The organism is Paraferrimonas sedimenticola (genome assembly GCF_002282855.1).
GTDB classification, from domain to species: Bacteria; Pseudomonadota; Gammaproteobacteria; order Enterobacterales; family Shewanellaceae; genus Paraferrimonas; species Paraferrimonas sedimenticola.
In genome coordinates, this window is sequence record NZ_NRIR01000007.1 from 57,672 (window position 1) to 115,342 (window position 57,671).

Here is a 57,671-nt window from a genome sequence, read left to right on the forward strand (position 1 = left end):
CGTAAGCTTCCATCGGTGGCTTGGTGTTACCCACTTCAAGAATGTGCTTACGGAATTTCTCGCCGTTTTCACGGGTTAAGCCGCCAGTTTCCTGAACGTAAGCGTAGGCGTCAGCCGCTAGGATTTCACTCCACATGTAGGCGTAGTAGCTAGCCGAGTAGCCGCCTGGGAATACGTGGGCGAAGAAGGTTGACTTGTAGCGAGGTGGAATCGCTGGCAAATCGACACCGTGCTTGCGCAGTGCTGCCGCTTCGAACTCAGCCACGTCGGTTACCATTGGCGTGTCAGCAGTCAGCGAGTGCCATTCCATGTCCAACAGCGCTGCTGACATGTACTCAAGGGTGTCAAAGCCCTGGTTAAAGCTGCGCGACTTAATGATCTTCTCTAACAGCTCAGCCGGAATGTCCGCGCCAGTTTTGTAGTGCTTGGCGTAGTTAGGCAGAACGTCTGGGTGGTGCGCCCAATCTTCCATAAAGGTCGATGGGAACTCGACGAAGTCACGGGATACCGAAGTACCTGCCAGGCTTGGGAAGTTCACGTCAGAGAAGGCACCGTGCAAACCATGGCCCATTTCGTGGAACATGGTGGTTACGTTGTCGTAGCTCACCAAGGTCGGCTCGCCGTTTGGCGCCTTAGGAATGTTCATCACATTGACAATCACAGGCTTGCTGTTTTCAAGCTTAGACTGACCAACAAAGCTGCTCATCCAAGCACCACCGCGCTTGCCATCACGGGCGAAGTAGTCGGCGTAGAAAATTGCCATGCTCTGGCCATCTTTGTCGAAGATCTCGTAAGCTTCAACGTCTTCGTGGTAAACCGGCAGGTCTGGGCGTGGCTTAAACTCGATACCAAACAGCTTGTTCATGGTGAAGAACACGCCATCTTTCAGTACTGAGTTGAATTCGAAGTATTGCTTAACTTCATTTTCATCCAGTGCGAATTCCGCTTGGCGAACTTTCTCAGCGTAGTAAGCCCAATCCCATGGTTGTAGCGGGTGGTCATTGCCTTCGGCTTTGATCATGGCTTCGATCTTGGCCGCTTCTTTCTTGGTGTTCTTAACCACAGACGGCACCATGCTGGCGAACATATCGCGTACCGCTTGTGGCTCTTTGGCCATCGCAGTTTCTAGCTGGTAGTTTGCCCACGACTCGTAGCCAAGCAATTTGGCTTTTTCAGCGCGCAGTTTGCTCAACTTAGACACTAGGGTCTTAGTTTCATTGTCGCCGTCTAGGCCGCGGTAAGCCGAAGCTTCCCAGATGCGCTGACGCAATTCGCGGTCGTTGATGTTAGCCATGATGTCTTGGCGAGTGGTGTTAACCAGGCGAAGCTGGTACTTGCCTTTGTGGCCAGCGGCTTCGGCGCGCTTGGCAGCAGCGTCGATTTGACCCTGGGTCAAGCCGTCAAGCTCTTCAGCAGTGTCGACCACTACCGCGCGCTCTTTGGCCAATTTCAATAGGTTCTGGCCAAAAGCGTTGGTCAGCTTAGCTTCTTCGCCGTTTAGCTCGCGAATTTTCTGCTTTTCTTCGGCGTTCAGCTTGGCGCCCGAGCGCACAAAGCGCTTGTAGTAAACCTCTAGTAGACGCTCGGATTCAGCGTCTAAGTTCAAAGAATCTTTTGATTGATACAGGGAGTTTACTCGGTCAAACAGCTTGGCATTTAAATAGATATCGTCACTGTGTGCCGACATGCGCGGTGCCATTTCGGTTTGTACGGCGCGAATGGTGTCGTTGCTGTTAGAGCTGGTCAGGTTATAGAACACGCGCGATACGCGGTCCAGCAATCCGCCAGCTTTTTCCATGGCCACAATGGTATTGTCAAAAGTGGCCGGCCCGCTGTTGTTCGCAATTTGGTTCACTTCGCGCAAATGAGCGGTCATGCCAGCTTCTAGCGCAGGCTTGAAGTGTTCATCTTTGATGATGCTGAAATCTGGGGCTTGGTATTGCAGCTGACTTGGCGCTGCAAAAGGATTGCTCTGCGCAAGGGCGTTGGCATCAACAATCACTGTGTCTGGGCTTCCAATTGGGTTAACTGCTTCAACGGATGAATGGCTACACGCGGTCAGTGCCAAAGCAACACCGGCTGCAATCGCTGTCTTCAGGTACATACTGGATCCTGTTGTTATCGTTATTTATGTTTGTTATTTCGGCACTGCCTAATGCGGTCAGGCTAATCCCCATAGATACACAAGAGTTCAACTGCCGTGCAACAGCAATCGGGCAGTTTGTGATCTGAGTGTGGCTAACCTTACAAGAATTCAGCTCGAACGCCAACAGAACAGAACTGAACAGCTTCGTTTCAGCCCTGTTTGCGTTCAGCAAACATTCAGCCATCAAGCGCTAGTTTGTCGTCATATTTTTATTACCAAACAGACACTTATGAAGCAATTACTACTAGTAGCAAGCTTGGCCGGAATGACCTCTTTGTCGGCATTAGCTTACGATTGTAACAATTCGTTAGGCGAGACTGTCGCCGGGGGCATCGAAGGTGCCGTGGCCGGTGCTGTGATCGGCGGAATTGTCGACGGTAAAGAAGGTGCTGCGCGCGGTGCGGCCATTGGCGGCGCGGTTGGCGCAGTCGATGGCATGGTAGACGGTGCAGTGATGGACGACCGCTGTCGCGACTACCGCTACATGGAAGACCGTATTGTTGAAGATGCTGTGGTGGATCGCGTCGTTGAAGATGCGGTAGTGGATCGCATCGTCGAAGACGAAATCATCGACCGCGCTATTGAAGACGAGATTGTCGATCGCGCCATCGAAGAAGAAATCATTGCTGACGCGATTGAAGACGAATACTGGGATTAAACTCCCTGATTCGAAAGGCGCCTAAGGGCGCCTTTTTTGTGCCCGAACGCCCAACAAGGTTTTGGAACTGTGGTTTTAATGGAACTATGGTTCAAATCTGGTTCAGGCAGGTTGCGCTATTCTAACTGCACATTTTTTAATCAGGTTGCAGGTGCAGAATGAAATCTAAAGGTATTGCGCTGGCGCTAGCCGGCATGATGAGCTTCTCAAGCTACGCGTACGAATGTAATGACCAACTTGGCCGCCTGATTGACGGCGGATTGGACGGTGCGATCAGTGGTGCTGTGATTGGAGGCGTAGTCGATGGCAAGCAAGGCGCGGCCAAAGGCGCTATGGCAGGAGCGGCTATTGGTGCTATCGACGGGCTGATTACCGGTGGCATTATCGAAGAGCACTGTCGCGATATGGCCTATCTCTATTATGAGCAAGGCTACCTAGATGACTACTTGGCCGAAGAGATCATCGAAGAGGAAATAATCGAAGAGTACGCCATGGAAGAAATGATCGAAGAGGAGCTACTTGAAGAAGCGATTATCGAAGAAGAGATCATGGAAGAAGCCCTCTACGAAGAAGCTTTGGCCGATGAGTGGTACTAATTGACGCTCCACTCCTCAATAGCCAAGCACAATGCTTGGCTTTTTTACCTTTGGCGCTGATTAATTTAACAAGCAATTAAACACACCTATGCCCCTTCTAGCGTATAACTGATATCCTTAGTTTTAGCTAAACCATTCATTTAAGGGGAAGTCTATGGCAATTGATAGTTTTGCCATCCGTGCCTTTCTAACAATTGCTGAGACCGGCTCGTTGTCAAAAGCCGCAGTCAAACTCGGTAGCTCGCACCCGACGTTAAGTCGCACCGTCGCAGCTATGGAGGACGAACTGGGCTACCACTTGTTCATGCGCGAGGGTGCCGGTAAGAGTCTGGTGTTATCCGAGCGAGGGCAAAAGCTGCTGACTCGCGCTCAGCTCACTGTGGATACCATTGATCAATTCAATGTGATTGCCAGTCAGCTGTTCGACGCCTCCATTCCCGAGGTGCTGAAGCTCGGCGTGCCAGATCTGATCAGCGAAGACCAAACCGCTGCCCTGATCAGTCGCACTTTTGAGCAATGGCCCAGCATTCGCATCGAGCTGTCCCAACCATCGATTTTCGAAGGGTACGGCTTGCTGCTTAACAAGAAGATCGACGGTTTGCTGGTGCTGCGCGAAGACGCCATGCTGCGCGGGATCAATATTAACAACGTGGGCAAAATCAATTTGAGCATGTACGCTCACCCTGAGCATCCGGTGGCCAATGCCGAGGGCTCGGTGACCTATGATTTTGCGCCCTACCACATGTTCTGGCCAAAAACCGGCGCATCGGACGCCAGTCGTTTGCAGTGGGAAACCTGGTCTTTGTCTACCAGTTACACCCAAAACTTCAAACAAGCAGCGGCCCTGGCGGCAAAAGGCCTAGGTGCTGCACCACTGCCAGCCTACATTGCCGAACCCTACATAAAACAGGGTTCGCTCAAGTTGATCCCCTACTCCACCGCCAACCAAGAAGTCCCTCAGTTTATCGAGTGGCTGACGCTGGAAACCTACCCTCACCAGTCCTTAATGGATTTTATCGTGATTGAATTACAGAAGATTCTGGAACAAGAAGAGTAATCTAGTCCGATACCCATAAAAAAAGCCGGCTCTTTCAAGCCGGCTTTCTTATGCGGCGCTTCGACACGGGAGGCGAAGCGCGATGCTCGGTTTATGCAGCCGCATTGGCCGTTGCCAGGGCTACCGCTTCCTTAGCATTCTTCGAGAAACGCTCACGAAGACCTTGGAAGAATACAAACGCCGCTGGTACTAGCAAACAACCTACGAAGGTCGCAGCACAAATACCACCAAACGCTGCCCAACCAATGGCTTGCTGTGCGCCTGCACCGGCAGAAGCTGCAATCATCAGCGGAATCTGACCAATAGCGAATGACAATGCGGTCATAAGAATCGCACGCAGACGCAGACGGGTTGCAGTAATGGCCGAATCGACCAGACCCATACCGTCGGTTTCGCGCAGCTGCTTGGCAAATTCCACAATCAGAATCGAGTTACGTGCTGTCATACCAATCAGAAGTACCAATGCAATCTGAGTGTACAAGCTCACCGTGCCGCCGACTGCGAAACAGGCCAACAAAGTACCCAGTGCTGCGGTCGGTACTGGCAGTAGAATCGCCAGTGGAGTTAACCATGACTCGTACTGAGCCACTAGCAGCAGGTATACGATGACCATGGCCGCAGCAAACGCAACCGCTGCAGCGTTACCGGCTTCTTTCTCTTGGCGAGACAAACCAGACCACTCGTAGCTATAACCTTGCGGCAATTCAGCAGCTAGCTCTTCTAGCGCAGCAATCGCATCACCAGACGAGTACCCAGGTGCTGGAATACCGTTGATCAGTGCCGAACTGTTGATGTTGTATCGAACCAAAGTCGCTGGAGTGAATACGATCTCTGTATCGACCAAGTTACCTACACGCAGCATGTCACCCTTGTCGTTGCGAACAAACAAGCGGTCTAATGCGCGTTCGTCGTCGCGCTGCTCTGCCTTCGCTTGAACCATTACACGGAAGTTACGTCCGTCTAAGGTAAAGTCGTTCACATAGCTTCCGCCAAACTGAGCGTTCACCGTGTTAACCAGAGCGTCGATTTCAACGCCCTTCATGGCAGCGCGGTCTTCGTTGATGTCCAGTTTCATGTTTGGCGTAGCAACGCTGAAGGTTGAGAATGCTGCAGCAATTTCAGGACGCTCGTTGGCTTTTGCTAGGAAGTCATTCAGTGTGGCTTCCATTTCTGCAGGAGTACGGCCCATCTCGTCAAGCAACATGAATTCCACACCGTCAACGAAGCCAAGCTCAGGTACTGCAGGCAGACCAAACGCCATACCTAATCCTTCAGGCATCTCGTCGATAGCTTGCTGAATCTTCACGGTGAGCACGTCTTGGTGCAATTCAGGTCCACGCTCAGCCCAGTGCTTAAGCTTGGTAACCATCAAAGTCGAGTTAGACTGAGTCGATTCGTTCAACAGGTTGTAACCAGGAACCGCTACCACACTGGCAACGCCTTCCATCTGCATCACCTTTTCGGTCACAGTCGCAGTCGCCTGACGAGTACGCTCAAGCGAGGCACCTTCTGGCAGGTCGATCATGGTGAACACCACGCCTTGGTCTTCCGACGGGAATAACGCATCCGCCAGGTTGCCTTTAATACCCACGGTGCCCACTAGCAATACCGCTAGTAAACCGAAGGCCAACGCCAAACGCTTGGCAAGGAACGCAACGCCAACGCCAAAGCGTTCGGTGAAGCCTTCAAGCATTTTGTCAAAAGCTTGCAAGAATTTAGGCTTGTCTTCCATCTTCATCAACATAGCAGACAGCGCTGGAGTCAAGGTGACCGCAACCAAGGTAGAAATCAGTACCGCGATTACCAAGGTCTGACCGAATTGACCGTAGATAATACCTACCATACCGGCCATGGTCAGCGTCGGTGCGAATACCGCAACCAATACCGCAGCAGAAGCAATTAGTGGACCCAAGACGGTTTGCATGGCTTTGATGGTGGCCTGTTTTGGACAGGTCTCGCCTTCGTGCATTAAGCGCTCAACCGTCTCAACCACAATAATCGCCGCATCAACCACAATACCAATCGCCAGAATCAAACCGAACAGCGAAATGGTGTTGATGCTCATACCCAAGCCTTGCATGACTGCAAAGGTGGCGACCAAAGACACAGGAATTGCCGAACATACAATCACGGTCGCGCGCCAGGTACCCAAGAACAACCAAGTAATTGCTGTAACAAGAATTACCGCAATAACAAGGGTCTCGTAAGCCGCATCTAGGGTTACGTTGATATTGTCAGTCGCGTCGTATGCCAGCTCGTAGTCCATGCCTTTCGGGAAGTTCTTAGACATTTGCTCTAGCTGGTCACGAATATTGGCAGCAACTTCTACCGCGTTCGCTGATGGGTCTTGGTAAATCGCAAGGGTTACCGCTTGGTGACCGTTTTGGAAGGCATCGTACAAGTACTGGTTAGCACCCAGCTCTACGTCCGCCACGTCTTTAACGCGCACGATAGAGCCATCAGGGTTTGAGCGCAGACGCACTTCGCCAAACTCTTCGGCGTTTTTCAAACGACCACGCACGGTTACCGTGTATTGCCATTGGTTGTCGCCAACCACAGGCTCTGCACCCAGTGTACCGGCACTGCGAGTTTGGTTCTGGTTGTAGATGGCGTTAATTACGTCATCGGCAGTCATGTCCAAGGCCAACAGGCGCTCAGGCTTCAACCAGATACGCATCGAGTATTCTTTCTCGCCCAGAATTTCAATTTTTGAAACCCCTGGAGTACGAGCAATGCTCTCTTTTAGGTACTTAGATGCATAGTTAGAAATGGTGATCGGGTCTTTGCTGTCGTCCGGGGTGTACAAACTCGCCAACATCAACATAGACGGAGATACTTTCTCAACGAAAACACCTTCGCGCTTCACGCCTTCTGGCAGCAACGGCATGGCCGCGTTAACGCGGTTTTGCACCAAAGTCGCGGCGCGGTCAACGTCCATTCCGGTCTTGAAGAAAACGTTTAGCGAGTACTGGCCTGAGTTACCCGAGTTGGAACGCATGTAGATCATGTTCTCTACACCGTTCACCTGCTTCTCAATCACAGAAGCTACAGTATCGTTTACCACCTGGGCGTTAGCACCGCGGAAGTTCGCAAATACGTTTACGGTTGGAGGAGCAACAGCTGGGTAGAGGCCTACTGGCATCTTCACCATGGCAGCCGCACCTACCAAAGTCATCAGAATCGCGAAGACAATGGCAAATTTGGGGCGGTCAATAAAAAATCGAATCATGGATTAGCCCTCGATCGAAACAGGTTCACCAACTGCCAGGCGCGATTGCCCCTGAACAATGACTTGAGTGCCTTCTTTCACGCCGTATACAACGCGGTTTCCGTCTTGAGCATCGCCGGTGGTGATGTCAACACGAACGACCTTGCCGTCTTCAACCGCGTAAACGTAGTTTCCGTCAGGGGCACTGATAACCGCCTGCTGAGGCAGCATCATGGCATCAGCGATTCGAATCACTTGTAGCTGTGCGTACTGGCCCGAGTACAGGGTCCGGTCAGAGTTATCGAACTCAACCTTCATCGCCAGGCTACCAGTGGATGGGTTAATTTTGTTGTCAATAGACGTCACTTCGCCTTCTTGTTGCATTACAGTGCCGTCGATTAGCTGCAGACGAGCGCGGAAGTCCGCAGTGCCTTGGCGCAGATCTTCGATCATCGCTAGTAGCTTCTTCTCATCTAGGTTGAGAACCACTTCAACTTTGGCATCGTTAACAATGTTGTTCAGTACTTGACCTGTGCTGATCAGCGCGCCTTCATCAAAGGTCTTCTCACCGATGACACCAGAGATAGGGGCAACAATTTTGGTACGTTCAATGTCCAGCGCGATGCGGTCAATTTGACGCTCTAGCAGCTGTACCTGGCCTTGAGATAGTTTGAAAGTGGTTTCGACTTCGTCGCGCTCTTGCAGCGACAGGCTTTCTTTCAAGCGAGTAGCACGATCGTATTCGCGCTTGGCCATTTCAAGTTGAGTGTTGGCAATCGCCAGCTGAGAATCGAGCTCGGCTTTGGCCAGCTCGTAATCTACCGCGTCCAGTTCGTACAGCAACTGGCCTTTTTCCACTTGCTCACCGGCTTTTACGTGGGTTTTTAGCAAGTAACCTTGGGTACGGCTGCTCACTTCTACCATGTCTTTTGGTTGAACCAGTGCAGAGTGGGTTTCTACGAATTCGTTTTGGCTGGTTTGGCTGACAACCACTGGCACGCTTTGTGGCGCTAGCTCTTGATTAGCTGCCTGGTTGACTTCGCTACCACAGCCAACAAGGGTCGCTGCAACGACCATGGCTAATAGTGCTTTCTTCATTGTGTACTCCCGTGTTTTCCACTATCGCCACCTACTACCCGCATGATTCAGAAGCGATATTTTTGTGTGCCGTAAACCCAAACAAGACAGGGGTTTATTGACACTACCAAGTTAGCGCTAGTTTGCTGTGATGGATGTGTCATAGGCGTTCACCTTAGTGTGAAGCTCAGCCTATGCAGTTTTCGCGTCGAATTTCCGGGACTTAACCAACACAAAAAGCCCGCTGTTGTTGCAGCCGGCATCAAATTTGGTTTACGAGCGGAATTTCGCGTCCATCGAGACAAAACGCTACTTGTGCAGTTAAAAGATTGGGGAAAACTACCTAATTTAGGGGATGCTGAATAGTCGGGATTAGTTCATATCTGAACAGGTTGTATTTTTCCTAATGAAATCAGGCACAAAAAAAAGGGCCGCTCGGCCCTTTTGTTTTAAATATTGCGAACTACTTCACAACTCGCAAGTGACTGCGGTCTTTGTTCTTAGGTTTTGGTGATGATTCCGAAGCATTGGAATCGCTCACTAACTCAGGCGCTTGTTCTACTTCGTCTAACTCCTGCTCTAGAGGCATTTCAGACTCAAGATCGTAAGCGTCTTCCGCGTCAAACACAGTACCAGCACCGTTTTCACGAGCGTAGATAGCAATGATCGAAGCCATAGGTAACACGACTTGGTGAGGTTTTCCGCCGAAGCGCGCGTTAAAGCGCACTTCGTCATTGCCCATTTGTAAGCCGACCACGGCCGAGCTCAAAATGTTCAACACAATCTGTCCATCCTTGACGTATTGTTGCGGTACCTGAGTGCCGGCTACGGTTGCGTCCACCACAATGTGCGGTGTCAGTTCGTTATCGCTAAGCCACTCGTAGTAGGCTCGCAATAAATAAGGACGATTGGGAGACAAAGCCATGATTAGATGCTCATTCTCATTTCGCGCTCAACTTCGGTCAGCGACGCTTTGAAGCTCTCGCGCTCAAATACGCGTTTCATGTAGGCCTTGATGTCTTTACCAGCAGCAGTCTCAATTGAGATGCCCAGGACTGGCAAACGCCACAGCAGCGGAGCCACGTAGCAGTCCATCAAACCGAACTCTTCGCTCATGAAGAAAGTGTACTCGGCAAACAGAGGCGCCAAGCTCAAAATGCTTTCTTGCAACTGACGACGGCTAGCATCGGCGTTAACGCCTTTGGTGATGTTGTCCACCAACTGATACCAGTCGTTTTCGATGCGGTACATCATCAGACGGCTTGAACCGCGAGATACTGGGTACACAGGCATCAATGGAGGATGCGGGAAACGCTCGTCCAAGTATTCCATGATGATGCGAGACTGGTACAACACCAACTCGCGGTCAACCAAAGTAGGAACTGTATTGTAGGGGTTTAACTCTACCAACTCTTCCGGTAAATGGTTTGGGTCTACCTGAATGACATCAACGCTAACTCCTTTTTCAGCCAACACGATACGAGTCTGGTGGCTATGCAAATCACTGGCGCCGGTATACAGCGTCATTACAGAGCGTTTGTTGGCAGCAACCGCCATAAGTCCCCTCCAAAAATATTATTTCAAACACAGCAACGAGGAGCGAATGCTCCCCGTACACTAAACCGCACATTTTAACCGCAATTAAGGGTTAATGCACATCTTTCCAGTATTCTTTCTTCAGCAGGTAACTGAAGATAAATAGAATCACCAAGAAACCCAGTACCCAAACGCCCATGCGCTCGCGCTCTAGACGCATTGGCTCGGCGCTGTAGACCATGAATCCAGTGATGTCTTTCACCAGTTGGTCGTACTCTTCAGCGTTCATGCTGCCGCCGGTGGCAACAATGCTGCCATCTTCTTGCAGAACTGGAATACCTTGGTAAGCCTCTAACACGTGTGGCATACCCACTAATGGGAATACTGTGTTGTTGGTACCAAATGGGCGAGTCTCATCTTTGTAGAAAGACTTTAAGTAGCTGTATACCCAGTCTTCACCACGAACACGAGCGGCTAGAGTTAGATCCGGTGGCGCGGCACCAAACCACTTGGCCGAATCTTCATCGTCGATGGAGTTTTCCATCAACTCACCGATTTTGGCACCAGTGGTGATCAGCTCGTTGCGCATCACGTCGACAGGAATGTCTAAGTCCTGTGCAACGCGCTCGTAGCGCTGGTAATGGGTTGAGTGACAACCAAAGCAGCTTTCCATGAAGGCCTTGGCACCACGCTGTAGCGATTCGGTATCGTTCAAGTCGATATTCGCCTTAAACGGAACCGGTGCGCCCCCTGCGGCCAGTACCAGACTAGGTAGCAAGGCCACGATAGCAATCAATAGCTTTTTCATTATCCAGTAACCCTCTCTGGTACAGGCTTGCATTTTTCGTTCTTACTGTAGAGCCATAGGAAGGCGAAGAAACCGAAGTACAGCAGGGTGAAGATTTGCGCCAAAATCGTCTTAATGTTGTCTGATGGCAGTGCACCCAAAATACCCAGCACGATGAAGCTAACCACCAATTGAGCAATGTTCAGCTTGTGCAGGTTACTGCGGTAGCGAATCGACTTAACTTTGCAGCGGTCAATCCAAGGCAACAAGAACAGAATAACAATGGCCAAGCCCATTACGATAACACCACCCAGCTTGTCTGGAACCGCACGCAACATGGCGTAGAACGGGGTGAAGTACCATACCGGAGCAATGTGCTCTGGCGTTTTCAGCGGGTTAGCTGGTTCGAAGTTTGGCTTCTCTAGGAAGTAGCCACCGCCTTCTGGCATGAAGAAGATGACGTAGCAGAACAGAATCAGGAAGCCAGCCACACCCACAATGTCTTTCACTGTGTAGTATGGGTGGAACGGAATGCCGTCAACAGGCCAGCCGTTTTCGTCCTTGTTCTTCTTGATTTCGATGCCGTCTGGGTTGTTAGAACCCACTTCGTGCAGTGCGATGATGTGCAAGAACACCAATACAACCAGTACTAGCGGCAGCGCAATCACGTGCAGTGCGAAGAAGCGGTTCAGGGTTGCACCAGACACCACGTAGTCACCACGGATCCACAGAGTCAGGTCGTCACCGATAACCGGAATAGCACCGAACAGAGAAATAATTACCTGCGCACCCCAGTAGGACATTTGTCCCCAAGGCAGCAAGTAACCCATAAAGGCTTCAGCCATTAGAATCAGGAAGATCAACATGCCGAAGATCCACAGCAATTCACGAGGCTTTTGATAAGAGCCGTAAATCACACCGCGGAACATGTGCAGGTAGACCACCACGAAGAAGGCCGAGGCACCGGTAGAGTGCATATAACGCAGCAACCAACCGTACTCGACGTCACGCATGATGTACTCAATCGAGGCAAACGCGCCTTCCGCGGTTGGTACATAGTTCATGGTCAACCAAATACCGGTCAACAGCTGGTTTACCAGTACTAGCATGGCGAGCGAGCCAAAGAAGTACCAGAAGTTAAAGTTTTTTGGCGCCGGGTACTGACCAATGTGCTTGTTGTAGGTAGCAGTCATTGGGATACGGGCGTTAATCCAATCCATTAGTTTGTCCATTACGCGTTACCCTCCTGGTCAACACCAACCACTACGGTCGTGTCGTTTAGGTACTGGTGCGGCGGAACCACTAGGTTTAGCGGTGCAGGTACACCTGCGAATACGCGGCCAGCCATGTCGAATTTGGAACCGTGACACGGACAGAAGAAGCCGGCTTCGACGCCTTCAACTTGCTCGCCGAAAGAATCTGGCAAGTAAGTTGGTGAGCAACCCAAGTGAGTACAAATACCCACGCCGATAAAGAATTCGTCTTTAACAGCGCGCGTTGGGTTTTGCGCATAGCTTGGTTGCTGAGGTTCTTCAGAGTTAGGGTCGCGTAATTGGCCATCAAGGTTTTTCAATTCAGCCAATACTTTTTCGGTACGGCGCACAACCCAAACAGGCTTGCCTCGCCATTCCACCCGGATCAGTTGTCCAGGTTCTACTTTGCTTAGATCAATTTCGACCGGAGCACCGGCAGCTTTCGCTTTAGCGCTGGGATTCCAGGATTTAATAAAAGGTACTGCTACTCCAACAGCACCAACACCACCAATCACTGCGGTGGTTGCGGTCAGGAATCGGCGGCGTCCATTATTGACAGGCGCATTGCTCATCCACTTATCTCCCATGAGGGTGAAGGAATCTTATAGTTTTTTTATTAAGAGAGGTGACTCCCGCTTTTACAGGTTTTGCAAAAGCGCGCTCATTATAACGAAAAATTAGACAAGGATCATAGTGACTTTGGCAACTAATGTTGAGGGTTTGCTGCTTTTTTCTCTAGCTTATTGCGAATAATAGTCATAAACACTGTTTTATTAGCATTATGCAAAGTAAATTCGCCCATTTTGGGGAGCCTCAGCAAATATCAGGCAATAAAAAACCCGACCAGAAGGTCGGGTTTTTTGCAATTTCGATAGCGTAAAAATTAACGCTTCGAGAATTGTGGACGACGACGTGCTTTGCGTAGACCAACTTTCTTACGTTCAACGCGACGAGCGTCACGAGTAACGAAGCCAGCTTTACGCAGAGACGGACGTAGAGATTCATCGTACTGCATCAGAGCGCGAGTAATACCGTGACGGATTGCACCCGCCTGACCAGTAGTACCGCCACCTTTAACAGTAACAGTGATGTCCAGCTTCTCTAGAAGCTCAACCAGCTCAAGCGGTTGACGAACAACCATACGAGCAGTTTCACGACCAAAGTAAACGTCCAAAGAACGGTTGTTTACAGTGATGTTGCCGCTACCAGCTTTTACGAATACGCGAGCGGTAGAGCTTTTGCGACGGCCAGTGCCGTAGTACTGATTTTCAGCCATTTGCCTAATCCCGTTTAGATATCAAGAACTTGAGGTTGCTGTGCAGCGTGCTTGTGCTCAGCGCCAGCGTAAACTTTTAGTTTGCGGAACATTGCGCGGCCCAGAGGACCTTTAGGCAACATACCTTTAACCGCTTTCTCGATGATCATTTCTGGCTTCTTCTCGATCAGCTTCTCGAAGCTGATTTCCTTGATGCCACCTGGGAAGCCAGTGTGCGAGTAGTACATTTTGCCTTTGGCTTTGTTACCAGTAACGGTCACTTTGTCAGCGTTAACAACAACGATGTAGTCACCGGTGTCAACGTGAGGGGTGTATTCTGGCTTGTGCTTACCACGTAGGCGGCGAGCAACTTCAGTAGCCAAACGACCTAGAGTTTTGCCTTCAGCGTCAACAATGTACCAGTCGCGCTTTACGCTTTCTGGCTTAGCAGTAAAAGTTTTCATTTAACTTAAACCCAAATAAGTAGAGTCTGTCACACCGTCAAATCGCAGCTAGTGCTTTGATTCAACGAATCATTTTGCCTCGTTTAAACGCCCCTTCGAGCATTCTTAAAGGCTAAAAACATCCACCTTACGGCGGAGTAACGTGGGCAGGCGGCGAATTATAGACAATAGCGCATTAAAAATCATCAACTTTTTGCCTTAATCCCAACAAGGTGAATTAAGGTACGTGAGGCTGCGCTAAGTACTCGTGTGACTGCATCTCGGTCAAGCGAGACAAACAGCGGCGAAATTCAAATTCCAAGCCTCCGCTGGGGTACAATTCCTCGGCGGCCACTTGTGCCGAAATAATCAGTTTGACGTTGCGATCGTAAAACTCATCCACCAGCGCCAAAAAGCGCCTGGCGATGTCATCGCCGCCATAGGCTGGACCCATTGGAGTGACGTTTGCGAGCAACACAGTGTGGTAGATACGCGCCAGCTCCATGTAGTCGCGTTGGGAGCGGGGGCCATCGCACAGGGCTGTAAAGTCGACCAACAACACGCCGTCCGCCTGGCGTATAGTTTGGATCTCTCTTCCTTCAATGAGGATTGGAGTATTCTCTTTACCTTGTTCTGGTGCCAGTTGACTAAAGTATTGCAGCAATTGCTGCTCGGCTTGTTGGTCTAGCGGCCAATGGTAGATTTCTGCTTGTTCTAGGGTTCGCAAGCGATAATCGATGCCCGAATCCAACTCCATCACTTGGCAATGGCGCTTAATCAGCTCGATGCAAGGCAGAAAGCGCGCTCGTTGTAAGCCGTTGCGATACAAGTCATCTGGAACAATATTCGAGGTCGCCACTAACACCACGCCATTGGCGAACAAGGCTTCAAACAAGGTGGCAAGGATCATGGCATCGGTGATATCCGACACAAAGAACTCGTCAAAACAAATCACTTGGTATTGCTCAGCCAAATCCGCCGCAATCTTTGGCAGTGGGTCGCTCTCGCCCTTGCGTTGATCCAGCTCGTGATGGATGCGGTACATAAAACGATGGAAGTGAGCCCGCAGTTTTCGCTCGGTGGGTAGCGCGTGGTAGAAGGTATCCACCAGATAGGTCTTACCGCGCCCAACACCGCCCCAAAAGTACAAGCCCTTAACGCTTTGCTGCTTTTTGCCAAACCATTTGCGGGCTTTTTGAACAATCCAGTGGTCTGAATTGGCCTTTGTTGTCAGTTCGTCATACAATCCTTGTAACGCCTCAACTGCGCGCTGTTGCGCCGCATCGTAATGAAAATCGGGGCGATTCAGGTCGGCTTGATACTGCTGTAGCGGTGTTAACGCAGACACTGGGGACGTTCTCTTCCTTGGGGCTAACTGGGCGGTCATAGTACCACGCCCCACTCCACCAAGGTATAGTGAGCGAAAGCGCTGAAAAGATTTAAGGAGTCTTTATGGATTGGGCACTGGTTGTTGCCGCTTTTGTCGTCGGTTCTGTGGGTGGCTATGTAGCTCGCTCGCTTCTTAGCAAGTCGAATAATGATTCCACCGGTCAATTGGACCAAGCAAAATTTGCCCTTGAGCAACAAAAACAAGAAGTTTCTGATCACTTTGCTCAGACCCATGAAATCCTTGAACAGATCACTGATCAGGTCAATCGCCTCAATACTTATTGGAACGAGTCTTCCAAGAACATGCTTGGCGAAACCGCTGAAAAACAATTGGTTACATTTACTCCAGCCACGGTTAACGACGGTCAAGACCCAACCGAGTTGCCACCGAAAGATTACGTCCACGGCTCTCAGCAAATCATTGCGCCGCCTAATACTAAGGCCAGCTAAAGCAAATTTGAAAAGTCGCTCAACGCGACTTTTTTTACGTCTTATAATTGATCAAACGTTGAAAAAATCGCGTTTCGTCCATATGCCTTTATGGAACTAAACCAGTGGACATTAGTCACACTGTCACATAACCGTTTTCGAATTGAAGCAGTAATGGAGATGCCACCTTTATGAAGAAACGCCTACTGTTTGCAAGTGCAGCGATTTTATCCGCGTCAGTGAGTCTGACCTCTTTACCCGCAACCGCCGCGTTGCCTGCCACCGTTGATGGTCAGGCTCTGCCGTCACTGGCCCCTATGTTAGAAAGGGTCACCCCAGCGGTAGTTGCTGTCAACGTGTCTGGAACCCAAACTTCTCGTCAAGGCGTACCTGACATGTTCCGCTACTTCTTTGGCCCTAACGCCCCAGAAGAGCAAGTGCGCGAACGTCCGTTTCGCGGCTTGGGGTCTGGCGTGATTATCAACGCCAAAGAAGGTTACATCGTCACTAACCACCACGTGATTGAAGGGGCCGACACCATTAAAATCGGCCTAAACGACGGTCGCGAGTACGAGGCTGAGCTCATAGGCTCGGACGCCGAATCCGATGTGGCCCTGTTAAAAATCGAGGCCAAAAACCTGACCGAGCTGGACGATGCTAATTCTGACCAGTTGCGCGTTGGTGATTTCAGTGTGGCGATTGGTAACCCGTTTGGCCTAGGACAAACCGTTACCAGCGGTATCGTCAGTGCGCTTGGACGCTCAGGTCTAGGCATTGAGAGTCTTGAAAACTTCATTCAAACCGACGCAGCGATTAACTCGGGCAACTCGGGCGGCGCTCTGGTCAACCTGCGCGGCGAGCTTATTGGGATTAACACCGCAATCGTCGCTCCTGGTGGTGGTAACGTAGGTATTGGCTTTGCCATACCAATTAATATGGTTAACAACCTAGTTGACCAAATTCTTGAGTTTGGCGAAGTGCGCCGCGGCGTACTCGGTGTGCTGGGTCGCGAGCTCGATAACGAATTGGCACAGGCCTTCGGTTTGGAAACCAAGCACGGTGCTTTTGTCAGCCAAGTGATGGAAGACAGCGCGGCCGACAAAGCCGGATTGCAAGCCGGTGACATCATTGTCAGCATCAATGGCAACCCGATTAAGTCATTCCAGGCGTTGCGTGCCAAAGTGGGTACCTATGGTGCCGGCGCCAAGGTAACCTTAGTGGTGATTCGCGACGGCAAGAAAAAGAACTTCAAAGTGACGCTAGCGCAAGCGGACATGGAAACCGCCTCAGCCGAATCCCTGCATCCGGCGCTGACCGGTGCCGAGTTGGCTAACCATGACGATGGCGTTCAGATAACCTCTGTGGCCAACAACAGCCCGGCTGCTCGAGCTGGGTTGCAAGAAGGCGATGTGATTGTTGGTGTGAACCGCTCTCGAGTACAAGGCCTGAAGGCGTTGCGAGAGCAACTCGACGATGCCAGTGGCGCAATCGCGCTCAACATCAAGCGTGGTAATTCTAGCTTGTACCTAGTACTGCGCTAATCTGGTTTCGCTCAAAAGAGGCCGGTGTGATACACCGGCCTTTGTTTTTGCCCTGATAAAAGACAATGACTTAGGCTCACTTAGTGCTAAACTGGCGCCTAAGCTTCACAAACCCTATTGCGCAGCTAAAGAATAAAATGAATCTCAAAGGCCTCTTTATTTACCTCGGCAAAGCAGTGCTACTGGGCCTCACCATGGCCGCCGTGGTTCTGTTGTTGCTGCCAATGCTGAATCAATCAAAAATCCCATCACCCTTTAGCTGGGGACAACCTAGCGCCGAGCTCAGTTTTGCCTCGGCAGTGCGCAATGCCGCTCCCGCGGTGGTCAACATCTATAGCCTGCGTCAGACTCGCGCCTTATCTCGTCCCACTCTTCAAGGTTTGGGCTCAGGAGTAATAATGAGTGAACGCGGCTACATACTGACTAACTACCACGTCGTCAGCAAGGCCGACCAAATTCTGGTGGCGCTGCAAGACGGTCGGCAATTCGTGCCCAAAGTGATAGGTACCGACCCTCTGACTGACCTAGCTGTGTTGAGTATCGAAGGCGAGGACTTGCCGGTTGTGCCCTATCGCTTAGACACCAACCCTCAGGTAGGCGATGTGGTTTTGGCAATTGGCAACCCCTATAACCTTGGCCAAACCATTACTCAAGGCATTATCAGCGCCACCGGTCGCGTCGGTATGAGTGTGACTGGACAGCAAGACTTTCTGCAAACCGATGCGGCCATTAATGCCGGTAATTCCGGTGGTGCGCTTATCGATACTCGTGGCTTTTTGGTGGGTATTAACACCGCTGCATTCCAGCTTATGGCTGAAGGTGGTGGCCACGGCATTAACTTTGCAATTCCCCTTAAGCTCGCCCACGAGATTATGGTGAAACTGGTCGAGCACGGACGCGTGATTCGCGGTGAAATCGGTATCCAAGGCATGCCTATCGACCCGCGCTGGCGGCAAATGCTCAACCTACCCAACCTGCAAGGTATTCAAGTTTCCGCAGTGGAGCCCGGTAGCCCTGCCGAAAAGGCCGGTATTCGCCCTGACGACATTATTACGGGCTATGCGGATAAACCGGTAACCAATGCGCCTGCGCTGAAAGATTACATTGCTGAATCGGCGCCAGGCAGCGAGCTTGAGCTCACCATTAACCGCGCCGGCAAGCTCTACACAGTTAACGTCATTATCGCTGAACTCAAGTAATGTCAGTCACTCGTATTCTGCTGAGTTGGAGCTCGGGCAAAGACTCGGCGTACAGCCTGCACAAGCTGGTCCAGGACCCGAAGTTTGACGTGGTGGGCTTGCTCACCAGTTTTGATGAGCGCGCCCAGCAAGTGCCGATTCAAGGTACCCCAATCAGCGCGGTGCGCTTGCAAGCTAAGGCACTTGGGCTTCCATTGGTGGAAGTCCCTATGCCAAAAGATGCCAACAACCAAGAGTACCAAGCCCAATTGCTCAGCGCCTTGAGTCAGAGTTCACTGGAGTTTGACGGCCTGGCCTTTGGCGATTTGTTTCTCGATGGCATTGTTGAGTTTCGTCGTCAGTTGTTTGAGCCCGCCGGATACAGTTGCCACTTTCCTCTGCTAGGCCAAGCCCCCGCAACTCTGGCAAGAGAGATTCAAGCCGCTGGGATTAAAGCCTTTTTGGTCAGCACCCACCACCAGCACCTTTCTAACGACTTTTGCGGACGCGAGTACGACGCGAGTTTACTTAACGACTTGCCCGAAGCAGCCTGCCCTTGTGGCGAGCGCGGAGAATTCCACAGTTTCGTTTATGACAGCCCGCAATTTGCCTTCCCACTTAGAATACGCAAGGGCCAGCAAACCATCCTTAGCTACGCGTATCAAAAGGTGAAAATGCAACTACAGACCTTTGAGGTAGAAGCATAGTTTCTAAAAATCCGACGCAAAAAAACCGGTGACCAAAGGCCAACCGGTTTTTGTTTGCTTACACACTTTTAGCTGATTCGCTCAACCTTGGCGCCTAAGCCTTGGAACTTATCTTCGATGTGCTCGTAACCGCGGTCTAAATGGTAGATGCGATCCACCACTGTATCCCCTTCGGCCATAAGGCCTGCGATAACCAAGCTGGCCGAGGCGCGCAAATCGGTGGCCATCACCTGAGCTGAGCTCAGCCCTTGTTGCCCCTCGATAATGCAGGTCGAACCCTCTAGACTCATGTTGGCACCCATACGCATCAGCTCAGGCACGTGCATGAATCGATTTTCAAAGATGTTTTCGGTAATGGTTGCTGTGCCTTGAGCCAGACAATTTAGCACACAGAATTGCGCCTGCATGTCGGTTGGGAACGCCGGATATGGCGCAGTTTTGATACTCACCGCTTTAGGCTGCTCGCCCTTCATGTCCAGCTTGATCCAATCTTCACCGCACTCAATGTGAGCCCCGGCTTCTTCTAGCTTAGACAGTACCGCTTCTAGCGAGCCCGGATCGGCGTGAGTACAGGTCACACGACCGCGAGTAATCGCACCGGCCACCAAGAAAGTACCGGTTTCAATGCGATCAGGCATCACACGGTAATCCACACCGGACAGACGCTCAACACCGGTGACGCGAATGGTGTCGGTACCGGCACCTTCGATAATGGCACCCATGGCAATCAGGCAGTTAGCCAGATCCACCACCTCGGGTTCGCGGGCAGCGTTTTCAATGACAGTTTCACCGTCGGCCAATACCGCTGCCATTAGCAGGTTCTCGGTACCAGTAACGCTCACCATATCCATAAAGATGTTAGCGCCTTTGAGGCGACCTTCGACACGAGCCTTGATGTAACCGTCTTCCACCTCGATGTCTGCGCCCATGGCTTTTAAGCCCTGAATGTGCAGATTCACCGGACGGGCGCCAATCGCACAACCGCCAGGCAAGGACACGTCAGCCTGGCCATAACGCGCCAGCAGTGGACCAAGAATTAGAATCGATGCGCGCATGGTGCGCACCAAATCATACGGGGCGCAAAACTCGGTGATCCCTTGAGGCTTGATGCTGACCTTGTGACCAGATTGCTCGACCTGAGCGCCTAAGCACTCGAGCAGGCGACAGCTAGTCGCGACGTCGCGCAATTCGGGAACATTGCTCAGAACTACATCGGAATCGGCCAACACCGCGGCCATCAGAATCGGCAGGGCCGCGTTTTTTGCACCAGAAATGCGAACCTCGCCATCGAGCGGGCCGCTGGCGTTAATACGTAACTTGTCCAAGGCGATTATCCGTTAAAAATCTTTTCGCGCTGCCACTGGGCAGAAGTGAAGGCCTTGATGGTGATGGCGTGCAAAGTGCCGTCTTGAATTTTGTCCATCAAAGGGGCGTATACGGTTTGTTGCTGCACAACACGGCTCATGCCGTCAAATTGATCGCCCACAACGATGATTTTGTAGTGTGTGCCGTCTTGGCTCACTATGATGTCTTCCGCCTCAATGGCGTCAGTTAAAATGGCTTTGACCTGTTCGCAATCCATTTAACTTTCCTATTGTTTTAATGACTGGGGGCTACGCCGACTCAGGCGCCGCCTCAAAAAGTGTTAGCTGATAAAGTTGCGCCAATTCGAGCGCCGCCTTGGGCGCGTCCAAAAACTGCAACTGCCGCTGATTTTGCTGGCTAGCCAGTTGACTCCAGCGCAAAAGTAAAGCGACACCGGCGCTATCTATATAGGTCAGCTGACTAAGATCGACACAGTTTACCTCTTTGGCGAGGTGGTAGTCATCCGTTTGCGCGATTTTTGCCACTTGAGGCATATCTAGCCGACCACTCAACGCCAGTCTGTTTGGCTCCTCTTTGAGCAAACTCAGCATCAAGAAGGGTCCTTCTGATCTCTGGGCTGGACTTTTGACTGTCCTTTTTCCGCCAGCGTAATTGTGACTTGGTCAATGCCTTGTTGGCGGATCATGGCAGCGATTTGGGATTGCTTTGAGGCCAGCAGACTCACGCCCTCTGCCACCATATCAAAGGCTTTCCAAGTGTCGTTCTTGAGGCGTCGCGCTTTGAACTGAATCTTAATGTCGGGGCGGCCCGGCTCAATGATGTTAACACCAACACTGACAATCGACTCTCCGCTAAAGTCTTGGGCAGGCTCAAAGGACACGGTTTGATTGGTGTACTCAGTGAATGCTTGCGCATAGGTGGTAACCAAGTAACTGCTAAACGCCTCAACAAAAGCGTCGCGTTGCGCGCGATTGGTCTGCCTTAAGAACTTGCCCAACACTTTGTACGCCGAGTATTGCGAGTCGATGTACGGCATGAGCTCCTCTTCAACGATCACCTTAAGGTGATCGGGATTGGTCTCAATTAACTGTCGATCTCTCTCAAAACGCGCAAAGGTCAGCTCAGAGACTTGCTGAACCAATACGTATGGGTTCTTGTGATTCAACTCGTTGGCAGTCGCTGTGGATAGACTCAATCCAAGCAACGCAGCGGTACAAATGAGAGTTCTAAAAAACGCTGTAACCATAATTAGTTGTCCGATTTTAAGCTATACAGAAATTGGCCTATCAAATCCTCGAGAACAATCGCCGAGCGAGTATCGTGAATTACGCTACCCTCTGCTAATAACTCGGTCTCATCCTCCAAGAAAAACCCTGGGGTGAGGCCTATGTATTGTTCCCCGAGTAACCCCGAAGTTAATATTGAGACCGTTGAATTGTCAGAAAATTCGCGATAACGACCATCCATTAATAAAGTCACTCGAGGTGATAAGAGTTCTGGGTCCAGCTCTATCTTCGCCACTCGCCCAACCACAACGCCACCGACTTTCACCGGTGAGCCGGCCTTCAAGCCGCCAATGTTGTCAAACACAGCGCTGACCTGATAACTGTCGTTAGAAGGGCTTAAATCCACATTGGCCACGCGAACCACCAAGATAGCCAAAGCGGCTAAACCTGCCAGCATGAAAGCGCCAACCATTAATTCCATTTTGCGAGTATTCATGTGTTATTTCCCAAACATAATGGCAGTTAATACGAAATCTAGGGCCAAAACGGCCAATGAAGAATGCACCACGGTGGCCGTGGTTGCTCGGCTGATACCTTCTGGATTAGGGGTAGCATCGTAGCCTTTAAACACTGCAATCCAAGTCACTACAAAGGCGAACACCAAAGACTTAATTATGCAATTGACTATGTCCTGGCGCCACTCGACCGCGGCTTGCAAAATAGACCAGAACGCGCCCGAATCAATTCCCTTCCAGTCAACGCCAACCAAATGACCGCCCCAAACGCCGACGGCGCAGAACATCAGCGCCAACATGGGCATACTGATAACGCCCGCCCAAAAGCGCGGCGCAATCACCTGACGCAAAGGGTCCACCGCCATCATTTCCATACTGGATAGCTGTTCGGTGGCCTTCATCAAACCAATCTCAGCGGTCAGTGCAGAACCGGCACGCCCAGCAAATAACAGGGCCGTCACCACAGGGCCGAGCTCTCTAAGAAGGCTCAATGCCACCATAGGACCCAGCGACTGCTCGGTGCCAAAGTCCACCAGTATGGTGTAGCCCTGCAAAGCGATGACCATGCCGATAAACAGACCGGAAATCACCACAATCGAAACCGATTGCACCCCAACCACATACAGCTGACGCACCAACAAGGGAAAACTCTTGCGCGGCGTCGGCTTGGCGACAATTGCCGAAATCAACATCAGAGCGGCACGGCCTAACGCCTGAGTCCAATCCAAGCCTTGACGCCCTAAACGGGCAATGGCATCCATTACTTTAACTCCTGCTGATAATCTGGTGCAGACATGTGAAACGGCACAGGACCGTCGGCGCGCCCTTGCATGAACTGGGCTAGATGAGGGTCTGGGTTGTCTTTTAACTCTTGCGGCGTGCCTTGAGCTATGATGCGCTGGTCGGCTATCACGTAGGCATAATCGGCGATCGATAGCACTTCTTCAACGTCGTGAGATACCACTACAGAAGTCAGGTGCAAGGCTTGGCTTAGGTCTTTAATGAGCTTAACTAATACCCCCATGGAGATGGGGTCTTGTCCGGCAAAAGGCTCGTCAAACATCACCAGCTCCGGCTCGAGCGCAATGGCGCGAGCCAAAGCGGCACGACGCTGCATTCCACCGGAAAGCTCAGACGGCATAAGCTGCGCGGCGCCGCGCAAGCCTACGGCCTGCAACTTCATCAGCGCCAACTTGCGAATTAGCTCCTCGGGCAGATTGGCGTGCTCGCGCAGTGGAAAAGCCACGTTGTCCAACACCGACATATCGGTAAACAGCGCGCCACTTTGAAACAGCATGCTCATGCGGCGTCTGAGCTTGTAAAGCTCGCGTCGCGACAGCGCATTAATGTCATGCCCGTCAAACAATACTCGACCAGCGTCGGGTTTTAGTTGACCTGCTAGCAGTTTCAGCAAAGTGGTTTTACCAATGCCTGAAGGCCCCATAATGGCAGTGACTTTGCCCGGTTCGATAGTGAGTGAAATGTCGCTGAAAATTGCCCGCTGACCGCGGTGAAAACTGAGGTTATTTACTTCCACCAAAGGCTGTTTTGGGGTCATAATCCCTACCCATTATTGATATTTTCGGTGATGGCATTCCGCGCCAAACACGGTCGTTTAGTTTACGTTTTTGCCATATACGACACAAGTTTGCCATCGGACCACTTCCAATTAGACAGGGAAACGGCGAAAATGCCCGCTGAACTTGTTACAGCCAAGCATCATGTTAATTAATCTTGCATTACTTATTGGTGGCCTGTTAGCACTCATTTGGAGTGCTGACCGCTTTGTATACGGCGCCTCGGCCTTTGCCCGCAACATGGGACTGCCCCCATTGCTAATTGGCCTGACGATTGTCGCTATGGGCTCCAGCGCACCGGAAATGTTTGTCGCTGCGACCGCCGCGTTAGACGGCCGACCAGACACAGCTGTGGGTAACGTATTAGGCTCAAATATCGCCAATATCACCTTGATCCTTGGGGTGACCGCCAGTATCCGTGTGATCGCGGTTGACTCTTCTACCTTGATTCGCGAAATCCCGCTGATGCTAGCAGCGAGTCTGTTAGCGGGCTGGTGCATTTACGACGGCTACCTTGAGTATACCGAAGCGGTCATTTTGTTGGCCGCTTTCTTAGCTGTCATGGGTTACCTGATTTGGCACGCTCTAGATCAACGCGGCAGGCGCCCCGACAAACTGGCGCGCGAGACCGATGACGACATTCCTGCAGATGTGACCACCGGCAGTGCGCTGGGATGGCTGGCGGTCGGTCTAGTCCTACTGCCGCTAAGTTCCGATTGGTTGGTCGAGGGTGCGGTGGGGATTGCCCAGTACTTCGGCATGTCGGATTTAATGATCGGCCTGACCATCATCGCCATTGGCACCAGCTTGCCTGAGTTGGCCGCCAGTATTGCCAGCTTGATGAAAAACGAGCACGACCTCGCGGTGGGTAACGTGGTTGGCTCCAATTTGTTCAATATTCTGGCCGTGTTGGCGATTCCCGGCTTTATTGCCCCAAATGTGTTGGATGCCAACGCCTCGGGACGAGATTTGTATATTATGTTAGCCACCAGCGGCTTGCTGGCGTTGCTATTGGTGCTCGGCGGGAAGCCTCGCCAACTCAAGCGCTGGCACGGGTGGTTATTCTTGGCCATTTTTATCGGTTACCAAGTCACCCTATTCGTCAGCCGCTAAACCATTATTGGAACTTGCAACTTTATGAGCCACACAGCACAACAACTCATTCAATGGGGCCGTGACGTTGTCGATATCGAGAATTCGGCACTAGAACAACTACACAAGCACATAGATTCCAGCGATTTTGTGCAAGCTTGCGAGCTTTGCCTTAAGACCAAAGGCAAGGTCATTGTCATGGGCATGGGAAAATCTGGCCACATAGGCAACAAGATTGCCGCGACCTTGGCCAGCACCGGTACCCCCGCATTTTTTGTCCACCCAGGCGAAGCCGCTCATGGGGATTTGGGCATGCTGTCTGATAAGGATCTGGTGATTGCCATTTCCAATTCTGGCGAAGCCCACGAAATCCAAACCCTGATGCCGGTGATCAAGCGCATGGGCTTGTCATTGATTGCCATTACCGGCCGCCCAGAGTCCAGCTTGGCACAACTAGCCGACGTGCATTTAAGCATCGCGGTTGGCGAAGAAGCCTGCCCATTAGGCTTGGCACCGACCACCAGCACCACTGCGACCTTGGTGTTAGGTGATGCGTTGGCAGTCGCTTTATTGCAAGCTCGCGGCTTTACTGCTGACGATTTTGCCCTGTCACATCCGGGTGGCTCGCTGGGACGTAAACTTTTATTAAAAGTCTCGGACATCATGCACAAGGGTGATGCGCTGCCGACCGTATCGCCACAGCACACCATCGCCGAAGCCCTGTTGGAAATTTCCGCCAAAGGTTTGGGGATGACCGCGGTCGTAGACGACAATCAAGTACTACTAGGCTTGTTCACCGACGGTGATTTGCGTCGAGTCATTGATGCTGGCGTGGATTTGCGTGAAAGCCGCATCGATCAAGTGATGACCGCAAATTGTGTTACCTTAGAACAAGATGTGTTGGCCGCCGAAGCACTAAAAATCATGGAACAACACAACATTAACGGCATCTTACTAGTAGACGCTGAGAAACGCCCTGTGGGTGCACTGAACATGCTCGACTTGGTTCGAGCTGGAGTCCTGTAATGACACAGCAAAGCCTTTACGGCCCAGTTGACGATGCCATATGGCAAGCCGCGAAAAACATCAAACTGCTGATTTGCGATGTGGATGGTGTATTTTCTGACGGCCGCATTTATTTGGGCAATCAGGGCGAAGAGCTAAAAGCCTTTCACACTCGCGATGGCTACGGGGTTAAAGCCCTGCTGTCTGTGGGCATTGAAGTGGCGGTAATTACCGGACGCCAGTCCAACATAGTACAACAGCGCATGCAGCAGCTGGGACTGAGCGAAATTCACCAAGGCGTTGAAGACAAATTATCGGTTTACCAAGCACTGGTATCGCGCATGCACCTGCGTCGCGAAGACGTGGCTTATATTGGCGACGATTTGGTGGATTTAGAAGTCATGGCTGAAGTTGGATTGGCGGTGGCCGTTGCTGATGCACATCCGCTGGTACTTAAGGCGTGTGAGTATCACACTAGCCTGCCTGGCGGTCGTGGTGCGGTGCGCGAGCTGTCGGACTTAATTCTGCAAAGTCAGGGCAAGCTGGCGCAAGCCACAGGGTTGAGTGTATGAGTCGCGCCAATCTAATTGGTTTGATTATGATTGCAGCAGCTGCCGCGCTGTACATTCAGTCCGAGCTGAAAAAAGACTCTGACTTGGCCGGCGCCAACCAAAATGACTACCCGCCAGATTTTATTGCCACCCAGCTGAAATCTCGAGTGTACGATGAAACCGGTAAACTCAACTCCCGCGTTCAAGCTCGTTCGATGGAGCACTATCAGGCGTTGAACCTGACGATATTTGAGCGCCCGACTTACAGTTTGTACCCCAATGAAGGCCAATCTCATTGGCAGTTAGGGGCGAATATCGGCACCCTATACAACGACACTCAGCAAGTCATGCTCGAAGACCAAGTGGTGATTAACGCCATCAGCCCCAACGAGCCGATTAAGTCGATCAATACCAGTTATATCGAGTTGTCGCTGGGGGACATGATCATGACTTCCAATCGTTCGCTAACCATTCAAGGCGATGATTTTGAACTTCAAGGCTTAGGCTTAAAGGCGGATCTCAACGCCAACACAGTCAACCTACTCAGCCAGGTAGAAGGAACCTACTATGTGGAATAAATCCCTAGCGGCGCTGCTATTTAGCGCCCTTGTCAGCACTTCTGCCGCCGCGGTGACCGCTGACTACTTACAGCAAGTGACGATTAACTCGGATACACAAAGTGCCGATATCAACGAAAGCCTGATCATTTTTGATGGCAACGTGGTAGTGCGTCAGGGCAGCATGGAAATCAAAGCCGACCGCCTGACCGCTCAGACCAACGAAGACAAAACCGCCAAAGTCTTGGTCGCCACCGGCCAACCGGCCACCTACGAGCAGGTAATGGAAAACGGCGCGCCGGCCAGCGCCTCTGCCGAAGAGATTCGTTACGACATTGCCACCAGCACTTTGACCATGATTGGCAACGCCTCGCTTGAGCAAACCGGCAACAAGGTCACCGGCCATCAAATTCGCTACAACATGGAAACTCAGCGGATCATCGCCGAGAGCTCGCAAGGCAGTAACGACCGAGTCACCACCATTTTGCAGCCGAGCCAGCTCGAGCAAGAACAACAAAAGCAAGACAAGTCGTCGCAGAACCAAGGATAAGCCAGTACCTATGAAAGTCTCTACCTTGACCGTCAGCAATGTGGCCAAAGCCTACAAGGGCCGCCAAGTGGTTAAAGACGTCAGCTTGCAAGTGAATACCGGACAGGTCATCGGCTTGCTTGGTCCTAACGGCGCTGGCAAAACCACTACCTTTTACATGGTGGTCGGTTTGGTAAAAAGCGATGCGGGCAGCATTCACATCGACGATGAGAATCTCACCCTTGCGCCCATGCACGAACGCTCTCGTCGCGGCATCGGTTACTTGCCGCAAGAAGCCAGCATTTTTCGCAAGCTGTCGGTAGTGGATAACATAATGGCGGTGCTTGAGACCCGCAAAGACTTGTCTAAAGACCAGCGCAACCACGAGCTTGAATACCTACTCGAAGAGTTTCACATCACCCACATTCGCGACAATTTGGGCATGAGTCTGTCCGGTGGTGAGCGTCGTCGTGTTGAAATCGCTCGCGCTCTGGCCGCTAATCCCAAGTTCGTCCTGCTTGATGAGCCCTTTGCCGGAGTTGACCCCATCTCGGTTATCGACATTAAGAAGATCATCGAGCAACTGAAAAACCGCGGTCTAGGGGTGTTGATTACCGACCACAATGTTCGCGAAACCCTAGACGTTTGCGAGCGCGCTTACATCGTTAGCCACGGCGCCTTAATCGCCGAAGGTGCGCCAGCCGAGATTCTCGATAACCAACAGGTACGCGCAGTGTACTTAGGCGAACAGTTCAGGCTATAGTTATTTGGTTTAATAAAATCCTAATTCGCCTTTAGAACAAAGAAAATAACAAGGATTTTCGCAGTAAGATGAAAGCCTCTCTCCAGCTCAAACTGGGGCAACATTTAACGATGACCCCCCAATTGCAACAGGCCATTCGTCTGCTGCAATTGTCTTCATTAGAGCTACGACAAGAAATTCAAGAGGCCCTCGAGGCCAACCCACTGCTGGAACAAACAGAGAACTCTGAAGCCAGCAGCAGTGACAGCGACTCCCTGACGCCCGTCAATACCGCCCAAACCGAAAGTAGCGACAGCAACGATTCTGCCGACAGTGACAATAGCTCGATGGAAGCTGGCGATGCCATCAATCAAGAGTCCGTTAGCGATGAGCTGCCAATGGACACCACTTGGGACGAAATGTACTCCGCCGCCAGCGCGCCGAGTACACCGGCGGTAAGCCGCGACGACGACCGCGTGTTTCAGGGCAGCACCAGCGAGTCCCTGCAAGACCATCTCGAGTGGCAAATGCAGCTGACCCCCTTTAGCGATATGGATCTGGCGATTGCAACAGCGATTGTCGATGCCATTGATGAAAAGGGTTACCTGACCCAATCGGTGGAAGACATAGTCGAAGCGGTTGGCGACGCTGACGTTGAGGTGGAAGAAGTGATGGCTGTGCTCAAGCGAGTACAGCACTTTGATCCTATTGGTGTGGCCGCGCGCTCCTTGCAAGAGTGCTTGCAAATCCAGCTCAATCAGTTCGACAAATCGACACCGTCTTTGGAGGCGGCGTTGGATTTGGTCACTAACCACATGGAATTATTAGCAACCCGCGACTTTCGCCAATTGATGCGTAAGGCTAAACTCAAAGAAGCCGAGCTGAAATTAGCCTTAGATCTGATCAAGACGCTAAACCCTAATCCGGGCTCGCAAATCCAAGTCGAGGAAGAGCAGTACATAGTTCCAGACGTATCCGTCACCAAGAAAAAAGGTCGTTGGGTGGTCGAACTGAATCCAGATAGCATGCCGAAAATCGGCGTCAATCAACAATACGCGGCATTGGCCAGCTCCGCCCGAAGCAAGTCGGACAGCCAATTTATTAAAGGGCATCTGCAAGAAGCCCGTTGGTTCATTAAGAGCCTGGAAAGCCGCAACGACACGCTTTTAAAAGTTTCCAACTGTATTGTGAAATTCCAGCAAGGTTTCTTCGAGTATGGCGAAGAAGCCATGAAACCTATGGTGTTGAACGATATCGCGGAAGCGGTCGATATGCATGAGTCGACCATCTCTCGGGTCACGACCCAAAAATACATGCACACCCCTAGAGGCATCTTTGAGCTTAAGTACTTTTTCTCCAGTCATGTGGGTACCGACGATGGAGGCGAGTGCTCGTCTACCGCGATCCGAGCGTTGATCAAAAAGCTGGTTGCTGCTGAGAATCCCAAAAAACCATTAAGCGACAGCAAGATGGCGCAACTTTTAGCGGAACAGGGAATCAAAGTAGCTAGGCGAACCATCGCCAAGTACCGGGAGGCTATGCTCATACCGCCCTCTAATCAAAGAAAAAGCTTGTAACCAAAGCCATAAGGAGTTGTTTTATGCAAATCAATCTAACTGGCCACCACGTTGAAATCACCGATTCCCTGCGTGATTACGTTGAAACTAAGTTCGCAAAGCTTGAACGACATTTCGATCAGATTAATAATGTCTACGTTGTATTGAACGTCGAAAAGCTGCAGCAAAAAGCCGAGGCCAGTGTGAATCTGCCAGGTGGCGAAGTATTTGCAACTTCAGAGCATACCGACATGTATGCCGCCATAGACTCGCTTATCGACAAGCTGGATCGCCAAGTGATCAAGCATAAAGAGAAGTTAACCAGACACTGAGATGGAAATTAAAACCATATTGGTACCGGGTTGCGCTCAATGCGCAACCCCAGGTAGCAAAAAAAAGGTGCTTCAACTCATTAGCGAGTTGGCCGCCGAACAAGCCCCAGCGCTATCACAAGAAGATGTATTTGAAGCTTTGCTGGCCCGTGAAAAAATGGGCAGCACAGGCATTGGTAACGGCATTGCCATTCCACATGGCAAGCTGGAAAACATCGACAAGCCGATTGCTGTGTTGGTGAAATGCGAAACCCCAATTCCCTTCGACGCCATCGACAACCAACCGGTTGATCTCCTGTTTGCCTTATTTGTTCCAAACGATGACGCCAAATTGCATTTAAAGACATTGTCACAAATGGCCGCTACTCTTGCAGATAAGCGCATTTGTAAACAATTGCGAAGAAGTCATACCGATAAGGAACTGTACGAGGCCGTTTGCGAACAATGAAACTAGTGATCGTCTCGGGCCGCAGCGGCTCAGGCAAATCTCACGCCCTCAAAGTATTAGAAGATTTAGGCTACTACTGCGTAGATAACCTGCCTTTACCTTTGATGCCGGCGCTGTTGACCGAGTTAGAAGGCCGCTGTCAATCAGTGGCGATCAGTATCGACGTTCGCAATATTTCGATTTCGCCCGAGCAGCTTGAGCACCAGCTCACCAATTTGCCCGAGCACATGGACGTCACTCGTTTCTATTTGTACTCCGAAGACGAAGTGCTGCTCAAGCGCTACTCGGAAACCCGCCGCTTGCACCCTCTGAACCAGTACCAGGGTTCGCTACTGCAGGCGATTGCACAAGAGAAGCAATTGTTAGCGCCGCTGGCCAACATTGCCGATCATTACATAGATACCAGCAAGCTCACCATTTACGAATTGGCGGATACCATTCGCGAGAGTTTGTTTGGTGCTGTGCCCAAAGAGCTCAAGCTGACCTTTTTGAGCTTTGGCTTTAAGCACGGCATGCCCCGCGAAGCCGATTATGTGTTTGATGTGCGCTTTTTGCCAAACCCGCATTGGGAGCCTGAGCTTCGCCCCCACACCGGTCTTGAAAAACCGGTAATAGACTACCTAGATAAACAAGAGTCCGTGCAAAAGCTGATGGACCAGGTGGGTGAATTCATCAATACCTGGCTGCCATCCCTTGAGCAAAACAACCGCAGCTATGTCACCTTTGCCTTTGGCTGTACTGGCGGAAAGCACCGCAGCGTGTATCTCGCCGACCAGCTTGCCAAGCGCTTTGCCGAATGCCCGCATAAAGTCGACGTGCGCCATCGGGAGCTTCAATGAGCCGAGTGTCGGCTCAAGTCACTATCTGCAATAAGCTCGGGCTGCACGCTCGAGCGGCTACAAAACTCGCCCAACTCGCTCAGCAGTACGATGCCACAGTCACCCTGCAACAAGGGGAGAAAACCGCCAGTGCGGCCAGCGTATTGGGGCTGCTGATGCTTGAGAGCAGCATGGGCAAACGCATTGAAGTCATCGCCGAGGGTGCCCAAGCGCAAAGCGCCTTAGACGCGGTTTGCCAGCTGATTCAAGCGCGCTTTGACGAGAGCGAGTAAAGCCTCAGTTAGCCACATCAGACCTGATATTTATGTTGAAGTAAGATAGACTTAGCCCATCAAAAACAAGGGTGATAGGCATGGCGCTAGACGTACTTGAACCACAAAGCAGCGACGAACAACTGCACAAGGTCAATCGTGCTTTAAGTAGCGGTATGTTTGTGCACGTGCGTCAGATGCTGCATCAAATGGCCTGCGCCGACGTCGCCCTATTGCTCGAATCCTCTCCTATTCGCACCCGCTTAGTCCTTTGGCAAATGGTCGACCATGACCAGCAAGGTGAGATCCTTGAAGAACTGCCTGAAGATGTAAAAGACGCTCTGATCAGCCAAATGAGCGCCGAGAGTTTGGCGGCCGCCACCGCGGGTATGGACACGGATGACTTGGCCTACATTTTGCGCAGTCTGCCCGACTCTGTGTACCAGCAAGTGCTGGTGTCCATGGACAGTCAGGACCGAGCTCGGGTTGAGCAAGCCTTGTCCTACCCAGATGACACCGCCGGCAGTCTGATGAACACGGATACCGTGACCATTCGCCCGGACGTTTCTGTGGATGTGATTCTGCGTTACTTGCGCTTGCGCGGCGAACTGCCCGAGGCCACCGATACTTTGTACGTGGTCGACAAGCAAGACGTTTTACTTGGCGGTTTGGCAATTACCACCCTGCTCACCTGCGACCCCAATATCACCATTAAGAAGCTGATGAATCGCGAGTTAGAAGCGATTGGGGTAGACATGGAAGACACCAAGGTGTCGCAACTGTTTGAGCGCCACGACTGGATATCGGCGCCGGTGGTGGACGACAAGGGCAAGTTGCTAGGCCGTATTACCATTGATGACGTGGTAGATGTAATTCGTGAGGATGCCGAACACTCCATGTTGAGTATGGCGGGTATGGAAGACGACGTGGACACCTTTGGTCCCGTGTTTAAGTCCACCTTGCGCCGTACCCTTTGGCTTACCGTTAACTTGTTCGCAGCCCTGTTGGCGGCCTCGGTGAGCAACATGTTCGAAGGCACTTTGGAGCAGTTTGCCACCATCGCTATTTTGATGACCATTGTGCCGTCGATGGGCGGTGTGGCCGGTAACCAGACCCTGGCGCTGGTGATTCGCGGTCTGGCACTGGGCCACATCAGCGATTCTAATGCCCGCTGGCTGGTGGGCAAAGAGCTCGCCATCGGCTTTCTAAACGGCCTGATTTGGGCATTGCTCATCTACGCTGTGGTGTGGATATGGAAAGACGACTCAGCATTGGCCTTGCTGATAAGCGGCGCCATGCTGGTCAACCTCACCATCGCAGGCCTGGCCGGCGCCGCTATCCCATTGCTTTTGAAAAAGCTCAACATCGACCCAGCGCTCGCCGGCGGTATGGCACTGACCACTATCACAGACGTAGTGGGCCTTTTCGCCTTCCTCGGCCTAGCCACCCTAGTCCTGCTCTAACCCAGCACTAAACTCAAAAACAATTAGCACCAACCTTGGCTTTTTACCACTAACCACCACTAGCGCAAATAGCCCACAGCTTACTAACAGGGGACAGTCCCCTACCCCAAATTCCGCCGCTTTTATCCACAGCTGCCTAATATTCACAAAAAAAGCGCCAAAATTGGCGCTTAATCTATTCACACACTTACTCACAGGGGACTGTCCCCTAGGGTGGTTTTGCTCTGTTTTATCCACAGAGCTTACTTTTGGGGGAGTTTGCGTGACTAATTTCCGGCGATCTTCATGCTCTCTAGCAAGATGGCGCCGGTACCGATGGACGAGCGGGTTTCGCGCTGGTTATCGATAGCGACTAGGTTGGCGTACATGTCCTTTAAGTTACCGGCGATGGTGAACTCTTCCACTGGGTATTGAATCTGACCGTTTTCAACGTAGAAACCGGCGGCACCGCGTGAGTAGTCACCGTTAACCGTGTTGACCCCTTGGCCCATCACTTCAGTGACAAGAATGCCGCGGTCCATTTGTTTGAGAATACCGTCAAAATCGACACCGGTATCGGCGATGTGCCAGTTGTAGATACCACCGGCGTGACCCGTGGTTTGCATCCCCATTTTTCGTGCTGAATAGCTGGTCAGCAGGTACTGTTGCAACACGCCGTCTTTAACGATATCCGCCGCCTTAGTGGCAACACCTTCGGAATCGTAGGCCGCGCTGCCGAGGCCACCCTTGATCAGTGGGTTTTCATGGGCCTGGAACCAGCTTGGGAACAGCTGCTTACCTACTTTGTCGAGCAAGAAGCTGGACTTGCGGTACAAGGCACCACCGCTAATGCCGTGAATGAAGTGGCCAATCAGACCTGTGGCAATCTCGCGGTCAAACACTACAGGTAAGGTTTGAGTGTCCAGTTTGCGCGCGCCCAAACGCGAGTTCACTTTCTCCGCTGCCTTGCTGCCAACTCGCTCTGGGGTCCAAAGTTCGTCGAAGTTGCGCGCCGAGGTGTAGTCGTAATCGCGCTGCATACGCCCGTCTTGCTCGGCGATGGCCACCATACTCAAGCCGTAGCGACTGGTGAGCTTGCCGTGCAGAAAACCGTGGCTATTGCCATACACCTTAATGCCGGTGTGAGCCGAAGCATTGGCTCCGTCGGACTGGCTAATGCCAGCATCAAAGGCGGCGGTTTCCGCGCGCAACGCCAAAGCTTCTAATTCAGCAGGAGTAAAGTTGCGGGGATGACACAAGTCCAAATCAGGTACGTCGGTGGCCATTAATTCAGCATCGGCCAGGCCATTGGCTTTGTCCGCTTGGGTGTACTTGGCAATGCTAAAGGCCGCCCCTACCGCTTGCTTAATCGCTTCTGGGGATAGGTCGGATGTCGAAGAAGTACCTTTACAACCGTTTAAGTACAAGCTGATACCCAGCGCGCCGTCTTGGTTGAATTCAACGGTTTCCACTTCGCGATTGCGAGTACCAACCGACAAGCCTTGTTGACGAGAAATGGCCACCTCGGCTTGGTCTGCGCCCAGTTTCTTGGCCTGCTCAACCGCATCGGCCACTGCGACTTTTAGTCGCTCCAATTGTTGGGTTAATTCTTGTTGGCTCACCGCCACTCTCCCTTGATTAGCTTGAGGCTAGCATAACAGATGTTACCCACGACTTTTGCAGGCTTTTGCGTAAATTCCGCCAAGAAGCTGTTAATATAGAAGGTTATCAGCTCTAACCAATCGAATTTCCAATCATGAATTCAAAGACCAAAAATCGAGCTCAGTCCCAGAGCTTCGACAATTCACAAGATCAAGACGTGGATTTTGTCAGTAAATCCGAACTTAAGCGGGCATCCGAAGCACTGCAAAAGCTCGGCCTTAAGCTGGTCAACTTACCCGCCGCCAAATTGGCCAAAGTGCCAGTGCCTGATGAACTCATGGACGCCATCGAGCTAGCTCACCGACTTGAAAAAAAACACGAAGCCAAACGCCGTCATATGCAATACATTGGCAAGCTAATGCGCAACATAGACGTTGAGCCAATTGAGCAGGCGATGTTTGAGTTAGAAAACGAGCACAATCTGGCCAATGCCAGGTTCCACGCGCTTGAGCAGCAGCGCGACGCCATCGTCAAAGACGGCAACTCTGCGATCGAAGCCTTGATGGCCGAGCATCCTGATCTCGATCGTCAGCGTTTGCGTAATTGGGCACGTCAGGCGAGCAAAGAAGCCGCCGCCAACAAGCCGCCTAAAGCCAGTCGCGAGATTTTTAAGTACTTGCGCGAGCAACTACTGGATTCGGAATAAGGGATAGGAGCCGCTGCATGCAGCCCATTGAAGCCATTTGGCAAGACATTAAACAAGAAGCCCTGTGCCAAGCACAACGCGAGCCTTTTTTGGCCAGCTACTTTCACTCAAGCATTATCGGTCACAACGACTTAGGCGCGGCGTTGAGCTATCTACTGGCCAACCAGCTAGGCGACGAGACCATGCCGGCAATCAGCCTGCGCGAAGTGATTTTGGGCGCCTACCTCCGCCACCCTCAGCTGGTTGAATACGCCGCTCACGATATTTGTGCGGTCAAAGAGCGCGACCCTGCTATCGAAGACTGCTCCACCGTATTGCTCTACCTTAAAGGCTACAAAGCGTTGCAAGCGCACCGCGTTAGCCATTGTTTGTGGAGCAACAATCGCAAAGCCTTAGCGCTTTACCTACAGAGCCGAGTATCAGCCACTTACGGCGTCGACATTCATCCCGCCGCCCAAATCGGCAAAGGGGTCATGTTTGACCATGCCTCTGGCATTGTCGTCGGCGAGACTTGCGTTATCGAAGACAATGTCTCCATCTTGCAGTCCGTGACCCTCGGGGGAACCGGTAACGAAGTGGGCGACCGCCACCCTAAAATTCGCCAAGGGGTGATGATAGGCGCTGGTGCCAAAGTACTAGGTAATATCGAAGTGGGCGCTGGTGCTAAGATTGGTGCCGGCTCAGTGGTACTGTCGCCAGTGGCCCCACACACCACTGTAGTAGGCATTCCAGCTAAGGTTGTGGGCAGCCCATCAACCGCCATGCCCGCACTGGACATGGACCAAAACGTACTCAAAGACTAATATCCTCGGTCATTAGACCAGTATTTTGCTGCGATTGTCGGCGAAAACTCTATAATGGTGCGAAACTGCGCGTTAGTTCACATGCTAGCGCGCAACTTACTATGGACTAACACAATGCTGCACGTTAGCATCAAGTTAGCCCTAAAGTTTCCGAGGATGGCTTCAAAATGTCGAATAAGCGCCAAGTGTTACTCATAAATGGTCCCAATCTCAACCTGTTAGGTCAGCGCGAGCCGGAGCACTATGGACAACAAACCCTAGCGCAAATCGTCGATGGACTCTCGCAACAAGCACAATCATTGGATCTCGCCCTTGAGCACATCCAATCCAATGCTGAGCACGAGCTGATTGATGCCATTCATCAAAGCCAAGCGGATTTCATTGTGATTAATCCGGCGGCTTTTACCCACACCAGCGTTGCTCTACGCGACGCCCTTAGTGGTGTGAAAATACCTTATATCGAAGTGCACCTATCTAACGTGCACGCCCGCGAGCCTTTCCGCGCTCACTCATACTTTTCCGACAAAGCGGTGGGTGTGATTTGTGGACTGGGTGCGCAGGGTTACCAATTTGCCTTAGAAGCCGCAGCCAATTACCTGCGCGCTTTGAAAAAATAACAAGACTGAGAGAGTTGCTATGGACATTCGTAAAATTAAAAAACTAATTGAATTGGTTCAGGAATCCGGCATTGCCGAGCTAGAGATCACCGAGGGTGAAGAGGCGGTACGCATTTGTCGCCAAGGCCAAGTTGCCGCCGCTCCACAAGTGCTTCAAGCGCCTGTTGCTGCCGCACCTGCTCCAGCTGCTGCCCCTGCTGCTCCGGCCCCTGCCGCTGCAGAAGCCCCAGCCGTTGCTTCTGGTCACACCCTGAAATCACCAATGGTTGGTACTTTCTACACTGCATCTAGCCCAGGCTCCGCACCTTTTGTTGAAGTAGGCCAGCAAGTGAACGTTGGTGACACTCTGTGCATCATCGAAGCGATGAAAATGATGAACCAAATCGAAGCCGACAAGGCCGGTGTGGTTAAAGCCATCCTAGTAGACAACGGTGAGCCAGTTGAGTTTGACGAACCTCTGTTCATCATCGAATAAGAAGGCGTTGAACTATGTTGGATAAAGTAGTCATCGCAAACCGAGGCGAAATCGCGCTTCGTATTTTGCGGGCCTGTAAAGAGTTGGGCATCAAAACCGTTGCTGTACACTCAAAGGCTGATAAAGACCTAAAACACGTATTGCTTGCAGACGAAACCGTGTGTATCGGTAACGCCCCTGCCACAGAGAGCTACCTCAACGTCCCTGCGATTATCGCAGCCGCTGAAGTGACTGATGCAATCGCCATTCACCCTGGCTACGGCTTCTTGGCGGAAAACGCCGACTTTGCCGAGCAGGTAGAGAAATCTGGCTTTATCTTCATCGGCCCTTCGGCTGACGTGATTCGCCTGATGGGTGACAAGGTATCGGCCATTGACGCCATGAAGCGTGCCGGTGTACCTACCGTGCCAGGTTCAGACGGTGAGCTGGACGAGGACAACGATCGCAACAAGCGCATGGCTCGTCGCATCGGTTACCCTGTGATCATCAAAGCCTCAGGTGGCGGCGGTGGTCGTGGTATGCGCGTAGTTCGCAGCGAAGAAGAGCTGATCGAGTCTATCGCTCTGACCAAAGCCGAAGCTGGTGCAGCGTTTAACAACGACGCTGTGTACATGGAGAAGTTCCTAGAGAACCCACGTCACATCGAGATCCAGGTAATGGCCGACGGCCAAGGCAACGCCATCCACTTGGGCGAGCGCGACTGTTCTATGCAGCGTCGCCACCAGAAAGTGGTTGAGGAAGCCCCAGCACCTGGTATTACCGAAGAGATGCGTAAGTTCATCGGTGAGCGTTGTGCCCGTGCTTGTGTTGAAATTGGTTACCGCGGTGCCGGTACCTTTGAATTCTTATACGAAAACGGCGAGTTCTACTTCATCGAGATGAACACCCGTATTCAAGTAGAGCACCCTGTGACCGAAATGGTTACTGGTGTGGATTTGATCAAAGAGCAACTGCGCGTTGCCGCTGGTCAGCCACTATCACTGACCCAAGACGATGTGATTATCCGTGGTCACGCCATCGAGTGTCGAATCAACGCCGAAGACCCGAATACCTTTATTCCAAGTCCAGGTGAGATCACTCGTTTCCACCCACCAGGTGGCATGGGTATTCGCTGGGATTCGCACATCTACGCTGGCTACCGAGTACCGCCTTACTACGATTCAATGATTGGTAAGCTAATTACCTATGGTGAGAATCGCGGTATCGCTATCGCTCGTATGCAAAACGCGCTTAGCGAGCTGGTTGTGGCTGGTATCAAGACCAACACTGAGTTGCAGCAGCGCATTATGGACGACGAGAACTTCCAGAACGGCGGTTCTAACATCCATTATCTAGAGAAGAAGCTAGAAGCCGAAGGCTAAGCCTAATCTGCTAGAAAACGAGCCTACAGCCCGACGCCTTTCGCGCCGGGCTTTTTTGTGTACGTGGCCAAAACAAGAACTAGCACCTGTTTTTTAGCCGCTTAGTTTTAGTACAATGGTGCAATTAACCGTTTTTTTCTACAAGGATGCACTCGTTGACAAGCAAACAGGCGCAGGGCTTTACGCTGATCGAAGTGGTAGTGGTGGTGATAGTGTTAGGCGTATTGGCCATCACCGCCACCAGCAAGTACATAGACTTAAAAAAAGATGCCCAAATCGCTGTGTTTACCGACTTGGCCGGACAACTGAATCAGGCGCTATTAAACATTGAAACCATTCGCCATCTTCCCAACAAGATTCACACGCCAGATGCCGCCAAACCGGCTTGGGAAAAGCTGGCTTATAACGATTCCACCGAACTCTGGCTCTACAAGGGCTTCATGCACGCGCGCGAGTTGTGCCACGTGCTAGGTCTTACTGCAAGCGCTTCGAACAAGAATGGAAAAATTGACAGCAACGACGGAAAATTCACCTGTAAAGATGAAAACACGGAGTTCGGCTGGATTCGTATGAACAACGTCGACCCTAATGAATGCTACATTCGTTACGTTACTAACAAGTATCAATCGCAGCCCAGAGCTATACTTCAAGGCGAGTGTGCTCAGAATTAATAAGTCAAAAAGGCTAGGTATCAAAAAGCCGGACCCTAGGTCCGGCTTTGTTCTTACATCATCGCTTTGCTGTTACAAAGCGGCTTTGTGTGCGTCAATCGCTTTGCGAATCGCGTCGCCTTCTACCAAGAAAGTCTTGGTTATATAGCTGTTTTGCTTAACCGCAAACGAGAAGCTAGTGTCGGTCACACCAAGCAAACGAGTATCGGCCAAACCACCGTCTTTGTGCTGAACCAATAGCTTGAACAAGTCGACGGCTTCTTCAACGTCCATGCTGCCACCGACTAAGTCGCGGAATGGGCCGCTGCCACCAGCGAGATACACATTGGCTTGTGCGTCTGTATCAAACTTCACAAAGCGCGAGTTAGAGTCTTTAAAGTCCGCACGACCAAAGTCAGCAGCCGCGATGGCATCGCTGGCACAAGTACCGGTGAACATGATGCGATCGGTGGTTGGACCGTTGGCACCAAAGCTGATGGTGAAACTATCAGGCGTCAAACCAACCAGTTCTACACCTTCTAAGCCGTGTTGCTCTGGCTTCCAACCGTTACCAGAGGTCAGCGCAGCAAACAGGCCTTCTACTTCTTTTTTACCGCGCTTGTTGCAATCGATACGCGAGCCGCCGGTGATCTCACCAAATTCGTCAGACACGATGCGCTTGGCGTCAGATTTGCCACCGCCCATCCAAATTGAGCCTTTGCCAGTGCTATAGAACTCAGCAAACTGAGACTTGCTGTTCTTGATGTCAACGTTTCCGCCGGCCAGACTTTGAATATAGCCTTCAACTGAGGCGCCAGTGATAAGCAGTGAATCATTGATACCAGTCCAATCAGAGATGCGCAGCATCACACTGTTTGGAGTGATAAAACCCAATTCAACACCTGGTAGGCCGTGAACATTGTTCCAGCCCTTACCACCCAAAACGGCTGCTAACAGCGGCTCGATTTTAGCGTCTTGTAAACTGTGGCCTTCAACAATCGCATCGTACTCTGGCGATACGTAGTTACGCGCCGATGAACGACTGCCACCCATGTAGATTTTGCTGGCAGCATCTGTGTTAAACCAACCAAACTGGCTGTGTTTGTCATTGTTGTTTAGGTTGTTGGCTGCAGCTGATAGTGAAAGTGCAGACAGGCAGGCGCCTGCGAGTAAGGTCAATGAAGTGCGCATTGCTAGATCCTTTTCAAAGCAACGCAACCCGGCTATCTCATTTCCCTGAGACCCGTGGCTTTCCGTCCCAGCATCACTACTGGTTTGGCAAATAGAAGGTAAATTCCTGTTTCGACGGCCGCATCATAGTCGTTTTCGAGTGCCAAATGCATGTGTAAAATCTCTAGATTGGGAAGCTAGTCACATTTCCATTACAGCTACTTAACACCCCTAAATTAGCCAATAAGAAAGCGAGCCCGTGGCTCGCTTTGTAAACTCAGATTGGCGTTAAATCTGGTCAAAATACCATGCAGCAGCACCCATCAAAGCGGTATCGCTTTTCAGTGCTAGTGACACGGGCACCGGCTCGAGATACTCGGTCATCATGCCTTTTTGACCAAAGGCTCGAGTGAAGTCTGAGTGCTGCAAGAATTCAGCAATGCGCGGCAATATACCACCACCAAGATAGGCACCACCACGAGCGCCCTGCACCAACACCATGTCAGCGGTCACGCTGCCCAACCAACGACAAAACTCATCCAAGGTTTCGCGAGCCAGTGGGTTTTTACCGCTGTCAGCGGCTTGAGTGATCTCCGCCGGAGTCGACAGTGGCGTAGGCGCATCCAACAGAGTTGCCATCGCCTGGTACAGGTTTACTAAGCCACGACCACACAGAATGGTCTCGACACTCACGTGAGCATAGCGACGAGCAAGAATCTCTACCAGTGCGGCCTGGCGAGCATTGGTAGCGGCCAAACTGATGTGTCCACCTTCGCACGGTACCGCGTGCCAACGGTTACCCATAGGCACCAACGACGCCACACCAAAACCAGTGCCAGGGCCCAACACCACACGTGGCGAGCAAGTCATGGCTTCACCTGGCTTAACGGTTTGCAGTTGCGAATCTGGTAGCAGTGGAATCGAGTAGGCATACGCCACAAAGTCATTAATCACTTTCAGCGCCGGCAACTCAAGCTGCTTGCGCAGCTCTTCAATGTTGGCGTGCCAAGCTAGGTTAGTCACACTGACCGAGTGATTGGTGCTAGGACCCGCAACCGCTAAACAAGCGCCTGAGATCACTTCATCACTAGGCAGGCTGTCTTTGTAATGACGCACAACCGCTTCAAGGCTGGGGTAATCCGCTGAAGGATAAAAACGCACTTCATCAATATCGATGCCGGACTCGGTCTTTCGAGCTAAGGCAAAACGCGCGTTGGTTCCACCGATATCGGCAACAATGATGCTTTGACTGGTGTTAGACATGGGGCTCTATCTCATTATTGTAATTTAGCCTAGTTGCAAGCCCTTCAACTCCTGTGTCGGGGTTTTGCCAAGGATTAGGCTTCTGTTATATTGCTTTGGCGTCCTATTAGAAAAAGAACAATACATCATTCATGAAAGGCAAAGCGACAAGTTTTGATATCGCCCACCTAGCCGGTGTATCTCAGTCCACCGTGTCTCGTGCGTTGCGCAATTCCCCCTTGGTCAAACAAGAGACCATCGACAAGGTCAAGCGCATCGCTCGCGAGCTCAACTACACAGTGGATAAGAACGCTTCAAGTTTGCGCTCTCAACAGAGTCAAACTCTAGCGCTATTGCTGTTTGAAGACCCGACGTCCGACGACTCAAACATCAATCCGTTCTTTTTCTCTATGCTGGCGTCCATCACTCAGGCATGCGCCCACGAGGGCTATGACCTATTGGTGTCCTTCCAGCAACTGTCCAATGATTTTCACGCCGACTACGAGGACAGTCACAAAGCCGACGGCATAATTTTATTAGGCTATGGCGACGACATCGAGTACAAACCCAAGCTCGAAGCCCTACAAAGCCAAGGCACTCGCTTTGTGCGTTGGGGACCACAATCCCAAGCTGGACTAAGCGTTAGCTGCGACAATCGCCAAGGCGGTGCACAGGCCACTAAGCATTTGATCGACAAAGGTCATCAGCGCATCGCGTTTGTGGGTGATGCGTCAAATCACTACCCGGAATTCTTCGCTCGTTACCAAGGTTATGTCAGCGCTTTAATGGCCCACGATTTACCGGTTGAGCCAGCGCTACAACACAATGCCATCACCACTGAAGAAGCCGGCTATGAGGCCACCAAGCAACTGTTAAATCAGGGCGATAGCTTTACCGCTTTGTTTGCCGCCAGCGACTTAATCGCGGTTGGCGCGCTAAAAGCCATCGCCGAGAAGGGCCTAAAAGTGCCGCAAGACATCGCAGTCGTGGGCTTTGACGATATTCCCGTTGCCAGCTACACCAGTCCGCCGTTAACCACTGTGCGTCAAAACACCAAATTAGCCGGTGAAGTGCTGGTTAAAAGCCTTATCGCACAAATTCGCGGCGAAGAGGTGGAGTCCACCACCATCGCCACCGCAATTGTCGAGCGTGGTAGCAGCGGCTAGTCCGCTGCTCTTAATCCTACCTGCTCAGAGCACGTCGATCAGTCTACTGTCCCAAGCGCTTTAAGCAGTTCAGCCTGTTCCACCGCGCCGTTGTTAATCCAAACTTGCACTGAATTACCCGCCAGTTGCGTGCTTAGCTGCTCGCCTTTGGCAATGGTACGAGTCTCACCACTGATGGCCTCGACCCACTCGCCGACGGCCAAATACTGGCTGACATTAAACGCCTCTGTGTCATTGCCCTTGTTGAGCAAGACCAAAGCGGTTTGAGCCACTTCCTGATTCTGGTAAACCCGATAAAAGGCCGCGCGATTGCCTTGCAACTCTAGGTTCAACTGCAGGCCGCGTTGCAGTGCCACATTGGCCTGACGCACTTTGGCAATTTCGCTCAGTCGTGCGCGAATCGGATGACTGCGCGCCTTCTCGATGTTCTCAACACCAAAGTAGTTGCGATTGCCTTTGTGCTCCGCCTTACCGCGCTCAAAGCCAATTTCAGAGCCGTAGTACACCACAGGAATACCGCGAGCGGTAAACAGCCAGTTGTGGGCATTGATAAAGCCGTTGTCGTCGGTATCAATGCGCGGCATATCGTGGTTGTCGTAGAATATGGTCAGCTCGTAGGGGTTGGCGTAAGGGCCGCCGTCCAAGTACAAGGTATCAGCTAGCTGTTCAAAGCCCTGGCCTTTTTCAAACATATCCGCCAACGCTTGCTTCATTGGAAAATCCAACACGCTCATCTCGCCTTTACCCGCTTGGGTGTATTGGCCAATCTCTTGCGCGTCAAAGGAATACACTTCGCCAAACATGAACAAGTCAGGGTACTGAGCGCGAATTCGCTTGGAGAAAGTATCCCAGGCACTCGCCGGTACGTGCTTCACCGTGTCGATGCGAAAAGCATCCGCACCTTGGGACAACCACTGTAAGTAAGCGCTGACAAAGTAATCCATCACTGCTGGATTATCGACGTTCATGTCCGCCAATTCCGCTAGGTCTGGGGTGGTGTTAAAGAAGGCGTGCAGCGGCTCAGAATCTGGGGTTAAGTCCGCTGGTTTTAGATTCATGTGATCCGCCACCAAGCGACCATCTTTATCGTACAGCTTGCCGTAATCCGCTTGGATTTCTGGCATGGTGTAGGCTGGTGAGCCGTGGTTAATCACCACATCCAACACTGTCTTCAAGCCCTTGTCTTTTAGGCTCTGGGTTAACTCGGGAAAGCCCAAACCTTCAGATGGCAGGTGCTTGTCCACTTCAAAGAAATTAACTCCCCAGTATCCGTGATAACCCGCCTTGCCGCGATCCATCGCAAAGCCTTCGGCTTTGATTTCTTTACCACCGCTAAAGGCCTCTGCTGGGTTTTTAACAATAGGCGTCATCCACACCGCGCTAAAGCCCATTTCGCGAATGTAATCGGCGTGGTCTAACAGGCCTTTGAAATCACCCCCTTGATAGCCCACATTGCCCACTTCACCGTTTGGCCAAACTAGCTCGCGATTCCAACCCGAGTCTTGCTCAAAGTTGTTGCTCGGGTCGCCATCGACAAAGCGGTCGGTGATCACAAAGTAGACCGCCTCCGAGGCAAACGGGTGCTCGGTGCCACTCAGTAGCGGACGTTCGACCGCCGCGTCTGAACTTGCACCGCCGCAGCCGCTTAGGGCTGACGTTATGGCTATGGCTAACAGGTGACGAGCTTTCATTGTTCTGTTCTCTCCATGAATAGTTTGACCTTAAAAGTACTGGCCTTAAAAGCACTGACCTTAAAAGTACTGGCCTTGAATAAATTGGCTTTAAGCGTGTTCTTCGCTATCGGTCGATACCAGCAGCGAACAAATACCCGCTAGCACCAAACTCACGGCGCCAACCACCAGGGCATAAATCGGTTGGTTATCAAAGGCAAACTTAACAATCAGACCCAAAATGGTGGCCGCTAATAGTTGCGGAATGGAGATGAAGAAATTAAAGATCCCCATGTACACACCCATTTTGTTCGCCGGCAGACAACCGGCCAGCATGGCGTATGGCAAGGACAGAATCGATGCCCAAGCAAAGCCAACACCTACCATAGAAATCAGCAAGTAACGCGGGTCGTCGATCACTAGGAAGGACATAAAGCCAGCGGCACCTAACAGCAGGTTAATCAAGTGAGCTTTGCGCAAACCAAACTGACGCACCAGAGCCGGAATAACCACAGCAGCAGCCGCCGCAAAACCGTTATAGGCGGCGAACAATACACCCACCCAGTTAGCGCCTTGGTTATAAGCTTCAGACGAGGTATCCGTGCTGCCGTAGTGCACTTCGGTCACAGCCGCTGTGGTGTAAATCCACATGGCAAACAGAGCAAACCAAGAGAAGAACTGAACCCAAGCCAGCTGCTTCATGATTTGCGGCATATTGAATAGGTCGTCCATCACAGTATCAAAGCCGTTAGATGGCTTAGCGGCGGCGCGACGCTTACCCACCACCAACTGAATCACACCAAAGATAGCCAGGGTAATGGTCAGAATGTACAGCTGCTTATCTAGGTCAAACAGGTAAACCCCAATGGCGCCAATCAGGCCTGGCAGTAACCACAGCCAAGCGCCTTTGTTGTAGGCTTCGGCGGTGCGCTGTACCACCGGAGGACGCTCTTGCGCGTCTTGCTCGTCAAAGGCTTCTAGCTGCTCTGGGGTGTACTCTTTGGACGACACCACAGTCCAACCCACGGCCACAAACAGCACCACGGCACCTATGTAGAAGGCGTAGCGCACCGTGTCTGGGATCTCGCCAGGGCCGGCTTCGTTGCTCACACCAAAGTGGGCCAAAATCCATGGCAGCATAGAGGCTACCACCGAACCCACACCAATGAAGAAGCTTTGCATCGCAAAGCCTTTAGGCTGTTGTTTCTTAGGTAGGTTATCGCCAACGAAAGCGCGGAAAGGCTGCATTGAGACGTTAATCGCCGCATCCATGATCCACAGCATACCGGCGGCCATCCACAACACGCTGGAATTTGGCATCAACACCAGAGAGGCCGAGGTGAATACCGCACCCCACAAGAAGTAAGGACGGCGACGTCCCATGCGAGTCCAAGTACGGTCACTGAAATAACCGACAATTGGCTGGACTAACAGACCGGTTACCGGGCCTGCGATCCACAGCAGCGGAATGGTTTCCATATCCGCGCCAAGGGTTTGAAAAATACGGCTAACGTTGGCGTTTTGCAGAGCAAAACCAAACTGGATCCCTAAGAATCCAAAGCACATGTTCCAAATTTGCCAAAAACTTAAATTGGGTTTTTCGTTGGCCATGAAACGTCCTCTTATTCTTTTTAGAATTCTGCTGATTCTTTGTGGCCGGAAGTATCAATAAGCCAATAAAAACCCAGCCGACCGCTGGGTTTTCACGAATACTAGGCTAGCGAGTAATAGTCAGCACTTCTTGTGTTTGGTCCCAAGGCAGGCTCACGCTTAGGGTGTTGTTTTTAATCTCAACCGGTAAGCTCTGGCCTGATAACTGCACTTTGGCACTGTCGTGAGTCCAGTTGTGAACCTTCAAGGTCAGTCGGCGTTGTTTTGGCGCGCCTTGGTAATCCCCTTTGGCATTCACACTGACGGTCAGCACTCGATTCTCAAAGTTGGCGTCAAACTCCAACAACTGGTATTGACCTTGGGCAATCGCCTCTGGGTTTTGACCATCGTCTTCGTACATGCGCCCCTGCCCTTTAGCGATACTATCGTCGTGATAGTAGTGCAGAGTCAGGTTGGCACTGGAGTAGTCTTTGGTGGAGTCCATCTCGCCCACCATAGGGATAAAGCTACCGCCTTTGGCCAGCACAGGAATGGTTTCAAGAGTCACCGGCAAGTCAACCGACTGACCACCGTTAAAACGCACACCGTTGAAGAAGTCGAACCAAACACCGCTTGGCAACTCCACCGCCACTGAGCTAACTCCTGGGTCGGTGACCGGAGCCACCAGCAAGCTATCACCCCAAAGGTAAGCGTCTTTGCGCTCAAACAACTTGGCATCGGCTTCGTCGGTAAACATCAGCGGACGCATCAGCGGCATACCCGTGGTGCTATTTTCATAGGCCAAGGTATAGATGTAAGGCAGCATTTGGTAACGCAGCTTCACGTACTCACGCACAATGTCTTTGGTGCGCTTGTCGTGGAACACAGGCTCAGGCGCAATGTTCTCTTGGGCGTGTGGGCGGTATACCGGTTGGAACACTCCATACTGCATCCAGCGAGTGTACATCTCGGCGTCAAACTCTTCGCCACCGGCAAATCCACCGAGATCTGAGTGGGTGTAGCCAAGGCCTAACAGACCCATTTGTAGCGACAATTCCACTTGCGGTTTTAGACCACCCCAGCTGCGACTCACATCGCCAGTCCAAGGGATCATGCCGTAACGCTGTGAGCCAACAAAGCCAGAGCGCATCATGATCATCGGACGCTTATCAGGTTGCGCTTGGCGCAGGCCTTCGTAAACCAACTTGGCCCACTCGTGCCCATAGGCGTTGTGAATTTCATCCGCGCTACCCACGCTGTGAATGGTGTCGTGTGGGTGGACTTCTGGCTCACCTAGGTCGCCCCACCAGCCGGCAACGCCTTGCTCTAACAGACCTTGATAAATGCCCCAGAACCAGTCTTTACCTGAGTCGCTGAACACATCGATAAGACCTGTGTTACCAAAGTAGAAATCAAAGGTCTTCGGCTTACCGGCAAAGTCTTTAGCCAGCGCATCGGCTTTAACCGCTTCGTCCCAACGCTTGGAGCTAGTTAAAACGAAAGGCTCGGTAATCAAAATGGTGTTAACCCCAAGCTCGCTGAAGTCCTGAATCATTTTCTCAGGTTTAGGCCAGGCTTGGCGGTCCCAATCCAGGTTACCCATGTGGCCCTGAATGTCCTTACCAAACCAGTACAAGTCCAGCACGATGGCGTCCAGCGGGAAATCTTCCTCGATAAACTTAGCCACGGTTTCACGGGCTTGTTTCTCGGTGCGGTAGCCAAAGCGCGAGGCATAGTTACCCAGTGACCAACGCGGAGGCAGAGGTTGACGGCCAGTGGCGTCGGTCAAGTTTTCGATAAGATCCGGATAGCTGCCACCAGCAGCCACCAGATAACCGGTGCGACCACCTTGAGCTTCGAACTGCATCACATTGCTTTCGGTTTTGCCCAAGTCCATCCAGCCAGTGGCTGAGTTGTCGAACACCAAAGCGTACTTGTTGGTCGACATCACCGCCGACAGACCGTAGTACATTTGGTCAGCTTCAGTGGTGTAGCCGTAGGAAGCTTTGTTGTACAGCGGTAGGCGATGACCACGACGGTCCATGCCCAAGACCCGCTGACCACCACCGATTAGCTTCTCGCTGTCATCCAGCTTAAAGCGAAAGCCGCGCACGTTGTCGTGGACAAACAAGCCCGACTCTTCGGCGACAATGGCTTCACCTTGGTGGTAGAAGCTGATGTTCAGCGGCTGAGTTTCAATTTTGGCACTAATTTGCGGCAGCTGATATTCGATCACCGCACCATTGAGCTTCACCTCACCAAGGGTAATTGGCGCGTTTTCGTCAATGGCAAAGGATGGCAGCTGCTTCACATTGGTCGGTGCGTAGTGCACCCCAATCGCACCATCACCATAACCGGTCAGACGCACTTCACCTTCGTCGGTGGTCAGTACCAACGCCTGGTCGTCGATTTTGTGGGACAGTACCTGCGCAGCCTCAACTGCACTAAAGCTCAAAGATACTGACAGTGCGCCTAGAGCAATCCAAGTGTTTTTCATCGATTGCTCCTTAGTTGGCTTTCACTAGCAAAATGCGTGATTGCAAAGCAGCCATTGGCAGGTCAATTTGGCCCTGGCCTTGGCGCACGTTTAAGGTCAATTTGGAACCATCGATTTGGTCCACCAAAGTGTAGCGACCGTCATCCAGACCAAAGTTGGCCACCATAGCCGCTGGCAATTCAAAGCGAGCGTCAGTGCCTTGGTTTTGGTCAAAGTTGGCCACCACAATCAACTGCTCTTTATTGTCCCAGCGAGCAAAGCTAAACAGCTGGTTTGTGTAACCTGGGTTGTCTCGGTTTGCGGTGTGCAATTCGGCGTACTTGCCCATTAGCGCACTCGAGTTACGAGTGAATTGCATCAGTTTGATGTAGTAGTCGCGCAAGGCTTGCTCGCGCTCACTTAACTGGCCGCCGTCAAACTTGCCACCGTTCATCCAACGCTGGTGTGCTTCAACACCCCAGTAGTCGAAAATGGTGGTACGAGTGGCTTTACCAAAACCGGCATCAACCTCTGCGCGCTCACCCACATCCTGACCAAAATACAGCATGGTTGGCGAGGTGCTCAAAGTGGCTGAGATCACCATGGCAGGCAGGGCATTCTCTGGCTCACCGGCGAAATCCGGGGTGGCGATGCGCTGCTCGTCGTGGTTTTCCAAGAAGTGCAGCATGTGGTGCTCGATGTCCGCCATGCCCGCTTGAATCGGTGCAATCGCGTCGGTGGTTTTGCTGCCGCGAATGATGTCTTTCAGTGTGTCGTACAGCTCTACCTTGTCGTATAGGTAGTCCATCTTGCCCTTGTGCAAATAGTCGCGGTACAAGTGCGGCTGGTAAACCTCGGCCAACAAGAAGGCATCAGGGTTGACTCGTTTGATGTGGCTGTTGAGGTAGCTCCAAAACTCTACCGGTACCATTTCCGCCATGTCGTAACGGAAACCATCGATACCGAATTCAGTCCAGAACAAAACGATGTCTTTGAACTTCTTCCAGCTATCAGGCACGTCTTTGTCGGCCCAGAACGCATAGTGCGCGGCTAAGTCTTGCTTGTCGTAACCTTCAGGCAGGGTTGGGAAATCAAAGCTGCCATCCGGGCGCACACCGTAGTTGACCTTAACCGTCTCGTACCAGTCGTGTTGGTTTGGCTTGGCCGAACGAGCACCGTTACCGGTCCACTTGGCAGGGTTTTCGGCAAACTCCCCGTCTGCCAATGGGTGGGCTTCACCGCCTAACGGCGCGTAACCTTGCTCCCAGTCTGGCACTTCAAACGGCTGACCAACCACGTAGTAGAAATTGTTGTCGCGGGCGTACTCCACTGAATCGTCATCGCGAGCGCCAAAGTCTTCAACACCTTCAGGCTTGCCCAGTGACACGTAATCACGAGCAATGTGGTTTGGCACGATATCAATCAGTACTTTCATGCCGTGATTGTGAGTGCGATCCACCAGGGCTTTGAATTCTTGCATACGATTGGCAGGATCTTCTGCCATGTCTGGGTTCACCGCGTAGTAGTCTTTCACCGCATAAGGAGAGCCCGCGCGACCTTTAATCACATCTGGGTCGTCAGTAGAAATACCGTACTGGCTGTAATCGCCAACCACTGCGTGGTGCAGAACGCCAGTGTACCAAACGTGGCTAACACCTAGCTCTTTAATGCCCTTAAGGGCGGCGTCGTTGATGTCGTTGAATTTACCAACGCCGTTTTCTTCTAGAGTGCCCCAAGGTTTGTTGACCTGTTTAGTGTTACCAAACAAGCGCGTGAACATCTGATAAACGACGGCTTTTTGTGCAGGTTCTGCTTCGGCTTGAGGCGCGGGAGCTGGGCCTGGGGTACTGCAGGCCGATAGAGCTCCAACCAATGCGGCGCTCAGACCGATTGCGATTGCGTTGCGTTTCATATTTATTCTCTTTGTTATTTTGGCTCGTCGACGTCACACCAAGGCAGTTATTCAAGAGCGACGAGCCACGCAGGCTATGTAATTAGGCGTTTTTAGTTATACCGATGGTAATCCTGCCCCCTAATATGGGCAAAGTTTTGCATACGTATTCAATTAAGTGCTAATACCCATTTCCCGTAAGAATGGGGGTTTGCGGCAGGTCGATCCAGACCTGGTCCATAATTTTGGGTTCGTTTGCATTGCCACCACCAAAGGCCCAAGCGCTGGCATTTGGCGCCAGTGGACGCAAGTCCCCTTCTCCAGCTCTATCCCAGCTGGTGACGTACAGTCTGACACCATACCAAGACTGGATACCAAAGGCGCGGGAATCATAGTGCAAAGTGATTTGCTTCGCAGATTTGTCCACTTTGACCACAGGAACTGGGGTGAGGGGCTGGCCTATGTGCTTTTGGTCGGCACCTTGGGTGTCATAAAGGGCGTTGCCCCACCCAAAGATTCGGTGGCCAATGTGCCAGCGCGACTGATTCGGCATCTGTGCATCAAGTTCCGGCAATTGGCGCAGTCCTTCACTGCTCGCCTGCTTACCAAGGTCAAAAAAGATGGCAAAGCTGACGTTGTCAAAACCGTTGGTGGGCTGCCAGTTATCGCTGATTTCAGCCATGGTCAGTGTCAGCTGCATAATTCGCCCAGCCGCTTGGACCTCGGCGGCCACTATGTCTCTTTGCTCACCACTGGCGGCGTGAGTCGGCGAGCGATACTTGCCGTTTGGCCCCTTGGCATCACCGGCTTTAGCGCTGGCTTGAACCCTGATTTGCGCCTGCTCCACCCGAGTGGTCAGGATCACCGGCTCGCTCACTTGGCCGAATTCCGGCGAATAAAGCTGCAAACTTACCGAACGCTCGCCCAAATCGCTTACTGGCAAAGTCCATTGCCAAGCGCCTTGATTGTCGACTAACAGTTCTTGTGCGCTTGCGAGCTCGCCGTCCACCAACATAAACAGCGCTGCATCGCCACCGCTAAAGCGGCCTTTGATGACAGTATTCTGGGTCAGTACTTTTTGCGCGGGCTTTATAACCGTCATTTCAACCTTGGCTGAATTCGCAGCAACCGCTTCACCGCTGATTCGATACACTCGAATCGCACGAGCGGGCAGTTCTAAGGTATCCAAGCCCGGCTGCGGCTTGGCTTGCTCCACATACCCTTGAGTCTCATCAAATAGGGGTTGCAGGGTTTTACCATTGAGCCCCAAACCACTGGCCAGTCGCGGCGAGTCAGCGCTATTAAACAACACTAAGATAGTGTCGTTCTGATAGCTGCGAGTGTATGCAATCACCCCAGCGCCGCTGGTCTCAGCGCTGAGTAACTTAAAATCCCCTCGAGTCAGCGCTTTTTGCGATGTACGCAGACGAGCTAAATCCGCAATAAAGCGAAACAAGGGGCTTTGAGTGTCAAACTGGTCATTATCGTTAGCATAACCGCCAGCAAACATAGCGCGCCTGGTTTGCACAAAGCCTTGTTCATCGCCTTGGTAGATCACCGGAATACCGGCAAAGGTAAAAATGGTGGCCAGCGCTTGCTTAAACGCCGGAATAGAACCCGATGCTAAAAAGCGGGCGGTGTCGTGGTTGTCGACGAAGTTGGGGATCACGTACGGGTCTGGATACACCGCCATCGCCTGCTCTAGGCGATAGCCCAACTGGGCGGCCGGTTGGCCTTGGGCGAAGACTCGGGACAGTTCGAAATACAGCGGAAAGCCAATCACCGAATTGAGTTCGGGCTTGGCGTCACTACCTAAAAAGCTGACCAGTTTACGCTCACCAGCGTTGTCCATGGGTGCTGAGCCATCAAAAATCTCACCAAAGGCTAAGAAATGCTCGCGACCGGTCTCGCGAGCCTTGGCAAATACCCCGTCATCGCTGTGTAGAAAATCGTTCCAAAAGTCGTGCTCCACGTATTTGGCGGTATCGACGCGATAGGCATCCACCCCCACTTGATCAATCCAGTAGCGGTAGCTGTCTTTTAACACCTGGCGTACTTTCGGGTTTGAGGTGTTGATGTCCGCCAAGCTGGCTAGCTGATAGGTAAACTCTTGAACTGGGTCTTGGTAGTCCTGAATGGACGGCGTCCAGTGGTATGCATTCGTTTGCACATGCTCTGAATTATTGCGGTCAACATGGGCAAAAGGCGCTTGTGTCGGGAAGCGATTACCGGGGTGTTCTTCGTTGAACAGCGCAAAGTTTTTGGCGGTATCATTGGGGTCGTACTCGCCGTCATAACCAAAGTAATTTCCTGTGTGATTCACCACTATGTCTTGAATCAGATACATATCGCGACCATGGAGTTGGCGCGATAAACGCTGATAATCCTGCAAGCTGCCATAGTGCTCGTCCACCTGCATAAAGTTGCGCGCCCAGTAACCGTGATAACCGCCGTAACTGCCGCGGGGATACCACCATTGATTGGCCACCGGCGGGGTTAACCACAGCGCCGTCGCGCCTAAGGCCTGAATGTAATCCAATTGGGCACTGATCCCGCGCAGATCGCCACCGCTGTAATGACTTCCCTTACTCGGGTCATACACCCCTGCCCCTTGGTCATTATTGTGCGGGTCGCCGTCGTTAAAGCGGTCAGTGAGCACAAAGTAGATGACCTGATCGCGCCAGTCAGGTGATGGCACGTGCAAAGGGCCCAATGGCTGCGCTGCCACCTGAGCACAAGCCATCAGGCTCAATCCAGAAATCAGAGGTTTTAGCAGGGACATAATTCAGTATTCCATTAACAAAGTTCAGCCAGTATAGGCCGAAACTCATCGCATAAAAAAACACCCCAGCCACAAAGGCTGAGGTGTTGTAGGTAAGCAAACTAATTTAGGTTGCTTAGAAGGTGTAGCTTACGCCCAACATGAAGTTACGGCCGTATAGCTGGTAGTCCTTAATCTGACTTGGGTGGTTTTCGTAAGTCACGAATTCCTGGTTGGTCAGGTTGGTACCTTGCAGGTACACAGTCAGACCGTATAGCGCGTCGATACCAGACTCAGAGAAGTCGTAACCGATTTGCGCGTCAACCAAGGTTTCACCTTTCACGAAACGCATGTCGCGAGCCAGCGATACGCCAGACACTTCACCTAGGAAGTCGCTGCGGTAGCGAGCAGATACACGCGCCTGGAAGCCAGCGTTTTCATAGTAAACCGTCGCGTTAGCGGTTTTCTCAGACAGCCCTGGTAGAGCAATTGGGTCAGAATCTTTGGTTTCGCGAACTTTAGACTGGTTGTAAGCACCGTTGATGATCAAACCAAATGGTTCTAAGGCATCGTGCAGCAGTTCACCGTTTAAGTGGGCAGAGAATTCTAGGCCGCGAATGTAACCACCTTCGCCGTTAGCGTAGGTATTCACGTAACCCTCGCGCATATTTGGCTGTGGGTCGGGCACAGTAATATCGCTAAAGTCACCAATGACTTGTTGGCTGTATACGTGGTTTTCCAATTGCTTGTAGAAAGCACCAACGGCGACGTAGCTGCTACCGAAGTACACTTCGTAACCCAAGTCATACTGCCAAGCCATCCAAGGCTTAAGGTGAGGATTTCCAGAGTTTGCGCTCCAAGGGGAATTCTCGATATCAGTGCTATTGGACTTTTCAGCGTCGTAATTCACATCAGAGCTGGCTTTCATTTGGTCCATACGGGCACGGGCCAAAGTACGAGCCGCCGCCAGACGGATTTGATGACCATCGATCACTTGATAGCTCAGGTTCAAGCTGGGCAATAGTTCGGTGTAGTTGGTGCCATCAGTTACATTCTGCTTAACCACTTTACCGTCGTTGATGTTGCTGCGGATACCGTCTGAAGACTGGTCAGTGTGAACCACTTGAACACCTACGTTACCCAGCAAAGGACGACCAGCGATTTCGCTGTCGATATCAGCTTTCACAAACGCAGTGGTCACTTTCTCGGTCACGCCCCAGTTCTCTACCGAGCGACCCAGCTCTACGTCAGCAGCGTTGATGCCGGTGTAGTAACCGTCGCGAAGTAGCGCACGTGAGTCATACGACAACATATTGCCAAGGCCGATGAAGCCTAGGTTTGTTGGGTCGAGCAAGTACTGAGTTGGAATCGCGTTTGGCGTAACACCGCGGGCACCTAGCTTATCTTCGTTTACTGCTAGGTAGGTGCCAGTGTAGTCCTTAACCTTAGAACGCTCAGAGTAATTCAACCCCACACGAACTGCAGAAATGAAGCTATTGTCAGTAGTGTAAGTGGTTGAAAAACGTGCCGAACTAAGTTCGTCTTTGGTGGTACCTTCGTTGATAAAGCCGTCTTGCCCTAATGGAACCGCGTTATTGCCCCAGTTATAAGGGCCACCTAAACCGATGTAGGCAGGATTGTCTAACTCTAGGTTAGGATGCGGGATAAATACCGGGCCGCGATCGGTCATCTTGAAACCTAGGTCCAGACACATTGGATCATTCGCACAGCCATCTTGCGCGTTTCGGCTAGAAGAGGCATAGGACTCAAAAGCCCACTTGCGACGGTCCGCTTTAGAGTGAGCGATGTCTAGCTCAACTGACCACTTGTCATTGATTTCGTATGCATTGTTCCAGCCCACCGACAGAACATCTGACTTGGTTTCGGTAATATCGTTGCGAAGCATGAGCTTTTGATTCTTCAAAACGCCTTCGGTAACAACACCATTACGGCTGTTAATTACTTCAAAGCCGTTATTACCAGAACCGTTACCCCAGTGGGCGCCGGGGATTTCTACGCCGCGCAGAATCTGCTCATCGTCAAACTTGGAGTAAAACACGTCCAACACAGAATGAAATTTGTCGTTTGGCTTGAATTCGAACACACCCATGAAACCATCGCGTTCAAGGACTGATGAGCGAACATAAGGCTTAGCGCCTCCCATAATGGTACGATCGTCTCGCTCACATTTTCCGTCGTTGGCATCGCCTTCAGAACAAACTTCTGGGTAACCCCAGATGTGCATGCGCTCTTCTTGGTTTGGCGACTTCATGCGCGCATAACCAAGGGCGATACCAATGGTGTCATCGGCAAACTGGTCGATGTAAGAAATCGAACCGCGGTAACCTTTGTCGGTACCGTCAGGGTTCAGCGCACCCATGTCGTTTTGCTCGCCTTTTAAGTTAACTACCAAGGCTTGCTCGCCATGCGCCAATGGGCGCACGGTGCGCATGTCCACAGTACCACCGATGGCTTGCGCTAATACGCCTGCATCTGGAGTCTTGTAAACAACAGCACCGTTAAGAAGTTCGGAAGGGTATTGGTCTAATTCAACACCGCGGTTATCAGAAATGGTCACCTGCTCACGGCCGTTCAAAGTCGCGGTGGTGAAGTCTGGCGCTAGGCCACGAATAGAGATTACGTTGGCGCGACCGTCTAGACGTTGCGCAGTTACGCCTGGAAGGCGAGCTAGCGACTCAGCAATCGATACGTCTGGCAGTTTACCAATGTCTTCGGCAGAAACCGCTTCAACGATAGAGGTGTTGCTCATTTTCTCCATCTGCGATGCGGCCATTGAGGCGCGAATACCTTTAACTTGAATTACTTCAACAGCTTGCTCGGCTTGTGCAGCAGTTTGGTCTTCAGCCGCGTAGGCTGAAACGGAAACACCTGCAGCCAACAAGGCCATAGTGATAACGCTTGGCTTGAATGACATTACTTCCTTCCCCTTTGGAAATCATTTCATTGTTATTGTTTTAACTGCGCTTGAATTCGCAGATGTCAGGATACTAAGCAAGCTTGCTCACATTTCCAAAACCAATGCATACGTATTCAGTCACAAAAACGCATCCTCGGAAGCGAATCTGTAAAAATCTCGTCAAGATTGCGATCCAGCTCGGTAAACGAAAAATAGAGCAAATATTCGACTCGTTTTATAAGTGGATGAGTTGCAATAATTTATTGAGGAACTACTGAACAAGCCCGAAGGAACTGACTCTCCGGCCAATTGTTAAATCCGCCGGATATAAAAAACCTCCGCCAAATTACTCTGGCAGAGGTTTTTGTTAGGGAGAGGTAAACTAACTTATAGGCTGTAACTGAAACCTAACATGTAGTTGCGGCCATAAACCTGATAATCACGGATTTGGCGAGCATCTTCGTTCTGGTAGGTAACAAACGGTTCGTTGGTCAGGTTGTTAACCTGAAACAGTACCGACAGACCGTATAAGGCATCGATGCCAGACTCAGAGAAGTCGTAACCGACTTGGGCATCAACCACGGTTTCTGCTTTAACAAATACCGGGGTACGCGCTAGCGACAAGCCAGTCACTTCACCTAGGAAGTCAGAGCGGTAACGAGCGCTAACACGGCCTTGGAAACCATAGTTCTCGTAGTAAAGCGTAGCGTTGGCCACTTTCTCAGACAAACCAGGTAGCTTGGTAGGCTCTGAGTCGTTGGTCTCTTTCACTTCAGATTTGGTGTAAGAACCACTTAGAATCACACCAAAACCTTGCAGCGAATCGGTTAGCATCTCACCGGTAAAGTGACCGGAAAGCTCGATGCCCTGAACATAACCACCTTTGCCATTGGCCGGTACGTTTACGATACCTTCACGCAATTCTGGCTGTGGATCTGGTACCTGAAACTGGCTGAAGTCATACAACACGCCATCGCTAAAGATGTAGCTATCCAATTTCTTGTGGAATACACCAGCTGCGACATAACCGCCATCAAGGTAGTACTCGTAGCCCAAGTCGAACTGCCATGCCATCAATGGACGCAGTTTCGGGTTACCACCATCACCACTCCAAGGCGAGTTCTCAATGTCCACGCTACCCGCCAGACTTGGGTCATAGCTCAAATTCAAACCAGCGTTCATCTGGTCCATACGCGGACGAGACATGGTGCGCGCAGTAGCAAAACGCAGCATTTGGCTGTCGGCCACTTCGTAGCTCAAGTTCAAGCTAGGCAACCACTCAGTAAAGGTATCGCCACCGGTAGAAGGCTGCAGTGAAACTGTGCC

54 protein-coding genes and 1 riboswitch (2 of these 55 cut by a window edge) are annotated in these 57,671 nt (G+C 51.6%); of the genes, 26 read left to right on the plus strand and 28 right to left on the minus strand.

The window, feature by feature from the left end:
* On the minus strand, positions 1-2,104 hold the 5' portion of the coding sequence (locus CLC93_RS12780) for a M3 family metallopeptidase (protein ID WP_095506369.1). It extends 62 nt beyond the left edge of the window; only the first 2,104 of its 2,166 coding nucleotides appear in the window; the start codon lies at positions 2,102-2,104; its stop codon lies off the left edge, out of view.
* Between the two features lie 271 nt (positions 2,105-2,375).
* Between CLC93_RS12780 and CLC93_RS12785 the strand changes: the two genes are divergently transcribed.
* From CLC93_RS12785 to CLC93_RS12795, 3 genes are all read left to right on the plus strand, one after another.
* Positions 2,376-2,804 carry a hypothetical protein gene (locus CLC93_RS12785; protein ID WP_095506370.1) on the plus strand — a complete coding sequence of 143 codons (429 nt, stop codon included), beginning with the start codon at positions 2,376-2,378 and terminating at the stop codon, positions 2,802-2,804.
* Between the two features lie 158 nt (positions 2,805-2,962).
* On the plus strand, positions 2,963-3,400 hold the full coding sequence (locus tag CLC93_RS12790; protein WP_095506371.1) for a hypothetical protein: 438 nt from the start codon (positions 2,963-2,965) through the stop codon (positions 3,398-3,400).
* A gap of 154 nt (positions 3,401-3,554) precedes the next feature.
* On the plus strand, positions 3,555-4,457 hold the full coding sequence (locus tag CLC93_RS12795) for a LysR family transcriptional regulator (protein ID WP_095506372.1): 903 nt from the start codon (positions 3,555-3,557) through the stop codon (positions 4,455-4,457).
* A 91-nt stretch (positions 4,458-4,548) separates the two neighbouring features.
* On the opposite strand, the gene CLC93_RS12800 is transcribed toward CLC93_RS12795, so the two are convergent.
* The 10 genes from CLC93_RS12800 to zapE all read right to left on the minus strand — a co-directional run bounded on the left by CLC93_RS12800 (position 4,549) and on the right by zapE (position 15,364).
* Entirely contained in the window at positions 4,549-7,686 is a 3,138-nt protein-coding gene (locus CLC93_RS12800; RefSeq protein WP_095506373.1) for an efflux RND transporter permease subunit, read from the minus strand.
* A 3-nt stretch (positions 7,687-7,689) separates the two neighbouring features.
* Positions 7,690-8,763 (minus strand): efflux RND transporter periplasmic adaptor subunit, encoded by a 1,074-nt coding sequence (locus tag CLC93_RS12805; RefSeq protein WP_095506374.1) that lies wholly within the window; start codon positions 8,761-8,763, stop codon positions 7,690-7,692.
* Positions 8,764-9,205: 442 nt separating this feature from the next.
* Entirely contained in the window at positions 9,206-9,670 is a 465-nt protein-coding gene (locus CLC93_RS12810; protein ID WP_095506375.1) for a ClpXP protease specificity-enhancing factor, read from the minus strand.
* Positions 9,670-10,299 (minus strand): stringent starvation protein SspA, encoded by a 630-nt coding sequence (gene sspA / locus CLC93_RS12815; protein ID WP_095506376.1) that lies wholly within the window; start codon positions 10,297-10,299, stop codon positions 9,670-9,672. Before sspA ends, CLC93_RS12810 begins: the two co-directional genes overlap by 1 nt.
* Positions 10,300-10,390: 91 nt before the next feature.
* Positions 10,391-11,086 carry a cytochrome c1 gene (locus CLC93_RS12820; protein ID WP_095506377.1) on the minus strand — a complete coding sequence of 232 codons (696 nt, stop codon included), beginning with the start codon at positions 11,084-11,086 and terminating at the stop codon, positions 10,391-10,393.
* Positions 11,086-12,297: a cytochrome b gene (locus CLC93_RS12825; protein WP_095506378.1), complete on the minus strand. Its 1,212-nt coding sequence runs from the start codon at positions 12,295-12,297 to the stop codon at positions 11,086-11,088. Before CLC93_RS12825 ends, CLC93_RS12820 begins: the two co-directional genes overlap by 1 nt.
* The gene (petA, locus tag CLC93_RS12830; RefSeq protein ID WP_095506379.1) at positions 12,297-12,890 is read right to left on the minus strand and encodes a ubiquinol-cytochrome c reductase iron-sulfur subunit; all 594 of its coding nucleotides are present in this window, start codon (positions 12,888-12,890) and stop codon (positions 12,297-12,299) included. Before petA ends, CLC93_RS12825 begins: the two co-directional genes overlap by 1 nt.
* Positions 12,891-13,201: 311 nt before the next feature.
* A complete protein-coding gene (gene rpsI / locus CLC93_RS12835; RefSeq protein ID WP_095506380.1) occupies positions 13,202-13,594 on the minus strand; it encodes a 30S ribosomal protein S9 in 393 nt (130 codons plus the stop codon).
* 14 nt (positions 13,595-13,608) lie between these two features.
* Complete coding sequence (gene rplM / locus CLC93_RS12840) at positions 13,609-14,037, minus strand: 50S ribosomal protein L13 (RefSeq protein WP_095506381.1); 429 nt, start codon at positions 14,035-14,037, stop codon at positions 13,609-13,611.
* A 217-nt stretch (positions 14,038-14,254) separates the two neighbouring features.
* Positions 14,255-15,364 carry a cell division protein ZapE gene (zapE, locus tag CLC93_RS12845; RefSeq protein WP_095506382.1) on the minus strand — a complete coding sequence of 370 codons (1,110 nt, stop codon included), beginning with the start codon at positions 15,362-15,364 and terminating at the stop codon, positions 14,255-14,257.
* A 104-nt stretch (positions 15,365-15,468) separates the two neighbouring features.
* Here zapE and CLC93_RS12850 point away from each other — a divergent pair, with 104 nt between their 5' ends.
* From CLC93_RS12850 to CLC93_RS12865, 4 genes are all read left to right on the plus strand, one after another.
* Complete coding sequence (locus CLC93_RS12850; RefSeq protein ID WP_095506383.1) at positions 15,469-15,855, plus strand: Z-ring associated ZapG family protein; 387 nt, start codon at positions 15,469-15,471, stop codon at positions 15,853-15,855.
* A 170-nt stretch (positions 15,856-16,025) separates the two neighbouring features.
* The gene (locus tag CLC93_RS12855; RefSeq protein ID WP_095506384.1) at positions 16,026-17,375 is read left to right on the plus strand and encodes a DegQ family serine endoprotease; all 1,350 of its coding nucleotides are present in this window, start codon (positions 16,026-16,028) and stop codon (positions 17,373-17,375) included.
* Positions 17,376-17,512: 137 nt separating this feature from the next.
* The gene (degS, locus tag CLC93_RS12860; protein ID WP_095506385.1) at positions 17,513-18,574 is read left to right on the plus strand and encodes an outer membrane-stress sensor serine endopeptidase DegS; all 1,062 of its coding nucleotides are present in this window, start codon (positions 17,513-17,515) and stop codon (positions 18,572-18,574) included.
* Positions 18,574-19,260, plus strand: a complete 687-nt coding sequence (locus CLC93_RS12865) for a Dph6-related ATP pyrophosphatase (RefSeq protein ID WP_095506386.1) — start codon at positions 18,574-18,576, stop codon at positions 19,258-19,260. The genes degS and CLC93_RS12865 overlap by 1 nt, the downstream gene beginning before the upstream one ends.
* A gap of 68 nt (positions 19,261-19,328) precedes the next feature.
* Here the strand turns inward: CLC93_RS12865 and murA are convergent, their stop codons facing one another.
* The 7 genes from murA to mlaF are packed head-to-tail and all read right to left on the minus strand — an operon-like array spanning position 19,329 to position 23,885.
* Positions 19,329-20,585, minus strand: a complete 1,257-nt coding sequence (murA, locus tag CLC93_RS12870) for a UDP-N-acetylglucosamine 1-carboxyvinyltransferase (protein ID WP_095506387.1) — start codon at positions 20,583-20,585, stop codon at positions 19,329-19,331.
* A gap of 5 nt (positions 20,586-20,590) precedes the next feature.
* Entirely contained in the window at positions 20,591-20,842 is a 252-nt protein-coding gene (locus tag CLC93_RS12875; RefSeq protein ID WP_095506388.1) for a BolA family protein, read from the minus strand.
* Between the two features lie 31 nt (positions 20,843-20,873).
* Complete coding sequence (locus CLC93_RS12880; RefSeq protein ID WP_095506389.1) at positions 20,874-21,176, minus strand: STAS domain-containing protein; 303 nt, start codon at positions 21,174-21,176, stop codon at positions 20,874-20,876.
* Entirely contained in the window at positions 21,176-21,832 is a 657-nt protein-coding gene (locus CLC93_RS12885; RefSeq protein ID WP_095506390.1) for an MlaC/ttg2D family ABC transporter substrate-binding protein, read from the minus strand. The genes CLC93_RS12880 and CLC93_RS12885 overlap by 1 nt, the downstream gene beginning before the upstream one ends.
* Positions 21,833-21,834: 2 nt before the next feature.
* Positions 21,835-22,308: an outer membrane lipid asymmetry maintenance protein MlaD gene (mlaD, locus tag CLC93_RS12890; protein ID WP_095506391.1), complete on the minus strand. Its 474-nt coding sequence runs from the start codon at positions 22,306-22,308 to the stop codon at positions 21,835-21,837.
* Positions 22,309-22,311: 3 nt separating this feature from the next.
* A complete protein-coding gene (gene mlaE / locus CLC93_RS12895) occupies positions 22,312-23,088 on the minus strand; it encodes a lipid asymmetry maintenance ABC transporter permease subunit MlaE (RefSeq protein WP_095506392.1) in 777 nt (258 codons plus the stop codon).
* Positions 23,088-23,885: a phospholipid ABC transporter ATP-binding protein MlaF gene (gene mlaF / locus CLC93_RS12900; RefSeq protein WP_095506393.1), complete on the minus strand. Its 798-nt coding sequence runs from the start codon at positions 23,883-23,885 to the stop codon at positions 23,088-23,090. The genes mlaE and mlaF overlap by 1 nt, the downstream gene beginning before the upstream one ends.
* Positions 23,886-24,048: 163 nt before the next feature.
* Here mlaF and CLC93_RS12905 point away from each other — a divergent pair, with 163 nt between their 5' ends.
* From CLC93_RS12905 to mgtE, 12 genes are all read left to right on the plus strand, one after another.
* Positions 24,049-25,017 (plus strand): calcium/sodium antiporter, encoded by a 969-nt coding sequence (locus CLC93_RS12905; protein ID WP_095506394.1) that lies wholly within the window; start codon positions 24,049-24,051, stop codon positions 25,015-25,017.
* A gap of 24 nt (positions 25,018-25,041) precedes the next feature.
* Positions 25,042-26,022, plus strand: a complete 981-nt coding sequence (locus CLC93_RS12910; protein WP_095506395.1) for a KpsF/GutQ family sugar-phosphate isomerase — start codon at positions 25,042-25,044, stop codon at positions 26,020-26,022.
* On the plus strand, positions 26,022-26,573 hold the full coding sequence (gene kdsC / locus CLC93_RS12915) for a 3-deoxy-manno-octulosonate-8-phosphatase KdsC (protein WP_095506396.1): 552 nt from the start codon (positions 26,022-26,024) through the stop codon (positions 26,571-26,573). Before CLC93_RS12910 ends, kdsC begins: the two co-directional genes overlap by 1 nt.
* Positions 26,570-27,130 (plus strand): LPS export ABC transporter periplasmic protein LptC, encoded by a 561-nt coding sequence (gene lptC, locus CLC93_RS12920; protein WP_095506397.1) that lies wholly within the window; start codon positions 26,570-26,572, stop codon positions 27,128-27,130. Before kdsC ends, lptC begins: the two co-directional genes overlap by 4 nt.
* Positions 27,120-27,659, plus strand: a complete 540-nt coding sequence (lptA, locus tag CLC93_RS12925; protein ID WP_095506398.1) for a lipopolysaccharide transport periplasmic protein LptA — start codon at positions 27,120-27,122, stop codon at positions 27,657-27,659. Before lptC ends, lptA begins: the two co-directional genes overlap by 11 nt.
* A gap of 10 nt (positions 27,660-27,669) precedes the next feature.
* Positions 27,670-28,401: an LPS export ABC transporter ATP-binding protein gene (gene lptB, locus CLC93_RS12930; RefSeq protein WP_095506399.1), complete on the plus strand. Its 732-nt coding sequence runs from the start codon at positions 27,670-27,672 to the stop codon at positions 28,399-28,401.
* A 68-nt stretch (positions 28,402-28,469) separates the two neighbouring features.
* Positions 28,470-29,957: an RNA polymerase factor sigma-54 gene (locus CLC93_RS12935; RefSeq protein WP_095506400.1), complete on the plus strand. Its 1,488-nt coding sequence runs from the start codon at positions 28,470-28,472 to the stop codon at positions 29,955-29,957.
* 23 nt (positions 29,958-29,980) lie between these two features.
* Positions 29,981-30,268: a ribosome hibernation promoting factor gene (hpf, locus tag CLC93_RS12940; protein WP_095506401.1), complete on the plus strand. Its 288-nt coding sequence runs from the start codon at positions 29,981-29,983 to the stop codon at positions 30,266-30,268.
* Between the two features lies 1 nt (position 30,269).
* A complete protein-coding gene (ptsN, locus tag CLC93_RS12945) occupies positions 30,270-30,716 on the plus strand; it encodes a PTS IIA-like nitrogen regulatory protein PtsN (RefSeq protein ID WP_095506402.1) in 447 nt (148 codons plus the stop codon).
* A complete protein-coding gene (gene rapZ / locus CLC93_RS12950; protein WP_095506403.1) occupies positions 30,713-31,555 on the plus strand; it encodes an RNase adapter RapZ in 843 nt (280 codons plus the stop codon). The genes ptsN and rapZ overlap by 4 nt, the downstream gene beginning before the upstream one ends.
* Positions 31,552-31,827 carry an HPr family phosphocarrier protein gene (locus CLC93_RS12955; RefSeq protein WP_095506404.1) on the plus strand — a complete coding sequence of 92 codons (276 nt, stop codon included), beginning with the start codon at positions 31,552-31,554 and terminating at the stop codon, positions 31,825-31,827. Before rapZ ends, CLC93_RS12955 begins: the two co-directional genes overlap by 4 nt.
* A gap of 80 nt (positions 31,828-31,907) precedes the next feature.
* Entirely contained in the window at positions 31,908-33,269 is a 1,362-nt protein-coding gene (gene mgtE / locus CLC93_RS12960) for a magnesium transporter (RefSeq protein WP_095506405.1), read from the plus strand.
* A gap of 266 nt (positions 33,270-33,535) precedes the next feature.
* Here the strand turns inward: mgtE and pmbA are convergent, their stop codons facing one another.
* Complete coding sequence (gene pmbA / locus CLC93_RS12970; protein WP_095506563.1) at positions 33,536-34,870, minus strand: metalloprotease PmbA; 1,335 nt, start codon at positions 34,868-34,870, stop codon at positions 33,536-33,538.
* Positions 34,871-35,004: 134 nt separating this feature from the next.
* Here pmbA and yjgA point away from each other — a divergent pair, with 134 nt between their 5' ends.
* The 6 genes from yjgA (at position 35,005) to CLC93_RS17925 (ending at position 39,483) form a co-directional block, all read left to right on the plus strand.
* Positions 35,005-35,556: a ribosome biogenesis factor YjgA gene (yjgA, locus tag CLC93_RS12975; protein WP_095506407.1), complete on the plus strand. Its 552-nt coding sequence runs from the start codon at positions 35,005-35,007 to the stop codon at positions 35,554-35,556.
* Positions 35,557-35,573: 17 nt separating this feature from the next.
* A complete protein-coding gene (gene cysE / locus CLC93_RS12980; RefSeq protein WP_095506408.1) occupies positions 35,574-36,359 on the plus strand; it encodes a serine O-acetyltransferase in 786 nt (261 codons plus the stop codon).
* A 167-nt stretch (positions 36,360-36,526) separates the two neighbouring features.
* Positions 36,527-36,976 carry a type II 3-dehydroquinate dehydratase gene (aroQ, locus tag CLC93_RS12985; RefSeq protein ID WP_095506409.1) on the plus strand — a complete coding sequence of 150 codons (450 nt, stop codon included), beginning with the start codon at positions 36,527-36,529 and terminating at the stop codon, positions 36,974-36,976.
* 19 nt (positions 36,977-36,995) lie between these two features.
* Positions 36,996-37,451: an acetyl-CoA carboxylase biotin carboxyl carrier protein gene (gene accB, locus CLC93_RS12990; RefSeq protein WP_095506410.1), complete on the plus strand. Its 456-nt coding sequence runs from the start codon at positions 36,996-36,998 to the stop codon at positions 37,449-37,451.
* 14 nt (positions 37,452-37,465) lie between these two features.
* Positions 37,466-38,812, plus strand: coding sequence for an acetyl-CoA carboxylase biotin carboxylase subunit (accC, locus tag CLC93_RS12995; RefSeq protein ID WP_095506411.1), 1,347 nt, complete (start codon positions 37,466-37,468; stop codon positions 38,810-38,812).
* A 155-nt stretch (positions 38,813-38,967) separates the two neighbouring features.
* A complete protein-coding gene (locus tag CLC93_RS17925; RefSeq protein ID WP_425439854.1) occupies positions 38,968-39,483 on the plus strand; it encodes a prepilin-type N-terminal cleavage/methylation domain-containing protein in 516 nt (171 codons plus the stop codon).
* A gap of 72 nt (positions 39,484-39,555) precedes the next feature.
* On the opposite strand, the gene CLC93_RS13005 is transcribed toward CLC93_RS17925, so the two are convergent.
* Both CLC93_RS13005 and glk read right to left on the minus strand, forming a co-directional pair.
* Positions 39,556-40,653, minus strand: coding sequence for a hypothetical protein (locus CLC93_RS13005; protein ID WP_095506413.1), 1,098 nt, complete (start codon positions 40,651-40,653; stop codon positions 39,556-39,558).
* 19 nt (positions 40,654-40,672) lie between these two features.
* Positions 40,673-40,752, minus strand: a riboswitch (cyclic di-GMP riboswitch).
* Between the two features lie 168 nt (positions 40,753-40,920).
* Positions 40,921-41,895 carry a glucokinase gene (glk, locus tag CLC93_RS13010; protein ID WP_095506414.1) on the minus strand — a complete coding sequence of 325 codons (975 nt, stop codon included), beginning with the start codon at positions 41,893-41,895 and terminating at the stop codon, positions 40,921-40,923.
* A 131-nt stretch (positions 41,896-42,026) separates the two neighbouring features.
* Between glk and CLC93_RS13015 the strand changes: the two genes are divergently transcribed.
* Positions 42,027-43,040: a LacI family DNA-binding transcriptional regulator gene (locus tag CLC93_RS13015; protein WP_095506415.1), complete on the plus strand. Its 1,014-nt coding sequence runs from the start codon at positions 42,027-42,029 to the stop codon at positions 43,038-43,040.
* A 38-nt stretch (positions 43,041-43,078) separates the two neighbouring features.
* Here the strand turns inward: CLC93_RS13015 and CLC93_RS13020 are convergent, their stop codons facing one another.
* The 7 genes from CLC93_RS13020 to CLC93_RS13050 all read right to left on the minus strand — a co-directional run.
* A complete protein-coding gene (locus CLC93_RS13020) occupies positions 43,079-44,731 on the minus strand; it encodes an alpha-amylase family glycosyl hydrolase (RefSeq protein WP_095506416.1) in 1,653 nt (550 codons plus the stop codon).
* A 90-nt stretch (positions 44,732-44,821) separates the two neighbouring features.
* Positions 44,822-46,321, minus strand: coding sequence for an MFS transporter (locus CLC93_RS13025; protein ID WP_095506417.1), 1,500 nt, complete (start codon positions 46,319-46,321; stop codon positions 44,822-44,824).
* Between the two features lie 106 nt (positions 46,322-46,427).
* On the minus strand, positions 46,428-48,797 hold the full coding sequence (locus tag CLC93_RS13030) for a glycoside hydrolase family 31 protein (RefSeq protein WP_095506418.1): 2,370 nt from the start codon (positions 48,795-48,797) through the stop codon (positions 46,428-46,430).
* 10 nt (positions 48,798-48,807) lie between these two features.
* Positions 48,808-50,688: an alpha-amylase family protein gene (locus CLC93_RS13035; RefSeq protein WP_095506419.1), complete on the minus strand. Its 1,881-nt coding sequence runs from the start codon at positions 50,686-50,688 to the stop codon at positions 48,808-48,810.
* Positions 50,689-50,848: 160 nt separating this feature from the next.
* Positions 50,849-53,449 (minus strand): alpha-amylase family glycosyl hydrolase, encoded by a 2,601-nt coding sequence (locus CLC93_RS13040; RefSeq protein WP_095506420.1) that lies wholly within the window; start codon positions 53,447-53,449, stop codon positions 50,849-50,851.
* A 115-nt stretch (positions 53,450-53,564) separates the two neighbouring features.
* Positions 53,565-56,363, minus strand: coding sequence for a TonB-dependent receptor (locus CLC93_RS13045; protein WP_095506421.1), 2,799 nt, complete (start codon positions 56,361-56,363; stop codon positions 53,565-53,567).
* Positions 56,364-56,732: 369 nt separating this feature from the next.
* Positions 56,733-57,671, minus strand: partial view of a TonB-dependent receptor gene (locus tag CLC93_RS13050; protein WP_095506422.1) — the 3' end only. Its footprint extends 1,818 nt past the window's final position; only the last 939 of its 2,757 coding nucleotides appear in the window; the start codon falls outside the window, past its right edge; it ends in the stop codon at positions 56,733-56,735.

What these genes read in the sequence shown, in the direction of transcription:
- mlaE (WP_095506392.1), bottom strand. Translation starts at nt 23,088, where the DNA reads ATGGATGCCATTGCCCGTTTAGGGCGTCAAGGCTTGGATTGGACTCAG.
- glk (WP_095506414.1), bottom strand. Translation starts at nt 41,895, where the DNA reads ATGTCTAACACCAGTCAAAGCATCATTGTTGCCGATATCGGTGGAACC.
- CLC93_RS12875 (WP_095506388.1), bottom strand. Translation starts at nt 20,842, where the DNA reads ATGGATTGCGAACAGGTCAAAGCCATTTTAACTGACGCCATTGAGGCG.
- rplM (WP_095506381.1), bottom strand. Translation starts at nt 14,037, where the DNA reads ATGAAAACTTTTACTGCTAAGCCAGAAAGCGTAAAGCGCGACTGGTAC.
- CLC93_RS12820 (WP_095506377.1), bottom strand. Translation starts at nt 11,086, where the DNA reads ATGAAAAAGCTATTGATTGCTATCGTGGCCTTGCTACCTAGTCTGGTA.
- petA (WP_095506379.1), bottom strand. Translation starts at nt 12,890, where the DNA reads ATGAGCAATGCGCCTGTCAATAATGGACGCCGCCGATTCCTGACCGCA.
- CLC93_RS12800 (WP_095506373.1), bottom strand. Translation starts at nt 7,686, where the DNA reads ATGATTCGATTTTTTATTGACCGCCCCAAATTTGCCATTGTCTTCGCG.
- yjgA (WP_095506407.1), top strand. Translation starts at nt 35,005, where the DNA reads ATGAATTCAAAGACCAAAAATCGAGCTCAGTCCCAGAGCTTCGACAAT.
- CLC93_RS12865 (WP_095506386.1), top strand. Translation starts at nt 18,574, where the DNA reads ATGTCAGTCACTCGTATTCTGCTGAGTTGGAGCTCGGGCAAAGACTCG.
- lptC (WP_095506397.1), top strand. Translation starts at nt 26,570, where the DNA reads ATGAGTCGCGCCAATCTAATTGGTTTGATTATGATTGCAGCAGCTGCC.
- rpsI (WP_095506380.1), bottom strand. Translation starts at nt 13,594, where the DNA reads ATGGCTGAAAATCAGTACTACGGCACTGGCCGTCGCAAAAGCTCTACC.
- CLC93_RS13040 (WP_095506420.1), bottom strand. Translation starts at nt 53,449, where the DNA reads ATGTCCCTGCTAAAACCTCTGATTTCTGGATTGAGCCTGATGGCTTGT.
- CLC93_RS13035 (WP_095506419.1), bottom strand. Translation starts at nt 50,688, where the DNA reads ATGAAACGCAACGCAATCGCAATCGGTCTGAGCGCCGCATTGGTTGGA.
- hpf (WP_095506401.1), top strand. Translation starts at nt 29,981, where the DNA reads ATGCAAATCAATCTAACTGGCCACCACGTTGAAATCACCGATTCCCTG.
- CLC93_RS13020 (WP_095506416.1), bottom strand. Translation starts at nt 44,731, where the DNA reads ATGAAAGCTCGTCACCTGTTAGCCATAGCCATAACGTCAGCCCTAAGC.
- mgtE (WP_095506405.1), top strand. Translation starts at nt 31,908, where the DNA reads ATGGCGCTAGACGTACTTGAACCACAAAGCAGCGACGAACAACTGCAC.
- CLC93_RS13005 (WP_095506413.1), bottom strand. Translation starts at nt 40,653, where the DNA reads ATGCGCACTTCATTGACCTTACTCGCAGGCGCCTGCCTGTCTGCACTT.
- CLC93_RS12955 (WP_095506404.1), top strand. Translation starts at nt 31,552, where the DNA reads ATGAGCCGAGTGTCGGCTCAAGTCACTATCTGCAATAAGCTCGGGCTG.
- CLC93_RS12880 (WP_095506389.1), bottom strand. Translation starts at nt 21,176, where the DNA reads ATGCTGAGTTTGCTCAAAGAGGAGCCAAACAGACTGGCGTTGAGTGGT.
- CLC93_RS13030 (WP_095506418.1), bottom strand. Translation starts at nt 48,797, where the DNA reads ATGAAAAACACTTGGATTGCTCTAGGCGCACTGTCAGTATCTTTGAGC.
- CLC93_RS12805 (WP_095506374.1), bottom strand. Translation starts at nt 8,763, where the DNA reads ATGAAGAAAGCACTATTAGCCATGGTCGTTGCAGCGACCCTTGTTGGC.
- CLC93_RS12935 (WP_095506400.1), top strand. Translation starts at nt 28,470, where the DNA reads ATGAAAGCCTCTCTCCAGCTCAAACTGGGGCAACATTTAACGATGACC.
- lptB (WP_095506399.1), top strand. Translation starts at nt 27,670, where the DNA reads ATGAAAGTCTCTACCTTGACCGTCAGCAATGTGGCCAAAGCCTACAAG.
- CLC93_RS12795 (WP_095506372.1), top strand. Translation starts at nt 3,555, where the DNA reads ATGGCAATTGATAGTTTTGCCATCCGTGCCTTTCTAACAATTGCTGAG.
- sspA (WP_095506376.1), bottom strand. Translation starts at nt 10,299, where the DNA reads ATGGCGGTTGCTGCCAACAAACGCTCTGTAATGACGCTGTATACCGGC.
- CLC93_RS12790 (WP_095506371.1), top strand. Translation starts at nt 2,963, where the DNA reads ATGAAATCTAAAGGTATTGCGCTGGCGCTAGCCGGCATGATGAGCTTC.
- aroQ (WP_095506409.1), top strand. Translation starts at nt 36,527, where the DNA reads ATGTCGAATAAGCGCCAAGTGTTACTCATAAATGGTCCCAATCTCAAC.
- CLC93_RS13045 (WP_095506421.1), bottom strand. Translation starts at nt 56,363, where the DNA reads ATGTCATTCAAGCCAAGCGTTATCACTATGGCCTTGTTGGCTGCAGGT.
- CLC93_RS12905 (WP_095506394.1), top strand. Translation starts at nt 24,049, where the DNA reads ATGTTAATTAATCTTGCATTACTTATTGGTGGCCTGTTAGCACTCATT.
- accB (WP_095506410.1), top strand. Translation starts at nt 36,996, where the DNA reads ATGGACATTCGTAAAATTAAAAAACTAATTGAATTGGTTCAGGAATCC.
- degS (WP_095506385.1), top strand. Translation starts at nt 17,513, where the DNA reads ATGAATCTCAAAGGCCTCTTTATTTACCTCGGCAAAGCAGTGCTACTG.
- ptsN (WP_095506402.1), top strand. Translation starts at nt 30,270, where the DNA reads ATGGAAATTAAAACCATATTGGTACCGGGTTGCGCTCAATGCGCAACC.
- rapZ (WP_095506403.1), top strand. Translation starts at nt 30,713, where the DNA reads ATGAAACTAGTGATCGTCTCGGGCCGCAGCGGCTCAGGCAAATCTCAC.
- mlaF (WP_095506393.1), bottom strand. Translation starts at nt 23,885, where the DNA reads ATGACCCCAAAACAGCCTTTGGTGGAAGTAAATAACCTCAGTTTTCAC.
- cysE (WP_095506408.1), top strand. Translation starts at nt 35,574, where the DNA reads ATGCAGCCCATTGAAGCCATTTGGCAAGACATTAAACAAGAAGCCCTG.
- mlaD (WP_095506391.1), bottom strand. Translation starts at nt 22,308, where the DNA reads ATGAATACTCGCAAAATGGAATTAATGGTTGGCGCTTTCATGCTGGCA.
- lptA (WP_095506398.1), top strand. Translation starts at nt 27,120, where the DNA reads ATGTGGAATAAATCCCTAGCGGCGCTGCTATTTAGCGCCCTTGTCAGC.
- CLC93_RS12855 (WP_095506384.1), top strand. Translation starts at nt 16,026, where the DNA reads ATGAAGAAACGCCTACTGTTTGCAAGTGCAGCGATTTTATCCGCGTCA.
- CLC93_RS13015 (WP_095506415.1), top strand. Translation starts at nt 42,027, where the DNA reads ATGAAAGGCAAAGCGACAAGTTTTGATATCGCCCACCTAGCCGGTGTA.
- CLC93_RS12785 (WP_095506370.1), top strand. Translation starts at nt 2,376, where the DNA reads ATGAAGCAATTACTACTAGTAGCAAGCTTGGCCGGAATGACCTCTTTG.
- accC (WP_095506411.1), top strand. Translation starts at nt 37,466, where the DNA reads ATGTTGGATAAAGTAGTCATCGCAAACCGAGGCGAAATCGCGCTTCGT.
- CLC93_RS12825 (WP_095506378.1), bottom strand. Translation starts at nt 12,297, where the DNA reads ATGGACAAACTAATGGATTGGATTAACGCCCGTATCCCAATGACTGCT.
- CLC93_RS13025 (WP_095506417.1), bottom strand. Translation starts at nt 46,321, where the DNA reads ATGGCCAACGAAAAACCCAATTTAAGTTTTTGGCAAATTTGGAACATG.
- CLC93_RS12885 (WP_095506390.1), bottom strand. Translation starts at nt 21,832, where the DNA reads ATGGTTACAGCGTTTTTTAGAACTCTCATTTGTACCGCTGCGTTGCTT.
- kdsC (WP_095506396.1), top strand. Translation starts at nt 26,022, where the DNA reads ATGACACAGCAAAGCCTTTACGGCCCAGTTGACGATGCCATATGGCAA.
- CLC93_RS12850 (WP_095506383.1), top strand. Translation starts at nt 15,469, where the DNA reads ATGGATTGGGCACTGGTTGTTGCCGCTTTTGTCGTCGGTTCTGTGGGT.
- CLC93_RS12910 (WP_095506395.1), top strand. Translation starts at nt 25,042, where the DNA reads ATGAGCCACACAGCACAACAACTCATTCAATGGGGCCGTGACGTTGTC.